The sequence below is a fragment of the Streptomyces sp. NPDC102279 genome (genome assembly GCF_044766365.1).
Lineage (GTDB): Bacteria > Actinomycetota > Actinomycetes > Streptomycetales > Streptomycetaceae > Streptomyces.
On the sequence record NZ_JBIWLU010000017.1, the window covers coordinates 111,690 to 168,718 of the forward strand.

Below are 57,029 nucleotides of genomic sequence, written 5' to 3' on the forward strand. Positions count from 1 at the left end.
CCGTTCGGACCTGGAGAGGACGGTGAAGGCCGGCCCTTCGGGCCACCCGGCCAGGTCCTTCTGGATGTCGTCGCGGCGTGTGTCCCTGAACCAGCGCATACCGGAGACAGCCCTGTCCGAGCCGGTCGCGAAACGCCCCGGGGTCCGGGCCAGGGAAGTCTCGCCGGGGGAGGGGTGCCAGGTGGTCATCCGGGTCGTGTCTTCAGAGTGCGGTTGCGGCTCGGCTGGAGTGGCCGCCGTCATGATGCCGGGTCAGAGGCGTCGGTGGCGGGGTCGCCGAATGACACCGTCCGCAGGACGGCGATCAACAGATCGCAGAACTCGCCCCAGTACTCGGTGGACGCGGTGTCCAGGGTGAACACCGCCGTGTAGGGGCCTGTCGGGAACGGCACCTGCACCTGGATCTGCCCGGTGAGGAGCCGTTCCTCGGCACCACTGGCAGTGATCTCCGGTGAGAGTGTCACCTCCCGCATGGTTACGCACGAGACCGCCGGACCGCAGGGTAGGTCGAGCCATCGGGCGTCACGGCGTGGGTCGCCGCTGAACGCGGTGAGAATGCCGTGCGCCGCGATCTCGGGATCGCTCTGCTGCGTCTCCACCGCGGCCACCGTGAGGGCGCACTGGACCACACCCCCGTCCTCGGTGGAGAAAAGGCCCATGGCGGAGTACGAGATCCCGGTGTGCGCCAACTGCTCTGCGAGAGCTGCGTAATACGGGGCCGCAGGGTCCCACAATGCCTCGTCGCCGCGAGAGTAGAGCTCTCGCACGAACGACGCGGAGAGGGCGGCGCGGTCCTCCGGCGTCGCCGCCAGAGGCAGACTGAAGAACCCTTCGGGAGTGGTGAATGCGAGCGGCGGCACGTCGTCGAGCACGGACAGGACAGATATGGCAGGTGTGGACATAGAGGATCGAATTTCCCTTCCGGTCAGATGTCGCCCTTGTGGAATCGGGCGTTCTCCCCGTCCGGGTCCATCAACTTGAACGCTTCGCTGCTGACGCCGTAGGTGGGGTGAACACGGTCGTACAGCCTGTAGGTCACATAGACATTGCCGCTCGGGCGCCGGTAGATCTGCAGGCTCCCCCCCGGCTCCTTACCTTCGAGGAGCTTGCGTACGGCTCGTTGTTGGCCGGGAGTGAGGTCCGCTGGATCCATCAAGGGAAGAGGATCCTCCAAAGCGCGGGTGACGCTGTTGCGGCAGTCGCTGTTCTGCCCCGAGAGTCGACACCAGGATCCGTCATTGAACGTGAGGGTGAAGTCTCTGTCGTACCTGCCGAAGTCTTTACGGGTTGCCGCAGCGATGTTTGTCCGCTCGGTCTCCCAGAGGACCTGGTCGTAGGGATCCTCCTGGTTGTCCAGCAGTCCCAGGACGAGAGTGCGACGGTCCGTGACGACCATGTGCGTACGATCTGTTTCGGACCGTCTGCCTGGATCGAGCTGCCAGGGAAGAGCCCGGGCGAGGGTGCCTGGCGCCGCCCACATGACGGGGAAGTCCTCAACCTCGTTCTCCGGGTCTTCCGGGGTGCCGAGTTTCGCGACATTGCCCGTGCTGCCCGAGCCGGCTAGGGATTCGAGGACGCCGAGCGTCGCAACCAGAAGCAGACCCGCTCCGAACTTTGCCCCCTTGCGCAGCCGACGGTCGTTCTTGCCCCGGACGGTGAAGTGCGGCCCCTCCGGCCAGCCCGCCAGATCGCCTTGGATGTCCCGCCGTTCGGTGTCCCGGAACCAACGCATATCCGCCACGGGCGTTGCAGCTCCGGTGGCGAAGCTCACCGCGGACCGTGCGATCAGTGTCTCGTTTGGGTCAGGTTGCCAGATCGTCATCAGTGTCGAGCCTCAGTGTGCGGCGGCGGATTGGTGGAGACGGTCACCGGGGTCGGTGGACTCGCCACTGTGCAGCCCGATGCTGATTCCCTTGGGAAGTACCTTGCCAGCGACATCGATCCCTCTGCCAAGTTTGCTCAACGGATCGATTGTGAACCGTTCTCCCAGAAGGGCTGCCCCCTTGGTGCCGAGCCACTGCCCCTGGTGATAGCCGGCCTCTGCGAGACCTGCCAGCCGGTTCATCGTTCCGCTCTCACTGCTGAGAAGGGCGATTTTCTCGGCAGTGCCCCCGAGGACGACCTTCCTGCCCAACAAGCCGAGACCTCCCTTGACGGCACCCGCCATCTCGCCAGTAGCCATGAAATTGAACGAGGAAGAGATGGGAGAGACCGCGAAGCCCTTGCCGAATTCGGCAATGCGTTCCGCGGCCAACGTCTCACTGGCCACCTTCGCCCCCTTTCCGAACATCCCGATCCCGGGAAGGAGTCCGAGAGCGTCGGTTCCCATCGTCAGCCAGCTCACGTCCGCACCGCCCGCCATGGCCACTCCGTGCGCGAGCAGGGCAAGTCCGCTGGTCAGCAGGGCCGCGGCGCCGAAGATGGCTCCGAGAGGTTCGAAGGGCAGCGTGATGATGGCGAGGACGCCCAGGACGGTGGTGATGTCACTGAGAACGTCGCCGATCTCCTTGATCAGGTCGGCGTGGTCTGCGACCCAGTCCGCGGTTCCGTTCCAGGCATCCGCGATGCCGTCGCCCAGCTTGTCCCAGAACCCGGGCTCGTCCGGCGCTATGTCGGCGGCCTTGTCGAGGTCCTTGCCGATGAGTCCCGCGGCCTTCTTGTAGCGGTCTTCGAGGTCGTGGACCTTGGTGATGACGGCGTCGACCTGGCCCGAGGCCTTCCCGAGTTCGTCGCTGCCTTTGCCGTCACCCTTCTGGTCGGCCTTTTGCTGGGCATCGGCCTTGGCGTCGAGCTTGTCCCCGGCTTCCTTCTCCAGTCGGTCGGCTTCGACCTGGAAATCGCTCAGCTGTCCCGACCAGCGATGCAGGGCCCGTGCTGCCTTGTCGAAGGAGTCGTGGCTCTTCTTGATCAGCGGCGTCACATCGGTGGATATGTGCTCGCTGAAGGCGATGGCGGTCTTGCCCTTCCAGGCGCCCACTTCGATCTGTTGCAGCTCGCGCAGAGCCGTCCCCAACTCGCCTGCCAGTCCGCCGAGTTTCTTCGCCAGTTCTCGAGTCTGCTCGACGTCGCCGGGAGTTGGATCCCAGCCTATGTGGGGGAAAGAACGCTGTGCCATCGTCGCCTCAGTGCCCCTTCTTCTTCGGAGCCTTGAGGGACTCCGCGAGGTCCAGGTCCAGCTTCTCGAAGGACTTGCCGATCTTGTCGATCATCTTGACCGCGCCCTGCGTGTGCTTCCCGAGCTGCTTGATCCCGTAGCCCCAGTCACCCGCGAAATCGTGCACGTCGTCCACCAGCCCGCTGTCGCCGACGACCGAGCCGTCGGCGCCACGAAGGGTGCGGCGCGCCGAGTCCATCCGGTCGGTGACCGTGGAGAACGTCTTGCGTAGGTCCTCGAAGATCGTTCCTTCGAGCCGTAGGTCACTCACGATGTTTCGCCCCCGTTGCGTCCGTGAAGGGATCGCCGGGAGAGGTCCGCGCAGATCTGAGGCGGAGGTGTCAGGAGGACCCGACCCCTTCGGATGTGGCGATCACCGCAGCGATCCTACTTACTGGCGTCAACGGGGTGCCAGTGAGGGGCAGGGAGCGGTCTTCCCTGAGAGGTGCATGGGTCTGCATTTGCCTGGACTTGGTGGTGCGTCGATCGCTTCGTGATTTCGGATCGCGAAACGAAAGGCGCACCACGGTGGCGCTTCCCGTGGGGGATGAGCCGAGTGGATGGGCCATGAGGAGTTCTCGGGCCGGTGACTCTGGTTTCGCCTCGGCTGGTCGGCCCGGAGCCGAGGACTGTGCTCCTGTCAGCGGTTGACGGACTGGATCTCCTGGACGGTCACGTCCTGGGTCGTTCCGAAGGTGCCGTCGGGCAGGTCGCCACCCGCGCCACCGCTGCCGGTCCAGTCGATCTGCCAGGTGATGGTCGCGCGCATCTTGTACGCGGAGGCGCCCGAAGACCGCAGGTACTTGATCCCGCACGTCGGAGTCCTGTCCGCATCGCCCCGCGTGAACGCCTCACCGATCGAGCCGTCACCGTTGATCCGGCATTCGCCACCCGCGGGGTAGGTCTCGGCGTCGCTCGTGCCCGGTTCGAGTTTGAGGGACACCGGCTTTGCCGTCGTGGTGGCCTGGATGTCAAGGCCATTGACGTTGAGCGACGCCGTGACGGACACGTCCTTGAACGTCGCCTTGTCCAACCACGCCCACGTCGGCAGATTGACCTTTGTCGTGCCTTCGGGAGCCATGGTGACGCGCGTGTCGGGGACGCTGACGCGGTTGTATGCGAGCTGGGCGAGGATTTCGGGGGTGACCGCGTTCTCCACGGGTGGAGTGGCACCGTTGTCGACCCAGAACGGCTGCCTGTCGCATTGTTGTGCCTCAGGGGTCAGCCATCGATCCGGGTCCCGTGTCGCGACCCACCAGTTGCCCTCGTCGGCCTTTTCCTTGTTGTAGTCCTTGTACTCGCCGTCCTTGTAGTAGGAACGGAATTGGGCCACAGAGCTCTTCGCGTAGCTGGGCTGCCTGGGGTCGTCGGCGACGAGGCTGTACCCCTCCTCCGTGTTCTTCGCGAACTCGGCCACGGAGTAGGGCTCGTACCAGCAAGCCGGCGGCGTCCAGTTTCCGACAGGGGTGAGGCCTCCGGTCGACCGGCCACCGCTTTCCTTTGTGCCACCCCTGAACGTGATGCGCGATGCCAGAGAGTGCCCGTCGCGCGAGCCCTGCTGTTTCGTGTCGGCTCCCTCGTGGCCCGCGCCGACATCCACGTCGGCGTACGCGGCGGGCGCGAGGAGCGCTGAGACAGCTGCGAGGCAGGCGGTCATGACGGCCGAACGAGAGAGAGTCACGGCGTGCACGCGGAGTTGGCCCTCTCGGAGTTGAGAACGGCGGTCTGCCAAACGCCCTTGTCGCTCTTCTCCAGCCGAGTGACGTAGAGCAGGTAGGACTTGTCGGTCACCGGTGTCTTGTCGGCCTTGCCGGTCTTCAAGTCCTTGGCGAAGGCCTTTCCCTCGAACGAGCAGTAGGAGAGTGTCGCCTTGTCCTTCGCGTAGACATTCAGGCGGGGCCGGAAGTAGCGGGTGTCACCGGTCATGGACTTCTTGGCTTCCACGAATCCCTTGACCCACTGGGATGCCCCGACCAGGGCGTCGCCTTTGTAGTAGAAGCCGAGCACGGGTTCGTCCGCGTCGCCCTGGGTGATGGCGTAGTCCAGGGCGTCGATCCGGCGGGACGCGTCAGCCAGTACGGCGTCCTTCGCGGCGTCGCCCGTCTTCCAGTCGTCGAAGTCGTTGGTGAGGTCGCCGGGAAGCGTGACCTTGGGGTGCTGGGCCGAACCCTCTGGGCTCGCGGTCGGGGACGCCGACGTCGTGGAGGAGCCGGAACCCGCCCCCGCGATCTTGTCGTTCCCCTTCGGGCTGTCGTCCCCGCTGCCGCAGGCTGTCAGCAGGAGTGCCGTGGTCGCGGCGAACGCGGCAGCAACGGGCAAAGAGCGGCGCTTCACAGTGGACTCCCCGTGAGACATCAGTTCAGTCAAGTCAGTCAAGGGCAATGACGGTATCCGTGGGGCTGTCGGTTTCGCCAGGAGGTACTTCCCCGAGGATGGGGATGCTTATGGAGAAATTGCGGTGAATGGGACACCCTCCTCGCCCCGATCGGATCCCCGTACGTCAACTGCGGGATCCCTCCACAGATCCGCCACGTTCTCGACACGGGCGAATGGGCCGAGCCGGGCGCCCCTGCACCTCTGCGTGACCCCCGGCACCCTTCGCGCGCGTTAGCGCGAGCTACGTCACAGCCGCCCCTCCGGAAGGCCACCCGTCGCGCCTGCCGCCCCCGCCCGGTCCCTCACCTCGTACCCTGACCCAAGCCGCCGGCCCGAACAGAGTGGCGAACGGCAACCGATAGCGACGCACTACGAAGCGCGAACCACGACCCCGGGGGACACAGCCATGGCCCGCTACATGGAGACGCTCACCGTCGAGCGCGGCGGATTCCGGATCAAGGTGCCGGAGTCGTGGTGGGAGTTCGACGTGCGGCCGGAGTCGCGGGACGACTCGATCCGGCGGATGGTCGGCGAACGGATCGACGAGCGGCCCGAGTTGGCGCCTTACCGTGACACCTACACCGCCTTCCTGCGCAAGGCCGCCGGTGACGCCTGGAAGTCCGGTGCCCTGTACTGCGGCTGCATGGCCGAGTCCTTCGGCGGCGACACCCCGATCACCGGCTCGGTCACCGTGTCGATCGTCGGCGGGCGTTCGCAGACCGGAGAGCCCCTGTCCACCGACCCGCAGGTCATCGCGGGCCAACTCGCCGCGCGGGAGGCCAAGAAGGAGGGGGACGCCTGGCGCAAGGTGACGACGGTCGAGATACCCGGCGTCGGTCCCGCCGCGCGGACGTACGGCATCGAGGACATCGCGGTACCCGACGACGCCCTTCAGCGCACGATCCGGGCGGTCCTCATGCAGACGTTCATCCCCGTGCCCGGCCAGCAGGGCAAGGTCGCGCTCGTCGCCGGCAGCAGCCAGGTCCTCGACCTCGCGGACTCCTTCTTCGACATCTTCGACGCCATCACCTCGACCTTCCGCTTCGCGGCGTAGCGCCCCGGCCGCCACCCCCCCCCGGGCCCATGACCGGGTGCGCCCCCGCGTCCCTTCCTCGCCTCGCACGCATCCAGTAACTTCGCTCATGCGTACGGGTGTTGTCGTTGGTGCTGTTGTTGGTGTTGCTGTTTCGGGGGTTGCGGCATGGCGGGGAATCGGCCGGGTGACTGGCATGTGTTGGATCTGGAGAGGGATCCGACGCCGGGTGATCCGGATCGGGTGCGGCATCTGTCGGGGTCTTTGCATGACTTCGCTGATGATGTGGGGGATGCGCTTCGTCTGATCAAGGGGATGGCGGACGAGGACACGGTTCTGCAGTGGGCGGGGAAGTCGGCGAAGGCGTTTCAGGACGAGTTCGCCGGTGTGCCGAAGCAGTTGAAGAAGTTGAAGAAGTCGTACGAGATGGCGGGGGACGCCCTTGCCGCGTACTGGCCGAAGTTGGAGCGGGCGCAGGCGCTGGCGGACAAGGCTTTGGCGAAGGGGCGGGAGGCGCAGGCCGATCTGACGTCGGCGAAGTCGCGTCTGTCGTCGGCTGATTCGTGGGTGACGCGGGCCGGTAGGGAAGCGGACAAGTACAAGGACGATCCGACCGGCAGCAAGAGCGGTGCCGAGAAGCCGGACGAGGCGAAGGTGCGGGCCGCTACCCGGGATGCCCAGCACGCGAAGTCCGCGCACGACAGCGCTCAGTCGGATGTGACGACGGCGAGCAACGCGCTGGACGCGGCGAAGAAGATGGCCACGGATGCCCGGTCGATGCGGGAGGAGGCGGCGCGGGACGCGAAGTCGAAGATCGATGAGGCGTCGGATGCGGGGATCCACAACCGGAAGTGGTGGGAGGAGGTCGGGGACTGGTTCTCCGACAACTGGGACACCATCGTCGCGGTGTGCAAGGTCGTGGTCGCGGTTCTGGGCATCATCGCGATGATCGTCGGGGGGCCGATCCTCGGTGCGATCTTGCTGGTCGCCGCCCTGGTCGTCCTGGCGGACACCCTCTACAAGTACTCCAAGGGGCAGGCGTCCCTATGGGATGTGGCCTTCGCCGCGCTGGACTGCATACCCGGTGGCAAGGGGATCACGAGCTTCGGCAAGCTTGCCAAGGGGCTCAAGGGCTTCGGCAAGACCGGCCTCAAGGGCATGGCCATGAGCCTCCGGGGACTCGGCCCCCGGATGAAGAACCTCGGTCGCCAGATGAAGAAGCTCGTCACCCGTGGCGATCCGATCGACATGGCCACCGGGCAGATGGTGATGTCGGCGGCCGACGTCTCCCTGGACGGCATGCTGCCCATGCTGTTCGAGCGTCATCACCGGACCGGGGTCCACAGCGGCCGCCTGCTCGGACGCGGCTGGACGTCGACGCTCGACCAGCGTCTGCTGCTCGACGCGACGGGCGCCCGGTTCGTCGTCGACGACGGCATGGTTCTCACGTATCCCGTGCCGGAACCCGACGTGCCCGTTCTGCCGGTGGAAGGCCCGTACTGGCCGTTGCGCTGGGACGGTGGGGACCTGGCCGTGTACCGACCCGAGACGGGGCACACGCTCCATTTCCGGGCACTGCCCGACCGGTCGCCATCCGAACTGGCCCTCGCCCGGATCGCCGACCGCAACGGCAACGCCATCGAGGTCTCGTACGCCGTCGACGGCACACCGGCCGAGATCATCCACCACGGCGGCTACCGCATCGGCGTGACGTGCGAGGGTGGGCGCATTGTCGAGCTGGCATTGAACAGCCATCCCGAGCGGCCCCCGCTGGTCCGGTACGCCTACGACGAGCGGGGCGACCTGGCGGAGGTCCGGAACTCCTCCGGTCTTCCGCTGTCCTTCAGCTACGACGATCAGCACCGGGTGACCGGCTGGGAGGACCGCAACGGGGTCCGGTACCGCTTCGTGTACGACGAGGCCGGCCGCTGCGTGGCCGGACGCGGAGTGGACGGTGTCCTCGACTACACGTTCAGGTACGACGACGCGGCGCGCAGCACCACGGTCGTCGACTCGCTCGGTCACGTCACCACGTACGAGTTCAACGACGCCTACCAGCTGATCGCCGAGACCGGACCATTGGGCGGTACGACCGTCCAGGAGTGGAACCACCGCGACCAACTGACGGCGCGTACCGACCCCTTGGGCCGCACGCTGAGGCTGGACTGGGACAGCGCCGGCAACCTCACTTCCGTGACCCTGCCGGACGGGTCCACGTCGTCGACCGTGTTCAACGATCTCAACCTCCCCGTGCGCACGACCGGTTACGACGGGACGGTCACGCGGCAGGAGTGGGACGAGCGGGGCAACTGTGTCTCGGTGACGGACCCCTCGGGTGCCGTCGCCACCTTCACGCACGACGTGACCGGCGCCCTCGCCACGCTCACCGATCCGCTGGGTGCGGTCCAGAGGTACGTCAACAACGCGGCGGGCCAGCCCCTTTCGGCGGTCGATCCGCTCGGGGCGGAGACGCGGGTCGCGTACGACGGCTTCGGTCGGCACAGGGCGCTCACCGACCCGCTGGGCGCGACCACCTCCTTCGGCTGGACCGTCGAGGGGCACGAGGCCTGGCGTACCGATCCGGACGGGAGTACCGAGTCGTGGACGTACGACGGCGAAGGCAACTGCCTCACGCACACCGACGTCCTCGGCCGGGTGACCCGGTACACCTACGGTGCCTTCGACCTGATGAAGACACGGACCACCGCCGACGGCGTTCGCCACACGTTCACCCACGACACCGAACTGCGGCTCACCCGGATCGCCGATCCACGCGGGCTGACCTGGGAGTACGTCTACGACGCCGTCGGCAACCTCGCGGCGGAGACCGACTTCGACGACCGGACCCTCCACTACACGTACGACGGCGCCGGTCAACTTCTCGGTATCAGGAACCCGTTGGGGCAGGAGACGGCCTACGCCTACGACCTCGTCGGCAACACGACCGGGAAGACGGTCGACGGGAGGACGACCGTCTTCGCGCACGACGTGAACGGCCGCCTCCTTCGAGCCACCGGCCCCGACGCCACCCTGGCCTTCGCGTACGACGCGACCGGCCGTCTCACCGGGCAGGAGGCCGACGGCCGCACGCTGACAACGGCCTACGACGGACTCGGCCGTCCCGTCCGGCGGACCACACCCACCGGTGCCACCGCGTCGTACGCCTACGACGCCGCGGGCAACCGCACCCTGCTCAGCACCGGTGGCCGCCGCCTCGCCTCCGCGTACGACCCCCTCGGCCGGGAGGTGGCCCGCCACGTCGGCGCCGAGGACGGAATCCACCTCACCCAGACGTGGGACACCGACGACCGGCTCACCGGCCGCACGCTGACCGCGGGAAGCAGATCCCTGAAGCGGGAAGCCTTCTCCTACCGGGCCGACGGCAGCGTCGCCTCGCTGGACGACTCCGTGCGGGGCCGGCGCACCTTCGACGTGGACGGCGCGCGACGGGTGACCGGCGTGCGCGCCGCGGACTGGACCGAGTCCTACGCCTACGACGAGGTCGGCAACCAGACACGGGCCGAGTGGCCGGACGCGCTGCCGGCCCCCGGCGCGCGCGGTGAGCGCGCCTATGCCGGCAACCGCGTCACACGCGCCGGCTCCGTCCACTACGAGTACGACGCCGCGGGCCGGGTCGTCCTGCGGCGCAGGGTCCGGCTGTCCCGCAAACCCGACGTCTGGCGCTACACCTGGGACGCCGAGGACTGCCTGACCTCGGTGATCACCCCCGACGGAACGGTCTGGCGCTACCTCTACGACCCGATGGGCCGCCGGGTTGCGAAGCGGCGCCTGGGCCGGGACGGCGTGACCGTCATGGAGGAGACGGTCTTCACGTGGGACGGCCCCCACCTCGTCGAGCAGACCACCCGGACCGCCGGCGGTACGGAAGAGGTCACCCTCACCTGGGACCGGGACGGTGTCCGCCCGCTCGCTCAGACGGAACGCCGCGCCGCGGCGGGCGGCCGGCAGCAGCGCTTCGACGAACGCTTCCACGCCATCGTCACCGACCTGGTGGGCACGCCGACCGAGCTCGTCTCGGAGGACGGCGCGGTCGACTGGACGGCATCCGCGACGCTCTGGGGCCTCACCACCTGCGGCGAGGGCGCCGGGACCGGGACACCACTCCGCTTCCCCGGCCAGTACTACGACCCCGAGACCGAACTCCACTACAACTACTTCCGGCACTACGACCCGGCCACCGCGACCTATCTCAGCCCGGACCCGCTGGGTATGGACGCCGGACCCAACCCGCGCGGCTACGTTCTCGACCCGCTCCTGTGGATCGACTACCTCGGCCTGCTGACCTGTCGGCAGAACGCCAGGCGGCTGCGCAGGAACATGCGGCGCGAGGGGCGTCCGGTGAGCCGCGGACAGGCGGCCGCCCACCTCGTCCCGTCCGGAGGCACCGCGGGGCACTGGGTGCCGGGAGCCAGAAGCCGTGCCTTGCTGGACAGGTATGGCGTCGACATCAACGATGCCGCGAACGGCATCCCGCTGGGACATCCGAGCCCGCACAACTTCACCCACCGCGAACCCTTCCTGCAGCGCGTGAACCAGCGACTGGACCAAGTGGTGCAGGACAGGACGGCGCGCGGCTTCGGCGTGCGGGCCATCCGGACGGAACTCCGGCGAGAGCTGCGCACCATTGGGCGGCAGGTCGAGGGAGAGCTCTCGACCGGCGTACCTTCACCGACGGCAGTCTGGACGGCACCGTAAATGACCGACATCAGCTCGAACGCGCGCTCCGTGTACCGCCTGCTGCCGCGCATGGGCGAATTCAGGACGCTGCTCCTGGGCAGTTCGCTGAGGAAGCTCATCCGCTGGCAGATCACCGGGGCCGATTCCGATCTGCCGACCTCGTTCGACGGCACGTGGGACGGCGATCCCGGCTGGCGCAGGGGCGAGTTCCCGAGCGGGTATCCGGGGGCTCCGGTCCTGAGCGGGCGCGTCGCCGGCCTGCTGGCCGACGATCTCGCGGAAGCGGGCCGCTTCGTTCCGGTCACGACGGACGGCGCCGATTCCGCCGGGCCCGACGACTACGTCCTCTATCTCGTGGAGAGGATCGTCGACTGCCTGGACACCCGCAGGTCGTCCCGGCCGAAGAAGACCACCGGCGAGATCACGAAGGCGGTCTTCCGCCCGGAGGCGCTCCCCTCCCACCTCGCGGCGTTCCGCGTGCCCGAGTACCGGGGCGGCATCTACTGGAACGGCTGGGCCGCCCACCGTCTCACCGAACTCCTCGGCGAGGACGTCGAATCCCGCCTCGTCTGGTCGGAGGACCCGTCGCTGCCGGTCCATCCCCATCCGTGGGGGTTCTGACGTCGTGGACGGTTTGCGCCCCGGTGGGGTCACTGCTGTCCGTCGCCTTGTCCCCGGGGGTGGCGGGTCGCTCGTGTGGCTGAAACCCTCACCCCTCCCACCTCAGCCGTGAGCACCTCGTGCAGGCCTCGTGCACAGTCCGTGACGAGGGGGTCGAGAGGAGGGGCGTCGGGGATTCGCTGGCGCACAGGTCGGAGGGGCGGTGATCGCCGGGGCCAACAGGGAACCGTGGGGCTGTGGTTGCGCGTCGGTAACGTCGAGTCGGCTGTGCTTCGGGCGTCTTGACGCGTCTTGAGGGGCTTATGCGCGGCTGATACGGTGCCATGGCCTGACACTCGCTCCAGCGTTGGCTATCAGGCCAGGTCGGGCGGTACGTCCCGTAAAGGGACACGGGGGCGAAGTGTCCATTTTGGCACGTGAATTGACAGACATTTTCTTGGGTGTACGGGGAGCGGTTGCGTGAAGATCCAAGAGCGTACGGGGGCGGGCAACAACCGTTCCGCCTCGTCGGCTCACCCGGTGATGGGCGACCGTCTTCCCACGCCGCCTCGCGAGCGCAAACCCGCGCTGGCCGCACTCGCCGTCCTCCTCATCCTTGTCGGTGCTCTCGGCGCCACCATGCTGGTGCTGCGGGCCGGCGACCGCGTCGAGGTCGTGAAGGTGACCGGCGACATCCAGGCCGGTGACTCCGTGGGGAACCACGTGGAGTCGGTGATGGTCGCGGACGACGCCGGCATCAACTACGTCAAGTGGAAGCAGCTCGCCGCGCTCAAGAAGCTCAAGGCGAAGTCCACCATCTACACCGGGACCCTCGTCATCGGTGAGATGTTCTCCAACGGCGCGACCGTTCCCGACGGCAAGGCCTCCGTGGGGGTCTCCCTCAAGGAGGGCCAGTACCCGGCGGACATGAAGACCGGTGACACCGTCGCCGTCTACCGGGTCGGTGACGACACCTCCAGCAGCCGGGGTTCGTCCGCCTCCTCCGGTTCGAGCTCGTCCGGCGTGGACGACAGTCCGATCGTCGAGAAGGCCAAGGTCCTCTCCGTGAAGACCAGTTCGGACGCGACGATAAGCAGTACCAACCTGCCGGTCACCCTCATCGTGGACATCGGGGACGCCGCGGCTGTCGCCCAGGCCTCGTCGGCCGGCAAGGTCGCCCTCGTCCTCGTTCCCGGCAACTAGAGGCGAGTGAGTAGACAGTCATGGCGCTCATCGCCCTCGCCGCAGACAAGGGCTCTCCCGGAGTCACCACCGCCGCGGTGGCACTCTCCGCGGTCTGGCCCCGCCGCGTCCTGCTCGCCGAGACCGACCCGGCCGGCGGTGACCTCGTGTACCGCAGCGCGGCGGCCCACGGCGGCCCGCTGAACCCCAACACCGGCATGCTGTCGATAGCGGCCACCGCGCGCCGCGGCCTCGTGCCCGATCAACTCTGGGACCACGTACAGCCGTTGAGCGGCGGGCTCGAAGTCCTCGTCGGCCTCGGCATGGCCGAGCAGGCGGCCGGACTCGCCGGGCTCTGGCCCACCCTCGGCCGCGCCTTCGCCCACCTCGCCGACTCCCCGAACGCGCCCGCCGACGTCATCGCCGACTGCGGCCGGATCAGCGGAGACACCCCGGCAGTCGAACTCTTCCCGCACGCCGCCCTGGTGCTGCTGCTGTCCCGCACCGAGCCCGAGGCCATCGCGCGCGTCCGCGACCGCGCAGCGGCCCTCTCCGCCAAGCTGCACGGTGGCCCGCGCGGCGCCGCCGGTATGGCCACGCCGTTCATCGGCGTCGTCCTCATCGCCGATCCGGGCGACTCCGCCAAGCTCGTCCACCAGGTCAACGACATGCTCGTGGCGGCGCAGACCGGTGCGCGCGTCGTCGGGACGCTCGCCGACGACCCGGCCGGAGCCGAGCAGTTGGCCGGACGCCGGCGCGGACGCCTCGACAAGTCGCTGCTCATCCGCTCGGCCCGCAAGGTCACCGCGGACCTCTACCAGCAGTACGGCGCCGCCTGGTCCGTACCGGCCGACGGACCTCACGGATCGGCCGGGCCGCACGGGCAGCCCGCCGCCGGAGCCGGGCGATGACCGCGGTCGACCACCAGCTCGTCAAGCGGTTCCGGCAGGACGCCGGTGACCGCATCGCCGAGCAGCGGCGCGAGGACCAGGTCCGCGGCGTCACCCCGATGTCCAACGAGGACGAGCGTCACTACGCGCGCGCCGTCATCGCCCAGATACTCGAGGACCACGCCCGCACCGAGATCAACCTCGGCCGCACCCCGCTCGACGCCGAGACCGAGGAGCAGTACGCGGCAGCCGTGCACGCCGCGCTGTTCGGCGTCGGGCGTCTGCAGCCGCTGCTCGACGACACGGACGTCGAGAACATCGACATCAACGGGTACGACCAGGTCTTCATCGGATACGCCGACGGCCGGGAGAGCACGGGCGACCCCGTCGCGGAGAACGACGAGGAACTGATCGAGCTGATCCAGATCCTCGGCGCCTACTCGGGCCTGTCGTCCCGCCCCTTCGACTCCGCCAACCCCCAGCTCGACCTGCGCCTCCCGGACGGCTCCCGGCTCTCCGCCGTCATGGACGTCACCCGCCGGCCCGCCCTGTCGATCCGTCGCGCCCGTATGGGCAAGGTCTTCATGTCCGACCTGGTGGGCAACGGCACGCTGGCCCCCGAGGTCGCGCACTTCCTCGCCTGCGCCGTCCGCGCCCGCAAGAACATCATGATCGCGGGCGCGACCAACGCGGGCAAGACGACGCTGCTGCGCGCCCTCGCCAACGAGATCCCGCCGTACGAGCGCCTCGTCACCGTCGAACGCGCCCTGGAACTCGGCCTCGACACCTTCGCCGACCTGCACCCGAACGTCGTGGCCTTCGAAGAGCGGCTGCCCAACTCGGAGGGCCAAGGCGCCATCACCATGGCCGAGTTGGTGCGCCGCTCGCTCCGCATGAACCCCTCCCGCGTCATCGTCGGTGAGGTCCTCGGCGACGAGATCGTGACGATGCTGAACGCGATGTCGCAGGGCAACGACGGCTCGCTGTCCACGATCCACGCGAACAGCTCCAGTGAGGTCTTCAACCGCATCTCCACGTACGCGCTCCAGGCGACCGAACGCCTGCCCATCGAGGCGAGTCAGATGCTCATCGCCGGCGCGGTGAACTTCGTCGTCTTCATCCAGCGCCGCAACGAGTACGAGTCCGGCGGCCGGCTCCAGCGCATGGTGACCTCCGTGCGCGAGGTCAACGGCGTCGACGGACGGGTGCTGTCCAGCGAGGTGTTCGCCGAGGCCCCGGACGGCCGGATCGTCCCGCACGCGCCCATCGCCTGCCTCGACGACCTCATCGCGCAGGGCTACCGCCTGCCCGGCAGCGGGAATTGGTGACGACGATGACCCTCACGACACCCATCACCACCACCATCACGACGACCGGGAGCACGGACATGACGTCGCTCGCGTCGCTCGACTCGCTCGGCTCCATGGGCGGCCTGTTCTCCACGACGATGCTGTACGCGCTCGGCTGCGGAGTGGCCGTCGGCGGCGGACTCGCACTGTTCGCCGTCGCCGTCCGCGGACTTCCGGCCAAGCCGGAGCACGAGAAGCAGAAGGCGGCCGAACGGGCCAACGAACTGTTCCGGTTCGCCGGTCGGCGCGGATCGATCGCGGCGATCGCCGGACTCGTCGTCCTGCTCCTCACCCGCTGGGCCGTCGCCGGAATCGCCGCCGGCATCCTCGTCTTCTTCTGGGACAAGCTCTTCGGCGGCGCCTCGGAGGAACGGTCCGCGATGCGCCGCGTGGAGGCGCTCGCCTCCTGGACCGAGTCGCTGCGCGACACCATCGCGGGCGCGGTCGGCCTGGAACAGGCCATCCCCGCCTCGGCACGCGCCTCCGCCCCCGTCCTGCGCCCGCACCTCGACGCCCTGGTCGACCGGCTGCGTTCGCGCACCCCGCTGCCCGAGGCGCTCCAGCAGCTCGCCGACGAGATCGACGACGCGTCCGCGGACATCATCGTCGCCGCGCTCATCCTCAACGCGAAGCTGCGCGGCCCGGGACTGCGGCAGGTGCTCGGCGCGCTCGCCAAGTCCGCGCGTGAGGAGGTCGACATGCGTCAGCGCGTGATGGCCCAGCGCGCCTCGACGCGGCGCTCCGTGCAGATCGTCGTCGCGGTGTCCATCGCCTTCGTCCTCGGACTGTCGATCTTCAACCGTGACTTCGTCGAGCCGTACGGCACCGCGGTGGGCCAGCTCGTACTCGCCTGCGTCTGCGGCCTGTTCGCCCTCGGCTTCTGGTGGCTGCGCAAGCTGTCCACCATCGAGACGCCCGAGCGGTTCCTGGTACGAGACGAAGCGTCCGTGCAGTTCGTACGCCCCCGTACGCCGGTTCCTGGGGATGAGGCGGTACGCCGATGAACCTGACCATGCCGATCGTGATCGGTGCCGTGCTCGGGCTGGGCGTCTACGCCCTGGTCCGTGCCCTCATGCCGTCGCGGCGCAGCGCTGTCGCCCAGGTCGCGCGCATCGACGCGATGCGGGCCCGCGGGGCCGCGTACGAGTCCGCGCACCACGGGCAACAGGACACCGGACGGCTCTCCGGGCTGCGCGCCCAAGTGGGCACGCGTGTCGCCGACTTCTACCTCCAGCAGGGCTGGGAGCAGCGCTCGCTGCGCGCCGACCTGGCCGTCCTGGACCGGAGCTGGGAGAGGTTCCTCGCGACGAAGGTCCTGCTGGCCGCGGCCGGTGTGTTCTTCGGGCCGCTGCTGTTCGCGGTCGTGTGGACGCTGGGCTTCGGCAGGAGCCCGATCATCCCGGTCTGGCTGGCGCTGCTCTTCGCACTCGTCTTCTTCTTCCTGCCGGACCTGGAGGTACGGCGGGACGCGGTGGACAGGCGGCGCGACCTGCGGCGCGTCATCGGCGCGTACCTGGACCTCGTGTCGATGAGCCTGGCCGGCGGCCGGGGTCTGCCCGAGGCGCTGATGGCCGCCGCCGAGATCTCCGACGGCTGGGCCACGCAGCGCATCCGCAACGCGCTCGCCGACGCCCGGATCACCGGCATCAGCCAGTGGCAGGCGCTCGGTTCGCTCGGTGAGGAGCTCGGCGTCGAGGAGCTGAAGGACCTGTCCGCCTCGCTGGCCCTGGTCGCGGACGACGGCGCCAAGGTGCGCGAGTCGCTCGCCTCGCGCGCCGAGACGATGCGGCACCGCGAACTCTCCGAGATCGAGGGCAGCGCGGGCGAGAAGTCCCAGTCGATGCTCGTGGCCCAACTCCTGCTGTGTGCGGGCTTCCTGGTCTTCCTGATCTTCCCGGCGGCGATGCGCGTGTTCCAGGTCTGAACGGCGAACGTCCGAACGTCCGCGGTACCGCAGAGCGTCCCACCACGTCGCAAGCCGACCACCGATACAACTCCGAGAGGACAACTCACCATGAATGGACGGAACTTCAACACCGGCATCCCGGGGGTGGACTTCCTGATCACCTTCCTCCAGGGCCGGGTGCAGCGTGCCCGCTCCGGCGAACTCGACCGGGGTGCGTCCGCGGTCGAGTGGGTCATCATCTCCGCCGTCGTCGTGGCGATCGTCGGCGTGGTCGCCGCGATCATCAACGCCGCGCTGAGCGACGGTGCCAACAAGGTCGGCGACTGCATCAAGGGTGCCGACGCGGGCAAGACCTGCTGAACGCGACGTAGACGGGGATTCGAGTGCGAGCACGTCAAGGGGTACGTCGTTGGGTGCGCCGCAGGGTGGAGGCAACCTCCGCCCGCGGCGACTCCGGCATGACCGCGATCGAGTTCGTGCTGCTCACTCCGGTGCTCTTCTTCATGATCTTCGCGACGGTGCAGTTCGCGCTGTACTTCTTCGCGGACCATGTGGCGCAGGCGGCCGCACAGGCGGGTGCCCGCAAGGCCCGCGCGACGGCGGACGCGCAGCCCGGGGCGTGGCGCGGCGACGCGCGGGACGTGGTGGACAGCTACATCCGCCAGCTCGGACCGCAGTTGGTTCTGTCCCCGGACGTGCGGATGCTTCAGCCCGACCCCGACACCGTGGGCGTCGAGGTCACGGCGAAGATCCCGACGGTCTTCCCCGGCCTGGACCTGACGGTGCACGCGCAGTCGTCGGGCCCGGTGGAGCGGTTCGTGAAGGATGAGGGCCCGTGACGGTACCGAAGCCCTGGCCCACCACTCTCCGCGCCCGGATGTCCGGCGGTCGCTGCGACCGGGGCCTGTCCACCATCGAGGTGGTGATCCTCGCTCCCGTGATGATCCTGTTCATCCTGGTGCTGGTGGCCTTCGGGCAACTGGTCGACGGACGCGGCGCGTTGGACGGAGCGGCCCGGGACGCCGCACGGGCGGGCTCGATCCAGAAGGACCACGGGACCGCGATGGCCGAGGCACGCAAGGCGGCCGAGGCCGATCTCGGGGACATCTGCTCGGGGCCTGTCACGGTGACGCAGACCAGCGCGGGGTTCGAGCCGGACACGCTCTTCTCCGTCGAGGTGAGCTGCGAGGTACGGGGTCTCGCGATGATCGGCCTCGACGTCCCGACCACCCTGAAGTCCAGCTTCAGCTCGCCCCTCGACCCGTTCCGGAGGACGGCATGAGGCTGAACTCCGCCGCACGCGTGGGCCCACGGGCCCGCGCCTGGGCAGCGGCACGCAGGGTCCGCCTGGACGACCGGGGCTCGGGAGCCGGCGCGGTCATCATCTTCGCGCTCCTCTTCCTGTCCCTGTCCGCGTTCGTCATCGACGGCGGCATGTCCATCTCGAAGCGGGAACGCGCCGCCGACATCGCCGAACAGGCCGCCCGCTACGCCGCCCAGGACATCGACCTCGAGTCGCTCTACGACAACCAGAACGGCCCCGCCCCGATCAACTCCCAGAACTGCGACGCCCGCGTGAAGGCGTTCGCCCGCGAGATGGGCATGTCCGGCCGGGACATCGGTTCCACCCACTGCGTGGCCGCCGACGCCGAACAGGTCGAGGTCGAGGTCCAGTTGACCTATTCGCCGGTGTTCACGGGCCTGTTCTACGGCGGCGACGTGACAGTGCACGGACGCGCGGTGGCGGAGAACGAGGTGGGCTGAGGCGGAGAACGGGTCAGACCGAGGCGGGGAGGAGGCGGGCTGAGGCGGCGCGGCCGTGGGGGTGCGGAGGGCTCGGCAGGAATCACCCGCCCGACGGCTACGGCTACTTGCCGCCCCCGCCCTTCTGGCCCCCGTCCTCCGTCTTCACCCCGTCCTTCACGTCCTTCGCCAGCTTGTCGTCGAGCTTGCGGAACTCGCGGACCACGGCGTCGGACATCTCGGCGAGCGCGTCGAGGGCCTGGCCGATGTCCTCCCGGCCGTCCTCCCAGCCCGACTCGAAGTCGTCCAGGGCGTCGTAGACGGTGTCGTCACCGAGGTCGTCCTTGTAGGACTCGAACAGCTTCTTGGTGTGGTTCAGCCGCTTCTTGATGTCCCGCAGCCGGCCGCCGTAGTCCTCCAGCTCGCTCAACGGGAGCGCGAGGTCACTCTTGCCGCCACCCATGTCGGTTCCCCCTCCTGGAACTCGGACCTACGGTCACACGAAACGGAAAGTGCTGGTCACCGCGTCGAAGATGTCGTGGAACGCCTCGGCCAGGTCCAGCACGGGACTGGCCCCGGAGACGAGAACGACCTGGCCGGTGGTTCCCGGGACCGGGATGTACGTCTGGGTCAGCACCATACGAAGCGTACGGGTGTCTCCCTGCGAGACGGGTACGTCCTCGACGCCGAACGTCCGTGCCGTGAGCCCGATTTCAGGGATCTCGACGGTGGTCACCGTGCGCCAGGCGTCGTCCTCACGTCGGGGCGTGATGGTGCGCAGGCTGTCCGCGATGGCCCGGGGGTCGGTGGACAGGGCCGTGCCCTGCTTGCTCTTGGCCCCCACGACGGACACGGTGATCGTCGCCGAGAGGGGGACACCGTCGAAGTTCTCCGCCATGCAGCCCATGTACACCGCGCCGGAGTCGTGCGCGTCCTTGGCCATCCTGCGCAGCATGGTGGCCAGGTCGGACCGGTACGGGGCGAGCTCCGGCGTCTCCCGGACCCGATCGTTCACGAGTGCCCGTATGGTCGCGTCCCTGCCTTCAGGGCGGATGTCGAACTCCCACCATGACTCCGGAACGGACAGGGAGACGCCGACCGGCGGGGTGTCGGCTGTGGTGGTCATGCGATGAGTCCTTTCACGTGGCTCGGTGCGAACCATCAGGAGCGGGCAGCCAGTCCAGGAGGTCCTCGGAGCGTGTGGGTGGATCCGCGTCCGTCGTCAGGGAAACCGGCAGCTCCAGCCGGGCGAGACTGTTCAACGCCTGGGGCGAGAGGCGGGCCCGGGACCCCTTTCGCACATGACCGCTGAGGTCGAGCTGCACAGCGTATCCACGCCGGTGCACTTTCCGAATCGCCCCAAGGGCGGGCGAGATCGACTCGATGAGCTTCTCGACAGGAGTGTCGAAGCCTTGATCGGCTTCAGCAGTGATCGAGATTGCCCAGCAGCCCTCTCCAGGTCGGAACGAGGCATTGGCTGTCGCCTCGCGGGAGAAGGTCGGTGTGAGGCCCAGTTCCTCGGTGATCTCTCGGGGGATCAGGTCCCGGCCGGTGATGAGCAGGGCGGCCTGAGGCGCACCCCAGGAGGTGAACGGTTCCACGGGAGGCCTCACCGATCGCTGACGCTGGTCGAGATGGTCACGGGCACGCCGAGGGCCGCGGATCTCCGGACGATATCGGCGGGCAAGGTGAAAGTGGCCCCGCGGCCGACGAACCCGGAGATGTCGATGTGGATCTCGTACCCTTGGGCAGCCAGTTGAGAGAGCGCGGGCGAATGGGGTTCCACTTCGCTCAGCAAGGTACCGAGCTGATCGCTGATTCCCCCCGGCATTCTGCCGTGAACCTGGACGATCCACAGGCCGTCCCGAATCGATCCCGGATTCAGGGGGTCAATTCCCGGAAGCTGAACCGTCGTCGGATTCAAGGCGATCGCTCGGGAAACGAGATCGACATCCAGGTCCGACTTCCGAATCACCAGCTTCACGGCGGTCTCGACCCAAGGGCCTTCGCTGTGGGTGTACTCCATCGAGCGTCTCTCTCTCAGAGGATTTCACGGCATGCAGCCCAGTGTACATTCCCCATACCCGGTTGCAGCAGGTCGCCAATTCGCGTTCGTTCCACAACAGTTGTGGAATTCTCGAAGACGCTGAAGTTCCCTGCCATCGACGGTGCGGGCGCCGCGAGCGTGTAGTTGGGTATGACGTCGCCCGCATGTGCGGTGTGGAGGGCGCTGCCGGGATACACGCCGGCCTCCACGGCGAGGCCGTCCAGGCCGGGCAGCCGCTCGCCGTGGTCCACGTAGAATGAGAGGCTGCTCCCTTCCGGGACGGTGAAGCTTCCGGCGCCGTCCTCGAGAAATCCGTGGCCCGCGAGAACCGTCTCATCGGTCCTGCCACCCTGAAATACGCGCGTTGCGTAGTAGTGGCCCTGTTCAGAGGTGTAGCTCTTCTTGGAGAGCTGGGGATTGAGGTTGCGAAGTGCGTCCTTTATTTCTGCGGGTGATGGCAGCGGGCTACCGGATCCGCGGGCCGATACCCTGCCGAGCCAGGACCCATCGAATCCACGGAACACATTGCGTGCGGAGCCTCCGAGGTTCCGGGCGCTGTTCGCCAGGTTTTTCAGACCACCGCCGATTCCCTTCAGCGCGCCGCCACCCAGTGCGCGCAGCCCGCCCGCCTTCCAGAGTTTGCCCATCTTGGCGAGGCTGGTGAAACCCTTGGTCGCCGGGATGCAGTCGAGGACCGCGAAGATGAGATCGCCCCAGCCGGCCTGGCCGTTGAGCATTTTTCTCACGGTGTCGGCCAGGACGACCAGGGCCGCCGCGAAGACGAGCCAGCCGAGCGGGCCGCCCACGATCATCACGATGATGCCGACGATCGTCACGACCCACTTGCACACCGTGACGATCTCGTCCCAGTGGTCGGAGACCCAGTCGATGGGCTCCTCCCACCAATGCCGGTTGTGTATACCGGCGTCCGAGGCGTCGTGGAGCTTCTTCACCGTGCGGCGCGCGGCGTCCTCGCGCAGTCCCTTGGCGTGGGCGGCGAGCTTCTTCGCCGCGTCCAGCAGGCCCTTCGCGTCGTCGACGTTCTTCTGGGCGGCGGTCTGCTGTTCCTTGGCGTGCTGGGCGTTACGTGTGGCGCGTCGGACGTCGGCCTCGTCCGGTGGCGGAACGTCCTTGCCCTGGCCCTTGCCCGGGTCGTACGAGTCGGCCTCGGCCGTAGCCGTCCGTACCCAGTCGTCGGCGCCGGTCAGCGCGTGCTGGGCGGTGGCGAGTTCGTCCCGGGCCTTGCGGCCGTCGCGCAGCGCCTTGTCCGCCTTCTCCTGAGCGTCGTCCAGGTCGGGCCAGTACGACGCCAGCGCGTCGCCCGCGAGCGTGTAGGACTTCTTGAGCTTCTTCAGCTCGCCGGGAACGTCCTCGAACTCCGACGCGAACGAGTCCGCCGTCTTGCCGGCCCACTTCAGGACCGCGTCGTCGTTGGCCAGACCCTTGATGTCCCGGAGGATGTCCGACACGTCGTCGGCGAAGTCGTGGAGAGAACCTGCGAGTTTGCGCACGCGCTGCGGGTCGCCCGGTGTCGGGTCGCGGTCCAGGTCGAGTATGTGCCAGTCCGCCGGCCTGTTCGACACGTGTTCCCCCGTAGCACCTGCGATCTCTGGATCAGGACGTACGCAGGAACGTATCGCGCTGATCGTTTCGGCTGGAACGCCGGTCGGGGCTTCGTAGAGGGGTTGTTACGCGCCCGGCGCCGTGACGGTTCCCGTGCGTATCGCTTCCAGGAGGTGGCCGAGCGGAGTCGGGGTGGTGGTGAGGATCGTGGTGGGGTCGTCGGACTCGCGGAGGTGGAGGGTGCTCGGCGTGGAGGCGAGTTCGACGCAGGAGTCGCCGTCGCCCGGGCCGGAGAAGGACGACTTCCGCCAGTTGTAAGGGGTGTTCATCGGTGCCTCACAGCTCCTTCGCCAACCTGTGGATGAAGTCGCGGGACCGCTTGGCGCCCAGCGAAACAGCCTCCACTTTACGGAAGAGCGTTCGATAGGCGTCGAGTTGGGCTTCCGAGTCGATGAAGGCCGCGCCCTGAGGTGCGTCGCGTACGACCGTGTCCAGCTTCGGTACGCGGCCCCCGGCGTACGTCATGGCGCTGGTGGCGCCGGCGAATCCCTCCAGGTCGAAGGGGATCACGCGCAGGGTGATGTGGTGCGCCTCGGAGAGTTCGAGGAGATGCGTCAACTGGGCCCGGGAGGTGGCGCGCTCGCCGACCAGGATGCGCAGGGCCGCCTCGTGGACCACACCGTCGTAGGGTGTCGGGGCCGGTCCTTCGAGGATCACCCGGCGGTGCATACGGTGCCGCACGCGCAACTCGACGTCCTCGCACGAGAGTTCCGGGACCCGGTAGGCGAAGACGGCCCGTGCGTAGTCCTCCGTCTGGAGCGGGCCGGGGACGTACAGGAACTGCACCTCGCGGAGGAACGTGGCGTGGTGCTCCAGCTCGGCGAGGTCGAGGAACGGCGTGGGCAGCAGCCCGCGGTACTGCTCCCACCAGCCCCGGATCCGCTCCGTCGCCATGGCGGCCAAGGCGTCGGTGAACGCCTCGTCCGTGCAGGCGTACTGGGCCGTGAGCCGGCGCAGCCGCTTCTCGCTCACCCCGGCGAGGCCTGCCTCGATCTGGCTGATCTGCGCGGGGTTCACCCCGAGCAGGATGGCCGCCTCCCGCGAGGTGAGGCCCGCTGTCTCGCGCAACCTCCGCAGCTCGACCGCCAGACGCGTCTGCCGCGCGGTCACGTCATGCCTCAGTGCCATGGCATGCCTCTCTCAACGCGCGCGCAGGCGGGCCCGGTCGGGCGCTCAGATTACGTGATCGGCATGCGGTGTCCGGGGGAGTCGGGCCGACGGATCTCATCCTGGGGACCGATCGATCCGACTCCATGGAGTGGGTCTCCCTTCGGTGGAGTGACACGTCGAGGGCCGGCCGCTGTGGGCGTCCCGTCCTCGCGGACCAGTCGGATCTCCTCGGACTGGAGATAGAGGACGCGTCGCCGTCGACTTCCTCCAGTAGCGGTGCGATCAGTCGGATCATGTCGTCCTGCTTCACCTGGTACGGGGGGCTGATCGTGGCGGTGGCCGGGGTGTGAAGGTCCCGTGACGGGTGAAGGGTGTGCGGGAGGTGCAACTCGGGCTTACCGGGCGGGTCGTGGTGTATCGGGCGGCTCCTTCGTGCTGCCCCCTGCCCGAGCTTCGACACCCTCCTTAAGATCTCAGTAGGCTCGGTTCACCCCCCGACCTCACCCCCTCCTCACACGACCCCGGGACACCCGCCATGGCGCGACGCACCACTTCCAGCTCGACGGGCACCTCGCCGAGTCCGAGGAATCGGACGCCGCAGCCCCTGCCCCGGCGTCGCAGGACGTTCGGGGACTTCGTGAAGGCGCTCGGGGCGTTCGTCGCCCTGCTGGTGCTCCTCGTCGGTGTGCCCGGCGCGCTCGCCGTCAGCGTGGGGTGGCCACTGCCGCACGGAGCGCCCCAGATGGAGTGGCTGCAGCGGGAGATCTCCGTCAGCACGTTCATCAACGTGCTGACGGTCATCGTGTGGTTCGCGTGGGCGCAGTTCACCGCCTGCGTGCTCGTCGAGGTGAAGGCCGCGCTGTCGGGCGTCGGGATGCCCAACCGGGTACCGGGCGCCGGCGCCAGCCAGTTGCTGGCCCGCCAGCTCGTCGCCGCGCTGCTCCTCGTCAGCGCGGCCGCCGCCAGCTTCACGCCGGGCCTCTCGCAGCTCGGCCAGAGCCTGGAGGGCAACCAGCACGGTTCCGTGGCCGCCGCGCAGCAGACCCCCGGACTGTTCGGGCAGCAGCAGGAGCAGGCCGCCTCCCACGCCGCCGCCGCGGTCGCCGAGCAGGCCGCCGACGCCGCCGACGCGGCGGCTCACGCGGACGGCGCCGGTGCCACCGAGGACGGCGACACGAAGTACTACCGGATCCAGCCCCCCGAGGGCCGGCACCACGACTCGCTCTGGGAAGTCGCGCAGCGCCACCTCGGCGACGGGCGCCGGTACAAGGAGATCTACCAGCTCAACAAGGACCGTACGCAGCCCGACGGTTCGAAGCTGTCCGAGGCCAGCCTCATCCGGCCCGGCTGGATCCTGGAGATGCCCGGCGACGCCCACGGCGGCGAACTCGTCGAGATGCCCGACGCGACGCCCGAGGTCTCCCAGCAGGTCCAGCAGCAGATCCACGACTACGCCAAGACCGGCGACCAGCAGCGGGGCGGCTCCGCCAACCGGCAGAACGAGCAGGGCGACCGGGACACCGCGCACATCCACGTACCCCAGCAGCGGCCCGCCGGCGAGCACGCGGCCGGCGGCGAGGAGCGGCGCGAACCCGCCCCCGCCGAAGCCGCGCAGGCCTCGCAGGGTTCCGAGGGCAGCGGGTTCACCTTCGGGCTGCCGGAGGCCCTCGTCGGCGCGCCCCTCCTCGCCGCCGGCCTCCTCGGCGCCCTCGGACGCCGCCGCCGCCAGGCCCTGTGGCAGTCCGCGCTCGGCGCGGTCGGCGGGCGGCGCGGCATGGAGCCGCCGGTTCCCACCGGCTCCGCCGCGGACGCCCAGGACGCACTGCTCGTCGGCGCCGACCCCGAGGGCGTCCGCCTGCTCGACCTCTCGCTGCGCGGACTCGCGACGGCCCTCGCCGCCGAGTCCCGCCCGCTGCCCACCGTCTACGCGGCCTGGCTCGGCGGCAACGGCGACCTGCACCTCCAGCTCGCCCAGCCCGCCGGCAAGCCGCCCACGCCATGGCAGCTCGGACAGGACCAGACGTTCTGGATGCTGGCCCGCGCGGATGCCGAGCAGTACGAGGAGGTCGACACGGCCGCTCCGTACCCGGGCCTCGTCAGCCTCGGCACCATGGACGACTCGCGGCTGCTCCTCAACCTGGAGGCCGTGCCCGGCATCGTCTCCCTGAGCGGCAGCGCGGCCGACCGCGCGGGGGTGTTCGCCTCCGTGGCGGCCGAGCTGGCCACCAACGGCTGGTCCGACCGCATGACGATCACCCTCGTCGGTTTCGGCGAGGACCTCACCCCGCTCGCACCCAACCGCCTGCGCCACCTCGACGACGTCGAGGCACTCGTCGAGACCATGGAGGCGGAGACCCGCCAGCGCCGCGGCGCCCTCGGGGCCGCCGGTCACGACTCCGTCCTCACCGGCCGCACCGGACCCGCCCAGCACACCCGTTGGGCCCCACACCTCGTCCTCCTCGCCACCGAGCCCTCCGCCGAGGACGCCGTCACGCTCGCCGAACTCGCCGCCGACGCAGGACGGTTGGGCATCGGCTACCTCGTGGGCACGGAGAGCGGTGATCTGCCGGGCGCCGCCTGGGAGATGGAGATCACCAGCGAGGGCAAACTGCTCGCGCCGCTGCTGGGCCTCGAACTCGACGCGCAGCTCCTGCCGGTGGCACAGCAGCGGGCGGTCGTGGAACTGTTCGTCGAGGCCGACCCGGAGCGCGACCCCGACGGGCCGACGACCACCCCGCCGTTCCTCGTCGACATCAGCGAACAGGGGCGGCCCGCCGTCTACGCGCGGCTCGTCGGCTCGTACGAGATCATCGGCCTGGAGACGCCCGACGGCGAACGCAGCCCTCTGCTGCACGAGGCCCTCGCGCTGCTCCTGCTGCACCGCGAGGGTGTGCACCCGCGCGTGCTGTCCGCCGCGCTGTGGCCGCGCGGTGTCACCGACGACGTGCGCGACGCCCTCGTCGAGCGGCTGCGCGACTGGCTCGGCGCCGACCCCGACGGCACGGCCCGCCTCGGCACCGACGAGGCCGGGCGGCTCACGCTCGCCAAGACCGTCGTCTCCGACCTCGACGTGCTGCGCTCCCTCTATCACGAGGCCACCCAGGGCAAGGGGGTCAACAGCCGGGTCGTGCGCGGCCGGTTGCTCACCGACGCCCTCGTCCTCGTCCGCGGCCCGCTGCTCGCCGACCGCCCCCAGGGCCGCTACGGCTGGCTCACCCACGAGATCATCGACGCCCAACTGCCGCTGCTCGTAGCGGACATCGGACTCGCGCTGTCCGCGTTCCACCTGGAGAAGGACCGTGCGGAGAAGGCGATCGAGGCACTGAACGCCTCGATGAACTCGGCGCCGCGCGACGAGCGCCTGTGGAACGAGCTGCTGCGCGCGACCCACGCCACCGGCGACACCGACCGGTTGAAGGGGCTCGCCGCCGACCTGGTCACCCGCAGTGGCGCGCGCGGCCTGCCGCCCCGCACCGAGGCACTCCTGGACGAGCTGCTCCCCGCGTGGCGGACGGACGGGGCAGCCGTGGGGTGATCCGCCCCAGCCCCGCCGGCACCCGGGCCGGGCCCACGCCGGGTTCGCCACGGGACCCGGCAGGAGGCACACCGCAGACCGCCGGGCCCGGCGACCGACGTACCGTCTCCGGACGGACGGGGGAGCCCGTCGTACCCGTCGTACAGGCGCCCGACGCCGGCCGGAGGCGGCCCGACACGAGCCGGAGACCAACCGGAACCAGCCGGAGGCAGCCCCGCAGGGCGCGGCGGTCACCGGACCCGGAGTGACGGGGACGCCCGCAGTCGCCGTACCGACTCTTCCTGGGGGAACGCGTGGATCTCGATCTCTGGACGGCCGTCGCCGCCACTCTGTGGGGCGCGGCGGCCGGCCTGCTCGTGCCGCGGCCCGCCTACCGCTTCGCCGTCGACCCGGGCGAACCGTGGCGGGACAGCTCTCCCGACGGCCGGACGATCACCGGCCCGGCACGCGGCTGGCTCGGGCTCGCGCGGTCGCAGGGCGCCCCCTACGGGCCCCGCACCCTCCTCGTCTCCCTCACCACCGCCCTCCTGTGCGCCGGGCTCGCCCTCGCGACCGGCGTCCGGCCCGAGCTGGCCGCCTGGCTGCTGCTCGCCCCGCTCGGTGTGCTGCTCGCGGTGGTCGACTTCCGGGTGCAGCGGCTGCCCGACCCGCTGACCCTGCCGTTCGCGGCGGCGGCGCTCGCCCTGCTCGGGGTGGCCGCGGCCCTGCCCGAGCACGCGGGGGAGTGGCCGACGACGCTGTTCGGCGCGCTCGCGCTCGGCGGCGGATACTTCGTCCTCTTCCTCATCAACCCGAACGGCATGGGCTTCGGGGACGTGAAGCTGGCCCTGGGCCTCGGCGCCGTCCTCGGCTGGTACGGGTGGAGCGCGGTGTTCCTCGGGACGTTCGCCGGGTTCCTGTTCGGCGGGCTGTACGGGCTGGGCCTGGTGATCGTGCGGCGGGCGGGCCGCAAGACGTCGATCCCGTTCGGCCCGTTCCTGATCGCGGGCGCCTATGCGGGGCTCCTGGTCGGGGCGTACGCGGCCTGAGGCCGCTGGGCCGGGGCGGGTGCCGTCCGGGCGGGGTGTTCCTGGCCCGGCGACCGGTCGGCCCGGGCGTGCGCGGCCTGACGTCGGGCGGCCCGGGGAGCTGGCGTAGGCTGGCTTGGTCTGTCCACAACCCTTACGAAAGGGACGCTCCCGGTGACCGAGAAGGCCGACCTTACGTCTTTTGATGTCACAGCCGTCCTCGACCGTGCGGCTGCGGGTGGGCGGATCACGCCGGAAGAGGCACTCGTCCTCTACCGCGACGCTCCGCTGCACGCGCTCGGCGCGGCCGCCGACGCCGTACGCCGCCGCAGGTACGCGGGCACGGAGCACATCGCGACGTACATCATCGAGCGCAACATCAACTACACGAACGTGTGCGTCACGGCGTGCAAGTTCTGCGCGTTCTACGCGGCCCCCAAGGACACCGCCAAGGGCTGGACGCGCGACCTCGACGACATCCTGCGCCGCTGCGCGGAGACCGTCGAACTGGGCGGCACCCAGATCATGTTCCAGGGCGGCCACCACCCGGACTACGGCGTCGAGTACTACGAGAAGCACTTCGCCGCGATCAAGGGCGCTTACCCCGAACTGGTCATCCACTCCCTCGGCGCGTCCGAGGTCGAGCACATGGCCCGCATCTCCAAGGTGAGCGTCGAGGAGGCCATCCAGCGGATCCACGCGGCCGGCCTCGACTCGTTCGCCGGCGCCGGTGCCGAGCTGCTCCCGGCCCGTCCGCGCAAGGCGATCGCCCCGCTCAAGGAGTCCGGTGAGCGCTGGCTGGAGATCATGGAGATCTCGCACGGGCTGGGCGTCGAGTCGACGTCCACCATGCTGATGGGAACCGGCGAGACCAACGCCGAGCGCATCGAGCACCTGCGGATGATCCGTGACGTACAGGACCGGACGGGCGGCTTCCGCGCCTTCATCCCGTACACCTACCAGCCCGAGAACAACCACCTGAAGGGCCGCACGCAGGCGACGCTCTTCGAGTACCTGCGGATGATCGCGATCGCCCGCCTGTTCCTCGACAACGTGGCGCACATCCAGGGTTCCTGGCTGACCACCGGCAAGGAGGTCGGCCAGCTCTCCCTGCACTACGGCGCCGACGACCTCGGCTCGATCATGCTGGAGGAGAACGTCGTCTCCTCCGCCGGCGCGAAGCACCGCTCCAACCGCATGGAGATCATCGATCTCATCCGCAAGGCGGGCCGCGTCCCCGCGCAGCGGACCACGACCTACGAGCACATCGTCGTCCACGACGACCCGGCGAACGACCCGGTCGACGAGCGCGTGATGTCCCACATCTCCTCGACAGCGATCGACGGTGGCACAGCCCACCCCGAGTTGAAGCTGTTGGCCTCCAACTGACGCCCGCATGCTGACCATTCACGCCGCCGAGCTGTCGCCCGAGACAGCGGTCCTGGTCGACGGGGCAACTGTCGCCGCCGTCGGCCCGTACAAGGAACTGGCCGCCGCCCACCCGAGCGCGAAGGTGCGGCGCTGGCCGGGCATCCTGACGCCGGGACTGCTGAACCCGTACGGCCGGGAGCTTCTGGAAGGCATGTACCACCCGGACCCGCGCGAGGCCGAAGGCTTCGGCACCGAGCCCATCGGCGGGGAGCGGGCCCGGCGGATCCTCCGCGCCGATCCCTCACGCTCCGGACCGAGTGCGCGGCGCGGGGTGCAGCGGCTGCTGGCGCACGGCACGGTGGCGGTGGCCGGGGAGCTCACGTCGCGAGCCGTGATCGACGCGGTGCGCGGGGCCGGTCTCGCGGTGGGGCGGCGGCCGGACCGGCTCGCGGGCCCGGCGTCGCTGTCCCCGACCCCGCTGATCCTGCTGCCCGGACCGACGCCGGGCGGTCCCGCCCGCTTCGCCGTGTTCGATGTCGCGGACCGCGCCGAACTGGTCCGGCGCGGTGCGGGGACCTGCGTGGCGACCGTGATCGGCGGGCGGCTGATGTACCGCAGCCGCTGATCACGGCAGGTGGCGCAGGCTCAGCCCGCGAACGCCTTCGCGAAGGCCCCCGAACCCTGCTTCACGCCACTGCAGTCGGTGGCCGCGTCGTCGGAGTCGGCGCCGTCCCCGCACTGCTGGTCCCGGAACGTCGACCACATCGACACCCAGGCGATCTCCTTCTTCTCGGCGAACTCCCGTACCTGCGCCGCGTCGTCGAGGGAGAACGTCTCGTTGTCCACGTCGTTGACACCGATCATCGACGTGAGCGCGAGCCCCTGCCAGGCGCTCGCCGCCGACAGTCCGAAGACCTTCTCCAGCTGCTTGTGCGCGGCCCCGGCCGATGTGATCGCGTAGTCGCCCATGTCGTCCGCGTACGAACTCCCGTAGTTCATGGTCATGATGTTGACGGTGGAGACCTTCACGGCGTGGTCGTTGGCGGACTCCAGGAGCGCCAGGCTGTCGTCGTCGAGGCCGGACGGCATCACGGGCAGCGTGAACGAGACCTTCAGATCGCCGCGTTCCTTCTGGAGGAGCGCGATGGCCTCGGAGCGCAGGGCGACCGAGGCGGAATCGGTCAGTTGGGTGCCCTCCACGTCGAAGTCGGCCTGGGACGAACCGGCTTGGTCGAGTGCCCTGCCGTAGGCGTCCGCCAGCTCGCTCGCGCTGTCGCACGTCGAGGCCAGCTCCTTGCCGGACGCGCCGCCGAAGGAGACCCGAACGCTCGCACCGGACTTCTTGAGCGCGGCGATCCGGGACGTCACGGCCGCGTCGCCGATGGCGTACGTCCCGTTCCACTTCGGCGTGCAGGCGCTGCCGTCCGCGATCACGAAGGCCAGGTTGTACGTCGTCGGGGAGCCCGCCGCGTCCGTCGCGCCGGGCGTCGTGGCGCTCACATAGGGCGCGTACGACGTGCTCGACGCTGACGCGGCCCCGGGTGCGGAGGCCGACGAGCCGGTCCCGGGAGTCCGCGCGGGTGCCGCGTCCGTGGTGCCGACACCGCCCGAGGAACACCCCGCGCAGGCCAGGGCGACCAGGCAGGCGAGCCCCGCGGCCGGCTTCAGGAAACTCCTCATTGCGCACGCACCCGCTCTCGTGATGTCTGTCTCAGGTCGGAAACAAACGGTCGTTTCCTGATAGGGAATGTGTCACACCCGGACTGTAATTCCGAATGGAGATCATTCATCGGTATTGCGGCGGAAGAAGGCGGGTGCGAGTGATGGAGAGAGGTGTATAGCAAGTCATATCGGGCGTATTGATGGTGCATTTCTCCTGTATCGGGCGTGCCTGAGCTGCGGGGACGGCGGTGGATTCCCGCCGCATCACCCCGGGTCTCATAGAGAAAATACAGCTTGGGCCGTCTCTCATGGGCCGTTCACACGGAAAGCAGAGTTTCCGCCACAAGGAGCCGTCCTAATGTCGGGGGAATGCAATCCGAGTCCGCCATCGAAAACCGCGCCACGGTGCGCGGCCGCCGCCGCGAACGCGGCAGTGGGGCCGTGGACGGCCCCGTGTTCGTTGACAACTCCGGGCGCCGCGCCCGCCTGCTGCGCAGAGTCGGCCTCGTCGTCGGCGCCGGGTGTCTCGGCTACGCCGTCGTGCTCGGCATGGCCTTCATGGGCTGGGGCACCTCGCTGACGCCGTCCTCCCTGCTCCCCTTCGACGGCGGCCGGGCCGGCTCCGCTCCGGGCGGCGGGGGACCCGGGGCGGGCCAGGGCGGTACCGCTCCCACCGGCGCCCCGACCGGACTCCCCAGCGGCGCTCCGGCCGGCCTTCCCGCCGGGGCCCCGACCGGAGCCGCCACCGACGCCGCACCCTCGGCCGCTTCCGCCGCGTCCGCGTCCCTCTCCGTCCCCACCTCGACCGCCGGGGCGACCGCCTCCACCGGCGCCAACTGACGGGCACGCACCCACCTTCATGACCACGACGACGCCCGCACGCGGCCGTCGGCGCGCCCCCTCCAGGATGGAGCGGGCCGCCGGACGGGCCGCGGCGTTCCAGAAACCACGAGTCATCCTCGCCCTGCTGCTCCTGCTGGCCCTCACCAGCGTGATGCTGCTCGACGGCTATCTGCGCTCCGAGATCGGCAACGACGCCCGGGTCCGCGACGGCGCGGCCTACGACAAGGTCCCCAGCCGGATCCTCGACGGCGGACCCATCCTCACCTTCGACCGCGGCACCGCGAAGACCCAGTCCGTGCCGGACAAGACGATCGTGCTCACCTTCGACGACGGTCCGACCGCGACCTGGACGCCCCAGGTCCTCAAGGTCCTGGAGGAGAACGACGTCGACGCCACCTTCTTCATGGTCGGCTCGATGATCTCCCGCTACCCGAGCGTGGTGAAGTCGCTGGTGAAACAGGGCAACGAGGTCGGCATCCACACGTTCACCCACGTCGACCTCTCCTACCAGAGCGCCGCCCGCCTGCAACGGGAGCTGAAGCAGACGCAGTTGGCCCTCGCGGGTGCGGCCGGCGTCACCACCACGCTGTTCCGCGCCCCGTACTCCTCGGAGATCGACGCCGTCGACAACTACAGCTGGCCCGTCTACAAGGAGATCGGCAGCCTCGGCTACACCAGCGTCTTCGTCGATACCGACAGCGACGACTGGAAGAAGCCGGGCGTCTCGAAGATCGTCCGGTGGGCGACGCCGAAGAAGAACAAGGGCGCCATCGTCCTGATGCACGACGCGGGCGGCGACCGGTCGCAGACGATCACCGCGCTCGGCACGTACATCAAGAAGATGAAGGCGAAGGGCTACACGTTCACCACCGTCAGCGGCGCCCAGGCCATGCTGAACCGGAACCAGGCCGCCGCGGGGCAACAGCCCGGCTCGGCGGGAGCGGGAGCGGGAGCGGGAATCGGGGGCGAGGGCGCCGCGCAGGCCGCCCAGCACAAGGCCGCCGGCGCGACCCTCTACGAGGGCAGGGCGCTCGTCTACGCCGTCGCGGTCGCCGAGTGGGTGGTGCCCGCGCTGTCGTGGTTCCTCGTCGTCGTCGGCGTCGCCGTCATGGGCCGCTTCGGGATGATGCTGGTCCTCGCCCGCCGCCACCACCGGCAGCGCAACCGCAGACGCGGCAAGGGCAGCAGAGCCGGCAGGTTCAGCTGGGGGCCGACGGTCACCCGGCCGGTGAGCGTGATCGTGCCCGCGTACAACGAGAAGGAGTGCATCGCCAACACGCTGAGATCGCTGGCGAAGAGCACCCATCCGATCGAGATCATCGTGGTCGACGACGGCTCCGACGACAACACGTCCGAGATCGCCGAGTCGCTCGGCATGCCCAACGTCCGGGTCGTCCGGCAGGAGAACGCGGGCAAGCCCGCCGCGCTCAACAACGGTGTCCACCACGCCCGTCACGACATCGTCGTGATGATGGACGGGGACACCGTGTTCGAACCGGACGCCGTGCACCAGCTCGTGCAGCCCTTCGCCGACCCGGAGATCGGGGCCGTCGCGGGCAACGCCAAGGTCGGCAACCGCACCACACTGATCGGCGCGTGGCAGCACATCGAGTACGTGATGGGCTTCAACCTCGACCGCAGGATGTACGACCTGCTGCGCTGCATGCCCACCATCCCGGGGGCGATCGGCGCGTTCCGCCGCGACGCGGTCCTCGGCGTCGGCGGGATGAGCGAGGACACCCTCGCCGAGGACACCGACATCACCATCGCCATGCACCGAGCGGGCTGGCGAGTCGTCTACCAGGAGCACGCCAGGGCCTGGACGGAGGCGCCCGGTTCGCTCAAGCAGCTGTGGTCGCAGCGCTACCGCTGGAGCTACGGCACCATGCAGGCGCTGTGGAAGCACCGTAAGTCCCTGACGGACAAGGGACCTTCAGGGCGCTTCGGCCGCGTGGGCATGCCGCTGGTCGTCCTCTTCCAGATCGTCACGCCGGTCTTCGCGCCGCTCATCGACGTGTTCACCGTCTACTCGATGATCTTCGTGGACCTCCGCGCCGCGGTCCTCGCCTGGCTGGCCGTTCTCACCGTGCAACTCGTCTGCGCGGCCTACGCGTTCCGCCTCGACCGGGAGAAGTACCGCTACCTCGCGATGCTCCCGCTCCAGCAACTCGCCTACCGCCAGATGATGTACCTGGTTCTGATCCACTCCTGCGTCACGGCCCTGACCGGCGGCCGGCTGCGGTGGCAGAAGCTCAAGCGCACGGGCGAGGTCGGCACCCCGGCGGGAGCGGGCCGATGAGCTGGGAGCAACAGCCGTACGGGAACGAGCACGGCTACCGGTACGAGGGCCACCAGGGTCAGGGGCGACACCCCCAGCAGTCGTACGCGCACCACGGGCAGGTTCCCGTGGCGGAGCCGCCGGGTCAGCCGTCGGTGCAGCCGCCGGTGCAGCCATCGGTCACGGCTGCGGAACCCGCTCCCGACGCCCCGCCGAAGGGCGGGCATCGAGCCGGACGAAGGCGCGGGCTCCCGGCCGTACGGGACCGCTACTTCGACTCGCTGCGCGCGGTCGCCCTGGTGCGCGTCGTCGCGTACCACACCTTCGGCTGGGCCTGGGCGGGCCTGGTCTTTCCCTCCATGGGGGTCATGTTCGGTCTGGCCGGCACGCTCATGGCGAAGTCGCTGGAGCGGCCCGCGCCGAAGGTCGTGAAGAGCCGGCTGCGCAGACTGCTGCCCCCGTTCTGGTTCTGGGGCGTCTTCGTGGTCCTGGCGATGCTGGTCCACGGCTGGATGCCCGGCCGGCAGATCGTCTACTGGATCGTGCCGCTCGGTGATCCGCCGGGCAACGCGTGGGGCGAGCAGGCCTGGGAGATCCTCTGGTACCTGCGGACGTACCTGTGGTTCGTCCTGCTGTCCCCGCTGCTGCTGCGGGTCTTCCGGCTCGCACCGGTCCCCGTTCTCGTCCTGTCCCTCGCCCCGGTCCTGGTCCTGAACTTCTTCTGGGACGCGCCGGACAACCGGTTCGGCAGCGCCCTGTGGGACCTGGCGACGTACCTGTTCTGCTGGCTTCTCGGCTTCGCGCACCGCGACGGCGTGCTCCAGCGGCTGCGGCCTGCCGCGGTGGTCGTGGCCTCGCTGGCGGCCCTGGCGTACGGCGGCTGGTTCGCCTTCGCCCACCGGTCGGAGTTCGGCACCTACGACCTCGACGAGATCCCCCTCGCCCAGGCCTTCTGGTCGGCGGGTTTCGTGACCCTGCTCCTGTACTTCAAGGCCTACTACGACGTCGACTTCGCGTGGCTGACCCGGTTCCGCCGGCTCGACCGCACGGTGACGATCTTCAACGCGCGCGCGGTGACCATCTACCTCTGGCACGAGATCGCCCTGATCCTGGCCGTCCCCCTGATCGACCAGTTCTGGAAGGTCCCCGCCTTCGAGAAGTGGCTGCCGCTGGAGAGCCAGTGGTTCATGTTCGGTATCGGCTGGGTGCTGATCTGGATCGCCATCGCCCTGTTCGGCTGGGTCGAGGACGTGGCGGCGAGGAAGAAGCCGAAACTACTGCCCTGACCGCCAGGAGGAGCACGTCCTCCAGCGCCGGCCCGCCTCTGGATCCGACCAGGACCGGGGCGGGCCCGACGACCATGGCGGGCCTTCGAGGGAGACGTCGACGTCCTGATCGCGGGCAGGACCCGACCGGGCTCGGCCAGGCCGGTATCCGGGTGAACCTCTCCTCGGGTGGCTGTGGGCGGACGCCTTCAACGCGCGGAACGCGATCTTGGTCACGGAGCATGGGAGAAACCCCCACCACAGAGAGGCTGACGTACCTCATGCGTCGTTCCCTGCTCGCTGCCTCCACAGCGGCGACCACCCTCACCGTCGCCCTGTCCCTTGCCGTGAACACACCTGCCGCCGCCGGAGCCGGCAGTGGGCACGACCCCGAGCCCTGGGTGAAGCGCAGTGCCGTGATGCGCACGAACCCCAAGGACTTCCATTCGCTGTGCGGCAAGCGGAAGGACGGGATTCCCGAGCGCCGCACCTTCCCGCTCTTCAAGCATGGCAAGGGCTTCACCGCGGTCGAGGATTTCAAGCGCCAGGACGCGGACGGCACGGTGTTCTGGTCCGGTCACGACCCGAGACATCCCGAGAACACCATCTCCGTGGACGTCATCGGAGCGTGCACCGCCGGGCCGGTGACCCTCTCGGGTGAGATCGAGGCCGGCTTCCGTCAGTATCTGTACAGACCTTTGGCCAAGCGGCCGGGCAGATACCTGCTCCAGGAGATCGACTCCCTGAAACTGCCCCCCAGCGGACACGGCATCGACACCGTGACCCTGCCGCCGACCCGGTCGGCCAAGCCGCACAAGCCGGGTCTGAGGGTCGCCACCCCCGAGAACCCCGCGGCCATCGACATCGTCGCCGCCTACACCCCGGCCACCGTCGCCGAACTCGGCTCGGTCGCGGCGGTCAAGTCCCGGATCGACTACGGCGTGAACCAGCTCAACAGGGCGCTCGCGACCAGCTATGTCCCGGCCAGCGTGCACGTCGTCCACACCTACCAGACCGAGGCGACCGGCGTCCCCAGAGAGAACGCCGGAACCTTGCTGAACATGCTGGACGACCCCACGAACCGCACCCTCGGAGCCCCGGCCAGCGCCCAGCGGACGGCGCACGGCGCGGACCTCGTGGCGCTGATCGCCGCCATCCCTGAGGAGGACAGCTCCGGGCAGGCCAACCTGCCCACCCCGGCGGGCCCGAGGACCAGCAACAACGCCTTCTCGGTCACCAGCGCCTTCTCCATCACGGGATGGGAGAACCTCGCGCACGAGATCGGCCACAACTTCGGCCTGATGCACGACCGCAAAACGGTGGCGGCCCAGGGCGGCACGACTCCCACGGGCACCTTCAACTACGGCTGGGTCACTCCCAACCAGCAGCACCACACGATCATGGCCTACTCCGACGCCTGCACCCAGCCGTGTCAGGTGGTCAACCAGTACTCGAACACCGTGAACCAGCTCGGCGACCAGCGCCTCGGAGACGAGAACAACAACAACGCCGCCGTGGCGACCAGGGCCGCCGAGTTCCTGGCCGGTTACCGGACCTCCCGGGTCACCAACCGGGTCTCTCTCACCATGACCTCCAGCCCCGTCGCCGGAGGCCTCCTCGAACCGAGCGAATACGGCCCGTACGATCCCGGTGCGCAGGTCACCGTCACCGCCATTCCCAGCCCCGGGTTCCAGTTCAGAGGCTGGCAGGTCGACGGTCGGCCCCAGACCGACACCACGCCGAACTACACGATCACGATGGACACCAACCACACCATCACCGGGCTGTTCACCGAGATCCCGGAGCAGTAACCCCGGCCGGCCGCAGAGCCGATCGCGTCGACGGCAGGAGCCGCCCCACCGGACGGCGGACACGGAGCCGTCGTACAGCGCCGTATCCTCCCCGTGGTTCACGGGGGCGGGTGCGGCGCTTTTTCCGTGCGCCGGGAACAGAGACCGATTCCCGGCCGGGCGCCGGAGGGCCGTCCGGCCCGTACTGCCACAATGGGGACCGTGACCCGCGCATCCTTGGACAAGCAGCCGCACGAAGTCGCCTCGATGTTCGACGACGTGGCGGAACGGTACGACCTGACGAACGACCTGCTGTCGCTCGGCCAGGACCGGGTGTGGCGCAAGGAGGTCGCCAAGGCGGTCGACGCGCGCCCCGCGCAGAAGATCCTGGACCTGGCGGCGGGCACGGCGACCTCGTCCCTGCCCTTCGCCCGCAGCGGCGCGTACGTCGTCCCCTGCGACTTCTCTCTCGGCATGCTCCGCGTGGGCAAGCGCAACCACCCCTGGCTGCCGCTGACCGCCGGTGACGCCACGAAGCTGCCGTTCAAGGACGACACCTTCGACGCCGTCACGATCTCCTTCGGACTGCGCAACGTCCAGGACACCGACACCGCCCTCAGCGAGCTGTACCGCGTGACCAAGCCGGGCGGACGCGTCGTGATCTGCGAGTTCTCGCACCCCACCTGGGCGCCGTTCCGCACGGTCTACACCGAGTACCTGATGCGCGCGCTGCCGCCGGTCGCCCGCGCCGTCTCCTCGAACCCCGAGGCGTACGTCTATCTCGCCGAGTCCATCCGCGCCTGGCCGACCCAGCCGGAACTGGCCGAGCGGCTGCGCAAGGCGGGCTGGTCGAAGACGGCCTGGCGCAACCTCTCCGGCGGCATCGTGGCCCTGCACCGCGGCTTCAAGCAGGCCTGAGCGACCGGGGGCGCCCTTCCCGGGGGCGGCCCCGCCCGACTCCCGCTAGCTGAGAACCTCGAACGGGTCCCCGGGGCTGTCGAGTTCGCGCCGCATTCCGCCCGACGGCGGACGGGGCGGCCTCGGCTCGCGCACCCCCGCGCCGCCTTCCGTGTCCCCGAGGTCGAACCACACGGTGACGACGGCCCCGCGCGGAACCTCCGCACCGGGCTGCGGAAACTGCCGTACGACATAGTCGACGACCGTCCGATGGAAGTCGGGCCGGTCGGGCGCGGCGAGCAGCACACCGCGCGCCTCGGCCGTCTCCCGCGCGTCCACGGCCATCAGGCCCACCAGCCGCGGCACGCGCACTTCGGGTGTTCCGGGTGTCATACGCACAGACGTCACCCCCAGCGGTACCGGCAGGGTATGCCTCGCCCGTGCGCTTCGGGAAGGAGTGGGGAGAGCGCGGGAGACCCCCGGCGAGGGCCGCCCTCAGAGCGCCAGCCGGTAGCGGTGGCCCTCCGCCTTCGAGGCCGGGACGGTGAACCGCTCCGCCAGCTCCATGCCGAGCCGTCTCGTCACCGCGATGGAGCGGGCGTTGCGCGCGTTGACCATCGCGACCACGTCCGTGACGCCCGCCGAACGGACCCGCTCCAGGGTGGTCAACGCCGCCGCCGTGACGTACCCCTTGCCCCAGTGCGCCCGCCCGAGCCGCCAGCCGATCTCGATCTGCCCGGCCGGGCCCCACGCGTACGGCCACGGCTGGGCGCCGGTGAAACCGAGCACCTCGCCCTCCGCGTCGACCATGGTCCACAGACAGAACCCGTGCTCAGCGTCGTGCCGCCGCTGGCGTGCCGTGAGTTCCTCGTACACGGACAGCTCGGCCGGGCGGCCCCCGTGGAACTCCATGACGTCCGGGTCGGCGAAGACCTGGTGCCATGCGTGGGCGTCCTCGTCGGTGGGGACACGCAGTCGTACATCGGGGAGAGCTCGGTTCACGGGGCAGCCCTTCAGATGGTGATCGGTACCGCTGCATAGACTGCCCATGTCCAGTGCCCGTCGGCACGTTGATTTCGAGTCTTGGGGAGACCCCGCCGTGACCGAGCCCCAACCCCTCTCCGAAAACACCGCCGACGTCATCGTCGTCGGGGCCGGGCCAGCCGGTTCCACCACCGCCTACTACCTGGCGAAGGCGGGGCTCGACGTCCTGCTCCTGGAGAAGACCGCCTTCCCGCGCGAGAAGGTCTGCGGCGACGGACTGACCCCGCGCGCCACCAAGCAGCTCGTGTCGATGGGCATCGACATCTCCGAGGAAGCCGGCTGGCTCCGCAACAAGGGGCTGCGCATCATCGGCGGCGGCGTCCGGCTCCAGCTGGACTGGCCGGATCTCGCCACCTTCCCCGACTACGGACTCGTCCGGAAGCGGGACGACTTCGACGAGCAGCTGGCGCGGCAGGCGCAGAAGGCGGGCGCGCGGCTGCACGAGCGGTGCAACGTCGGTGCCCCGATCATCGACGACCGCACCGGCCGCATCACCGGCGTGCACGCGAAGCTCGGCGACGCGGACTCCAAGGAGAAGCGGGAGGTGACCTTCCACGCGCCGTTGGTGGTGGCCGCCGACGGCAACTCCACCCGCCTCTCGCTCGCGATGGGCCTGCACCGCCGGGAGGACCGCCCGATGGGCGTCGCGGTGCGTACGTACTTCACCTCGCCGCGTCACGAGGACGACTACCTGGAGTCCTGGCTGGAGCTGTGGGACCGCCGGGGTGCCGAGGACCGGCTGCTGCCCGGCTACGGCTGGATCTTCGGCATGGGCGACGGCACGTCGAACGTGGGTCTCGGCGTCCTCAACACCTCCGACTCCTTCAAGGAGCTGGACTGGCGCGAGGTGCTGAAGGCCTGGTGCGCCTCGATGCCGGAGGACTGGGGCTACACCCCGGAGAACATGACCGGTCCGATCCGCGGCGCCGCGCTGCCGATGGCCTTCAACCGCCAGCCGCACTACACCAAGGGCCTGTTGCTGGTCGGCGACGCCGGCGGTCTGGTGAACCCCTTCAACGGCGAGGGCATCGCCTACGCCATGGAGTCGGGCCAGATCGCCGCCGACGTGATCGTCCAGGCTCACGCGCGCGCCACCCCGGGACAGCGTGAACTCGCCCTCCAGCGCTACCCGCGCGTCCTCAAGGACACCTACGGCGGCTACTACACGCTCGGCCGCGCCTTCGTGAAGCTCATCGGCAACCCGAAGGTCATGAAGATCGCCACCCAGCGCGGTCTGACCCACCCGATGCTGATGAAGTTCACGCTGAAGATGCTCGCCAACCTCACCGACCCCACCGGTGGCGACGCCGCGGACCGCATCATCAACGGCCTCTCGAAGGTGGCCCCGAAGGCCTGACCCGACCGGCCCGGCACACCTGACGGACACAGCGAGCGGCGGCCCGGTCGACCGGGCCGCCGCTCGCCGCCGTCAGCCCCGGCTGCCCGTCAGTTCGGACTCCTTGGCGGCGCGGCGGGCCAGGACCTGGCCGCGTCGCTCGGCGACCTGTCGCAGGGCGTCCTTCCGCTCGCGCCGGGCGAGGCGGTCCAGATAGACGTGGCCGTCGACGTGGTCGCTCTCATGCGCGAGGCACCGCGCGAAGTACCCCGTCCCCTCGACGACCAGGGCGTTCCCGTCCTTGTCGACGCCGCGCACGACGGCCCGGTCGGGCCGTGGCACGTCCACGACGGCTCCGGGGACGGACAGACACCCCTCACCCTCGTCCAGCAGCCGCCGGTCGGACGGCGCGAGGCGTTCCAGGACGGGGTTGGCGATGTGGCCGACGTGACGGTTCCCGTCGTCGTCCGGGCAGTCGTAGACGAAGAGGCGCACATCCACACCGACCTGGTTCGCGGCCAGGCCGGCGCCTTCGGCGACGTACATGGTCAGGAACATGTCGTCGATGAGCGCGGCGAGATCGGGACCGAACTCGGTCACGTCCCGGCAGGGCCGGTGCAGGACCTCTTCACCGACCTCGGTGATCCGCCGGACCGTGCCTCGGCGGGCCTCCGGCGTGAGCGGGGGATACGAGCCGACGGGGTTTCCCTGGACGAACACACGGGGCATCGCTGTCTCCTTCGGGTGCGCGGGCACCGCGGCCGACGGCGGCCCGCCGACTCCCCGGCGCCGGAGCCCACTCTCCCGCAGAGGCGGAGCGCACCGTGTCCGAACGGGGCGAAGAGCCCGGACAACCCGAAGGACCGCCTCCCCTGAGGGAAGCGGTCCGCCGAAATCACCCGAGGGTCAGAGCACGCGCACCGCGCCCGTCGCCGGGTAGCCCGAGAGGTCCTGGATCACGACGCCCTTGGACGGGTTGGCCGCGTCGAGGTACTGCCCGCCACCGATGTACACGCCGACGTGGTACGCCGAGCCGGCCGAACCCCAGTACAGGATGTCGCCGACCTGGACATCGGACAGCGAAACCGGCGTACCGGACGTCGACTGGGATTCCGAGACGCGCGGCAGGTCGACGCCGACCTGCTTGAACGCCGCCTGCACCAGACCCGAGCAGTCCCACGCGTTGGGTCCGGTGCCGCCCATGACGTACGCGTCGCCGACCTGAGCCTTCAGGAAGGCGACGACGGTCGCGACACTGCCGCTGGCCGGGGCGGCGACGTTCGTCGAGGTGGACGAACCGGCGGAAGCGGACAGAACGGTGCGCTCCGAGGAACGCGAGGCGGCCTGGGCCGCCGCGGCCTTCCGTGCGGCCTCGGCCTTCTTCTTGGCCTCCGCCTTCTTCTTGGCGTCGGCGAGGTCGGCCTTGGCCTGCTTCGCGGCCTTCGCGGCGGCCGCGTCGCGCTCCGCCTGGAGCTCGTAGTTGGCCGCGGTCTGCTGGGTGGCGTCCGCGGACTGCGCGACCTGCGTGGCCAGGTCGGCCGTCAGGGTCGGCAGTTCGAGCGTCTGCGTGACGGGCTCGGCAGCGTTCGCCGAACCAGCCGCCCCGGCCACGGCCAGGGTGCTGAGAACGCCACCGGCAACTCCGGCGCGCATCGCGAGCGACGACGCGTTGCGACGGGGCTTTCGGTGGCTTCGTATGTGAGCGGTGTGGGACATGGGTACAAGCGGTACCAGGGGCTCCTCCATACCTTCAAGAAACGTGTGGTGCGCCACAGTTGTTCAATCGACGGCCGAATTCAACGCGCGTCACTCTTTATTGACGCCGTAACGGGCATTGCGGACAACGTCCACCGAGCCCGTGATCATGGCCTTTCAGTAATACGTCCGAATTGCCCACGACCTACCACCGGTTGAGGCCGATGGCCAAGCCCGGCTTATCTGACTCACAGGTAGATGTGGCGCAGGTCACGGAACGCTCCACCGGCCGGTCGCGTCCCGCGCGTGCGGCGCGCTTCCCTCCGCTCGTGAACGCGTGCACGCGTCCACATCCGTCCCCTCCGCTCCCCTGAAGTGTGAACGCCGTCCACTATCAAGGCCCTCCGTCCAGCACCAATTTGCATGCGTCGGAAGTCTCTTGATATGGAGACGACGCCTCGGACCTGCGGTGACGAGCGGAAATGTCACGTCTGGTGATCGACCGGACGCTTCGCGTACGAAGATCACCGCTCATCCGACTTCATGATCGTTCGTCAGGTGGTGGAGATCACAAAGCTTGTGCAATACCCCGTGTCGCAGATCACAGACCGCCGGGCATAAGATGCGAGGCAGTTGGGCTTGTGACCTGCTTCACATGTCCGCGATCTTCGCCGGGACGGGTGAGGTTCGCGGCGCTGGCGAGCAGGTGTTCAGGCCCTGGAACCGCCACCAGTCAGTGCCGACTGAGAGGAGCGAGGAGCGTGAACGCGTATGCGCCGATCCTCGTACTGGGAGCCCTCGGGGCAGGCTTTGCGATCTTCTCCGTGGTCATGGCCACGCTGATCGGTCCGAAGCGGTACAACCGCGCGAAGCTCGAAGCCTACGAGTGCGGCATCGAGCCGACCCCCACGCCGGCCGGCGGTGGGCGTTTTCCCATCAAGTACTACCTGACGGCGATGCTCTTCATCGTCTTCGACATCGAGATCGTCTTCCTCTACCCCTGGGCCGTCACCTTCGACGCCCTGGGTGTTTTCGGGCTCGTGGAGATGTTGCTCTTCGTGCTCACCGTCTTCGTGGCGTACGCGTACGTATGGCGGCGCGGCGGCCTGGAATGGGACTGAGGGGCCTTTAAGACATGGGACTCGAAGAAAAGCTGCCGAGCGGATTCCTGCTGACCACGGTCGAGCAGGCCGCAGGCTGGGTGCGCAAGGCGTCCGTCTTCCCCGCGACATTCGGACTCGCCTGCTGCGCCATCGAGATGATGACGACCGGCGCCGGGCGATACGACCTGGCGCGCTTCGGTATGGAGGTCTTCCGCGGGTCGCCCCGCCAGGCCGACCTGATGATCGTGGCCGGCCGGGTCAGCCAGAAGATGGCGCCGGTGCTGCGGCAGGTCTATGACCAGATGCCCAACCCCAAGTGGGTCATTTCCATGGGGGTTTGTGCTTCATCCGGCGGAATGTTCAACAACTACGCCATTGTGCAGGGCGTCGACCACATCGTCCCGGTCGACATCTATTTGCCCGGCTGCCCGCCGCGGCCCGAGATGCTGATCGACGCGATTCTCAAGCTCCACCAGAAGATCCAGACCTCCAAGCTCGGCGTCAACGCCGAGGAGGCGGCCCGCGAGGCGGAGGAAGCGGCGCTCAAGGCGCTCCCCACCATCGAGATGAAGGGCCTGCTGCGGTGAGCGACGCGAACGGCAACGGGGTCAACCCCGAAAAGGACCTCAGCGCCTCCAACCTCCCCGGCCAGCGAGGCGACCAGGGTGAGGAGATCCGCGTCCAGCGCGGCATGTTCGGCGCCAACAACGGCGGCGACACCTCCGGTTACGGCGGCCTGGTCCGCTCGATCCGGCTCCCCGGCTCGGCCAACCGCCCCTACGGCGGCTGGTTCGACGAGGTGGCCGACGAGCTGGAGGGCGCCCTGGAGGAGCAGGGACTCGTCCCCGAGAACGTGATCGACAAGACGGTCGTCGACCGCGACGAGATCACCTTCCACATCGAACGCGAGCACCTGGTCCGCGTCGCGCAGACCCTGCGCGACGACCCGGCGCTCCGCTTCGAACTGTGCACCGGCGTCTCCGGGGTCCACTACCCGCACGACAAGGGCCGCGAGCTGCACGCCGTCTACCACCTGCGCTCGATCACCCACAACCGGCTGATCCGCCTGGAGGTCAGCGCTCCCGACGCGGACCCGCACGTTCCGTCGCTCGTCGCCGTCTACCCGACGAACGACTGGCACGAGCGAGAGACGTACGACTTCTTCGGGCTGATCTTCGACGGCCACCCTGCGCTGACGCGGATCATGATGCCGGACGACTGGCAGGGCTTCCCGCAGCGCAAGGACTACCCCCTCGGCGGCATCGCCGTCGAGTACAAGGGCGCCCAGATCCCGGCTCCGGACCAGCGGAGGTCGTACTCATGAGCACGCAGACCCCTTCAGGGGCATCAGCCGCTTCGCCCCGCGATACGACCGAGGGCACCGTATATACGGTCACCGGCGGCGACTGGGACGAGGTCGCCCAGTCCGCGGCCAAGTCCGACGACGAGCGCATCATCGTCAACATGGGCCCGCAGCACCCGTCCACCCACGGCGTGCTCCGGCTCATCCTGGAGATCGACGGCGAGACGGTCACCGAGGCCCGCTGCGGCATCGGCTACCTCCACACCGGCATCGAGAAGAACCTCGAGTTCCGCACGTGGACGCAGGGCACCACGTTCGTGACGCGCATGGACTACCTGACGCCGTTCTTCAACGAGACGGCCTACTGTCTCGGCGTCGAGAAGCTCCTCGGGATCACCGACCAGATCCCCGACCGCGCCTCGATCATCCGCGTGCTCCTGATGGAGCTGAACCGGCTCTCCTCCCACCTGGTGTGCATCGCCACCGGCGGCATGGAGCTGGGCGCCACGACGATCATGATCTACGGCTTCCGTGATCGTGAACTCATTCTCGACATCTACGAGCTGATCACCGGCCTGCGGATGAACCACGCCTACATCCGCCCCGGCGGACTCGCCCAGGACCTGCCGCCGGGCGCGGTGGACCAGATCCGCGAGTTCGTGAAGAAGATGAAGAAGAACCTTCCCGAGTACGACAAGCTCGCCACCGGGAACCCCATCTTCAAGGCCCGCATGCAGGACGTCGGCTACCTCGACCTGGCCGGCTGCATGGCCCTCGGTGCCACCGGCCCGGTCCTGCGCTCGGCGGGCCTGCCGCACGACCTGCGCAAGTCCCAGCCCTACTGCGGCTACGAGAACTACGACTTCGAGGTCCCGACGGCCGACACCTGCGACTCCTACGGGCGCTTCCTGATCCGCCTGGAGGAGATGCGCCAGTCGCTGCTGATCGTCGAGCAGTGCCTGGACCGGCTGCAGCCCGGTCCGGTCATGGTCGCCGACAAGAAGATCGCCTGGCCCGCCCAGCTCGCGCTCGGCCCCGACGGTCTCGGCAACTCGCTCGACCACATCAAGAAGATCATGGGCACCTCCATGGAGGCCCTGATCCACCACTTCAAGCTGGTGACCGAGGGCTTCCGCGTGCCGCCGGGACAGGCGTACACGGCGGTCGAGTCGCCCAAGGGCGAGCTAGGGGTGCACGTCGCATCCGACGGAGGCACCCGCCCCTACCGGGTCCACTTCCGCGACCCGTCCTTCACCAACCTGCAGGCCATGGCGGCGATGTGCGAGGGCGGCCAGGTCGCCGACGTCATCGTCGCCGTCGCGTCCATCGACCCCGTGATGGGAGGCGTCGACCGGTGACCACCACCCCCGAGGGCGTCAGCCTGGGCATGCCCCAACTGCCCGCGCCCGACTACCCGGACGACGTCCGAGCCCGGCTGGAGGCGGACGCGCGCGAGATCATCGCCCGCTACCCCGACTCCCGCTCGGCCCTCCTTCCGTTGCTGCATCTCGTGCAGTCGCAGGAGGGCCACGTCACGCGCACCGGACAGCGGTTCTGCGCGGACGTCCTCGGTCTGACGACCGCCGAGGTCAACGCGGTCGCGACCTTCTACTCGATGTACCGGCGCAAGCCGAGCGGCGACTACCAGGTGGGTGTCTGCACCAACACCCTCTGTGCCGTGATGGGCGGCGACGCCATCTTCGAGGCACTGCAGGACCACCTCGGTGTGGGCAACGGAGAGACCACCGGCGACGGCAAGGTCACCCTGGAGCACATCGAGTGCAACGCGGCCTGCGACTTCGCCCCGGTCGTGATGGTCAACTGGGAGTTCTTCGACAACCAGACCGTGGACTCGGCCAAGCGCCTCGTCGACGACCTGCGCACGGGAGCGGACGTCGAACCCACCCGCGGCGCCCCGCTGTGCACCTTCAAGGACACCGCCCGGATCCTGGCCGGCTTCCCGGACGAGCGCGAGGGCGCGGTGGAGGCCGGCGGCAGCGCGGGCCACGCCTCGCTGGTCGGCCTGCGGCTGGCCAAGGGGGAGAGCACCCCCGCGCGCGTGGTGCATCCGCGAGGCGGAGAGACGCCCCGGGTGAGGACCTCCGAGGACCGGACGCCGCCCGAGCAGCCGCCTGCCGGACATCAGAGTTCGCACGACGCGCCGCAGGACACGTCGGCCTCCGACCCGTCCCATCCGGCGGGTCCGGTCGCAGAGGAGGGGGAGTGATGACCTTGGCAGCAGAGATCAACGAAACCAGTCCCGAAAAGCTGCTCGCACCCGTGCTGTCGGCCTTCTGGGACGAGGACAGGTCCTGGTCGCTGGACGTCTACAAGAGGCACGAGGGGTACGAGGGCCTGCGCAAGGCACTCGCCATGTCGCCGGACGACCTGATCGCCTACGTCAAGGACTCCGGACTGCGCGGCCGCGGCGGCGCCGGATTCCCCACCGGAATGAAATGGCAGTTCATTCCGCAGGGAGACGGCAAACCACACTATCTAGTTGTCAACGCCGACGAGTCGGAGCCGGGAACCTGCAAGGACATCCCGCTCCTCTTCGCGAACCCGCACAGCCTCATCGAGGGCATTGTGATCGCGTGTTATGCCATCAGGTCTTCGCATGCGTTCATCTATCTGCGTGGTGAAGTGGTCCCCGTCCTGCGGCGGTTGCACGAAGCCGTACGCGAGGCGTACGAGGCGGGCTACCTCGGCGAGAACATCCTGGGCAGTGGACTCGACCTCCAGCTCACCGTGCACGCGGGCGCGGGCGCGTACATCTGCGGTGAAGAGACCGCACTGCTCGACTCGCTCGAAGGCCGCCGTGGACAACCGCGGCTCCGCCCTCCTTTCCCTGCTGTCGCGGGACTCTATGCGTGCCCGACTGTTGTAAATAACGTCGAGTCCATCGCGTCAGTTCCCGCAATTCTCCAAAAGGGCAAGGAATGGTTCAAGTCGATGGGCAGCGAGAAGTCTCCGGGCTTCACGCTCTATTCGCTCAGCGGCCACGTCACCAGCCCGGGCCAGTACGAGGCACCGCTCGGCATCACGCTGCGCCAACTCCTCGACATGAGCGGCGGGATGCGCGCCGGTCATCGGCTGAAGTTCTGGACGCCGGGCGGCTCCTCGACCCCGATGTTCACCGACGAGCATCTCGACGTCCCTCTTGACTACGAAGGAGTGGGCGCCGCGGGTTCCATGCTCGGCACGAAAGCACTCCAGTGCTTCGACGAGACGACGTGCGTCGTCCGCGCCGTCACCCGCTGGACCGAGTTCTACGCCCACGAGTCCTGCGGCAAGTGCACGCCCTGCCGCGAAGGCACCTACTGGCTCGTGCAGTTGCTGCGCGACATCGAGGCCGGCAAGGGCGTCATGTCCGACCTCGACAAGCTCAATGACATCGCCGACAACATCAACGGCAAGTCCTTCTGCGCCCTCGGCGATGGTGCCGCCTCGCCGATCTTCTCCTCGCTCAAGTACTTCCGCGACGAGTACGAGCAGCACATCACGGGCCGCGGCTGCCCCTTCGACCCGGCCAGGTCGACGGCCTGGGCGGACAAGCACACGGAGGTGAACGCATGACAGTGACCACCAGCGCTCCCTCCGGAGGCGGGGAAGCGGCGGTCCCCCCGGAGGACCTCGTCGCGCTGACGATCGATGGCGTGGAGATCAGCGTGCCCAAGGGCACCCTGGTCATCCGGGCCGCGGAACAGCTCGGCATCGAGATCCCCCGGTTCTGTGACCACCCGCTCCTCGACCCGGTCGGCGCCTGCCGCCAGTGCATCGTCGAGGTCGAGGGCCAGCGCAAGCCGATGGCGTCCTGCACGATCACCTGCACGGACGGGATGGTCGTCAAGACGCAGCTCAGCTCGCCGGTCGCCGAGAAGGCGCAGCACGGCGTGATGGAGCTGCTGCTCATCAACCACCCGCTGGACTGTCCGGTCTGCGACAAGGGCGGCGAGTGCCCCCTGCAGAACCAGGCGATGTCGCACGGCAACGCCGAGACCCGCTTCGAGGGCCGCAAGCGGACCTACGAGAAGCCGGTCCCGATCTCCACCCAGGTCCTGCTCGACCGTGAGCGGTGCGTGCTGTGCGCGCGCTGCACCCGCTTCTCCAACCAGATCGCGGGCGACCCGATGATCGAGCTGGTCGAGCGGGGCGCTCTCCAGCAGGTCGGCACCGGCGACGGCGACCCCTTCGAGTCGTACTTCTCCGGGAACACGATCCAGATCTGTCCGGTGGGCGCGCTGACGTCGGCGGCGTACCGGTTCCGCTCGCGCCCCTTCGACCTCATCTCCTCGCCGTCGATGTGCGAGCACTGCTCCGGCGGCTGCGCGACACGAACCGACCACCGGCGCGGCAAGGTCATGCGGCGTCTCGCCGCCGCCGACCCCGAGGTCAACGAGGAGTGGATCTGCGACAAGGGGCGGTTCGGGTTCCGGTACGCGCAGCAGCGCGACCGTCTCGACACCCCTCTGGTCCGCAACGCCGAGGGCGTCCTGGAGCCGGCCTCGTGGCCGGAGGCCCTGGAGGCCGCGGCGCAGGGGCTGAGGAATGCCCGTGGCCGGACCGGTGTCCTCGCCGGCGGCCGGCTCACCGTCGAGGACGCCTACGCGTACAGCAAGTTCGCGCGCGTGGCCCTCGACACGAACGACATCGACTTCCGCGCGCGCGTGCACAGCTCCGAGGAGGCCGACTTCCTGGCCGCCCGGGTCGCCGGACGCGGACGGGATCTCGACGGTACGGGCGTCACCTACACCCTGCTGGAGAAGGCGCCCGCCGTTCTGCTGGTGGGCTTCGAGTCCGAGGAGGAGGCGCCCGGCGTCTTCCTGCGGCTGCGCAAGGCCTGGCGGGGGCACGGTCAGAAGACCTACGCGCTCGCCACGCACGCCACCCCCGGTCTGGCGAAGGCGGGCGGCACCCTGCTGCCGGCCGCGCCCGGCACCGAGACCGAGTGGCTGGACGCGCTCGCGAGCGGTGTCGGTCTCGAAGGAGACGGTGCGACGGCCGCCGAGGCGTTGCGCGGCGAGGGTTCGGTGATCGCCGTCGGTGAGCGGCTGGCCGCCGTGGCCGGCGGACTCACCGCCGCCGTACGGGCCGCCTCCGCCGTCGGCGCCCAACTGGTGTGGATTCCGCGCCGGGCGGGCGAGCGCGGTGCGATCGAGGCGGGCGCGCTGCCGTCGCTCCTGCCGGGCGGACGTCCGGCCACCGACCCGCGCGCGCGGGAGGAGGTCGCCGCCGTATGGGGCGTCTCCGAGCTCCCGCACCGCTACGGCCGCGACACCGGCCAGATCGTCGAGGCCGCCGCGGGAGGCGAACTGCGCGCCCTGGTGGTCGCCGGTGTGGAGGTCGCCGACCTCCCCGACCCGGCACGCGCGCGTGAGGCACTTGCCGAGGTGGGCTTCCTGGTGTCGCTCGAACTGCGGCCCAGCGAGGTCACCGACCAGGCGGACGTGGTCCTGCCGGTCGCCGCGGTCGCCGAGAAGGCCGGAAGCTTCCTCAACTGGGAAGGCCGGGTGCGCTCCTTCGAGGCGGCCCTCAAGCCCGACCAGATGACCCGGCGTCTCGCCCCCAGCGACGCGCGTGTGCTGCAGATGCTGGCCGACGCCATGGACGTACACCTGGGGCTGCCGGATCTGCGGACGGCGCGCGGGGAGCTGGACCGGCTCGGCGCCTGGGACGGGCCGCACGTCACCGAACCCCTGGAGACCGGGACGCAGTTGCCGCGTCCGGCCGCCGGTGAGGCCGTACTGGCCGGGCACCGGTTGCTCCTCGACCAGGGCCGCCTCCAGCAGGGCGACGACGCGCTCGCCGGGACCCGGCACGGCGCCCACGCGCGCGTGTCGGCCGCCACGGCCGCCGAGGCGGGCGTCAAGAACGGCGATCTCCTCGCTGTGACGGGCACCGCCGGAGTCGTCGAACTCCCGCTCCAGGTCACCGAGATGCCCGACCGGGTGGTCTGGCTCCCGCTGAACTCGACCGGCGGGGGCGTCGCCTCCGACACCGGGGCGCTGCCCGGCGCACTCGTCCGCATCGGCCCGGCGACCATCGCCGCCGAGGCCCCCAAGGAGGTGGAGGCATGACGCCGTACCTCGCCGCTGAAGACCTCTCGATGTTCGGCCACGACCCCTGGTGGCTGGTCGTCGTCAAGGCGGTGTTCTGCTTCGCCTTCCTGATGGTGACCGTGCTGTTCTCCATCGTGTGGGAGCGCAAGGTCGTCGCCTGGATGCAGTTGCGCATCGGCCCCAACCGGCACGGCCCCTGGGGCATGCTCCAGTCGCTCGCCGACGGCGTGAAGCTGATGCTCAAGGAAGACCTGATCGTCAAGCGCGCGGACAAGGTGGTCTACGTCCTCGCGCCGATCGTGGCCGCGATCCCGGCCTTCATGGCGATCGCCGTGATCCCGTTCGGGCCGGCCGACAACGAGGTCTCGATCTTCGGCCGGCGCACCACGATGCAGCTCACCGACCTGCCGATCGCGATGCTCTTCATCCTCGCGGTGGCCTCGGTGGGCATCTACGGGATCGTGCTCGCCGGCTGGAGCTCCGGATCGACCTATCCGCTGCTGGGCGGCCTGCGGTCCTGCGCGCAGATGATCTCGTACGAGATCGCCATGGGCGCCGCGTTCGCCTCGGTGTTCCTCTACTCCGGGTCGATGTCGACCTCGACGATCGTCGAGCAGCAGCACGACCGCTGGTACATCCTGCTGCTGCCGGTGTCGTTCCTGATCTACATCGTGACCATGATCGGCGAGACCAACCGGGCCCCCTTCGACATGCCGGAGTCCGAGGGCGACCTCGTCGGCGGCTTCAACACCGAGTACTCGTCCATCAAGTTCGCGCTGTTCATGCTCGCCGAGTACGTGAACATGGTGACGGTCTCGGCCGTGTCGACGACGCTCTTCCTGGGCGGCTGGCGGGCTCCGTGGCCGATCAGCACCTTCTGGGAGGGCGCCAACCACGGCTGGTGGCCGATGCTCTGGTTCGTGGTGAAGGTGCAGCTGCTGCTGTTCTTCTTCATCTGGCTGCGCGGCACGCTGCCGCGTGTCCGCTACGACCAGTTGATGAAGCTGGGCTGGAAGGTCCTCATCCCGGTCTCCGTGGTCTGGCTGATGCTCGTCGCGACCGTGCGGACGCTGCGCAACGAGAACTACGACTTCGCGGACATCGCCCTGTACGTGGGCGGCGGCGTCCTCTTCCTGCTGTTGCTGTCGTTCGCGGCGGACATCTTCCGCGACAAGCAGAAGGCCGAGGAAGCACCCGCCGAGCCCGCCGCGTTCGACCCGATGGCGGGCGGGTTCCCCGTGCCGCCGCTGCCCGGTCAGGAGCTGCCCCCGGTACCGCGGCGGAGCCCGCGCCGGGAGCGGGAGTTGATTGTCAGTGGCGGGCCCGATACTGCGAGTGACGGATCGATCGCCGGATCTCGTGACGGAAAGGAGGGGTCCGATGGCTGAGGAGCCGAAGGAGACCAAACCGGGTTTCCAGAACCCCGTCGCCGGTTTCGGCGTGACCTTCAAGGCCATGTTCAAGAAGCGGCTGACCGAGCAGTACCCGGAGCAGCAGAAGACCACAGCGCCTCGGTTCCACGGCCGGCACCAGCTCAACCGTCATCCGGACGGTCTGGAGAAGTGCATCGGCTGCGAGCTGTGCGCCTGGGCCTGCCCCGCGGACGCCATCTATGTGGAGGGCGCGGACAACACCGAGGAGGAGCGTTACTCCCCGGGCGAGCGGTACGGCCGCGTCTACCAGATCAACTACGCCCGCTGCATCCTGTGCGGCCTGTGCATCGAGGCGTGCCCCACGCGCGCGCTGACGATGACGAACGAGTTCGAGCTCGCGGACAGCAGCCGCGCCAACCTCATCTACACCAAGGAGCAGCTGCTCGCCGGTCTGGAGGAGGGCATGGTCGACTCGCCGCACTCGATCTTCCCGGGCACGGACGAGCAGGACTACTACCGGGGTCTGGTGACCGAGGCGGCGCCCGGCACCGAGCGTCAGACGGCCGTCTCCAAGGGCGAGTTCCACCCGTCGGGAAGCCCCTCGGGGAGTCCGTCGGGCACGGCGGCCGAGAAGGAGGCGGAGGCATGACCGAGCTGGCCGCGTACGCGACCTCCACCGGTGAGGCCTTCCAGTTCTGGGTCCTCGGTACGGTCGCGGTGATCGGCGCCCTGTGCACCGTCTTCATGAGGAAGGCCGTGCACAGCGCGCTGTGCCTCGCCGGGACCATGATCGTCCTGGCGGTGTTCTACCTCGCCAACGGCGCGTACTTCCTGGGCATCGTCCAGATCGTCGTCTACACCGGCGCGATCATGATGCTGTTCCTCTTCGTCGTCATGCTCGTCGGTGTCACCGCGGCGGACTCCCTGAAGGAGACCATCAAGGGGCAGCGCTGGCTGGCCCTGGTCTGCGGACTCGGCTTCGGCGTCCTGCTGTTCGCCGGAATCGGCAACGCGTCCATCAAGGACTTCGACGGCCTGGCGAAGGCGAACGCGAACGGCAACGTGGAGGGCCTCGCGGCCCTCATCTTCACGAAGTACGTGTTCGCCTTCGAGATCACCGGCGCCCTGCTCATCACGGCCGCCGTCGGCGCCATGGTGCTGACGCACCGCGAGCGCACCGAGCGTCCCAAGACGCAGCGCGAGCTGTCCGAGCAGCGCGTCCGCGAGGGCAAGCACCTGCCGCCGCTGCCGGCCCCCGGTGTCTACGCCCGGCACAACGCCGTGGACGTCGCCGGCCTGCTCCCGGACGGCACCCCGTCCGAGCTGACCGTCAGCAAGACGCTGCGCGACCGCGGGCAGGTCCGTGACGTGTCGGCCGACGCTCTCAGCGACCTGAAGGCGCTGGAACAGCGTGCCGAGGAGCGCCTGGAGCGCACGAAGACGGAGGAGGCGTCCAAGTGAATCCGGTCAACTACCTCTATCTCGCCGCCCTGTTGTTCACGATCGGCGCCACCGGTGTGCTGATCAGGCGGAACGCGATCGTGGTGTTCATGTGCATCGAGCTGATGCTCAACGCCTGCAACCTCGCGTTCGTCGCCTTTTCCCGCCTGCACGGCAATCTCGACGGCCAGATCTTCGCCTTCTTCACGATGGTCGTCGCCGCCGCGGAGGTCGTGGTCGGGCTCGCGATCATCGTGTCGCTGTTCCGTTCCCGCCACTCGGCCTCGGTCGACGACGCCAGCCTGATGAAGCTGTAAGGGGTCGCTGAATCGTGGAGAACCTGATTGCGCTGCTCGTCGCAGCGCCTCTGCTCGGAGCGGCCGTACTGCTGTGCGGCGGCAGGCGGCTGGACGCCGTCGGCCACTGGATCGGCACCGCGCTCGCGGCGGCCTCCTTCGTGATCGGCGCCGTGCTCTTCGCCGACATGCTGGGGAAGGGCGCCGAGGACCGGTCCCTGACCCAGCACCTGTTCACCTGGATCCCCGTCGGGGGCTTCCGCGCGGACGTCGGCTTCCAGCTCGACCAGCTGTCGATGACGTTCGTGCTGCTGATCACCGGCGTCGGCTCGCTCATCCACCTGTACTCGATCGGGTACATGGAGCACGACGAGCGCCGCCGCCGTTTCTTCGGCTATCTGAACCTGTTCCTGGCGGCGATGCTGCTGCTCGTCCTCGCCGACAACTACCTGTTGCTGTACGTCGGCTGGGAGGGCGTCGGTCTCGCCTCGTACCTGCTGATCGGCTTCTGGCAGCACAAGCCCAGCGCCGCCACCGCCGCGAAGAAGGCCTTCCTGGTCAACCGCGTCGGCGACATGGGCCTGTCCATCGCCATCATGCTGATGTTCACGACCTTCGGGACCTTTGCCTTCGGGCCGGTGCTCGGCACCGAGGGCCACCCGGGCCTGGTCGGGGACGCCACCGAGGGCAAGCTCACCGCTGTCGCCCTGATGCTGCTCCTCGCGGCCTGCGGCAAGTCGGCCCAGGTGCCGCTGCAGTCCTGGCTCGGGGACGCGATGGAGGGCCCGACCCCGGTCTCGGCCCTCATCCACGCCGCGACGATGGTGACCGCCGGTGTGTACCTGATCGTGCGCTCGGCGAACGTCTTCAACGCGGCGCCCGACGCTCAGCTCGTCGTCACCGTGGTCGGCGGCGTCACGCTCCTGTTCGGTGCGATCGTCGGTTGCGCGAAGGACGACATCAAGAAGGCGCTGGCCGGCTCGACCATGTCGCAGATCGGCTACATGGTGCTCGCCGCGGGCCTCGGCCCCATCGGCTACGTCTTCGCGATCATGCACCTGGTGACGCACGGCTTCTTCAAGGCCGGGCTCTTCCTCGGCGCCGGTTCGGTCATGCACGGCATGAACGAAGAGGTGGACATGCGGAAGTTCGGCGGTCTGCGGAAGTACATGCCGGTCACCTTCGTGACGTTCGGCCTCGGTTACCTCGCGATCATCGGCTTCCCTGGCCTGTCCGGCTTCTTCTCCAAGGACAAGATCATCGAGGCGGCCTTCGCCAAGGGCGGCACCGAGGGCTGGATCCTCGGCAGCGTGGCCCTGCTGGGCGCCGCGATCACCGCGTACTACATGACGCGCGTGATGATCTTGACGTTCTTCGGCGAGAAGCGCTGGCAGCCCGACGCGGACGGCCACGAGCCGCACCCGCACGAGTCGCCCCGTTCCATGACGATCCCCATGATCGTGCTGGCCTTCGGGTCGGTGTTCGCCGGAGGCTTCTTCAGCATCGGCGACCGGTTCCTGCACTGGCTGGAGCCGGTCACCGGGCACTCCGAGGGCGACTCGCCCGTCAGTGCCCTCACGGTCACGGTGGCCACGATGGTGCTGCTGGTCGTCGGCGCGGGGATCGCCTACCTCCAGTACGGCCGCAGTTCCGTCCCGGTCGTCGCCCCGCGCGGGTCCGTGCTCACCCGGGCGGCCCGACGCGACCTGTACCAGGACGACTTCAACCATGTCGTGCTGGTGCGCGGCGGTGAGCACCTCACCCGCTCCCTGGTGTACGTCGACCACACGCTGGTCGACGGAGTCGTCAACGGGACGGCCGCCTCGGTCGGCGGTCTCTCCGGGCGGCTGCGCAAGCTGCAGAACGGCTATGCGCGCAGTTACGCGGTCTCGATGTTCGGCGGTGCGGCCATCCTCGTCGCCGCGACCCTGCTGATGAGGGCGGTCTGATACCGATGTCCTTTCCTCTGCTGACAGCGACGGCGGTGCTCCCGGCCCTCGGGGCGATCGCCACGGCCGCCGTGCCGGCCGCGCGGCGCGTCGCCGCCAAGTGGCTCGCGCTGGTGGTCTCCCTGGGCACCCTGGCGCTCGCCGTGGTCACCCTGGTGCGCTTCGACCCGGGCGGCGACCGCTACCAGCTCACCGAATCGCACGCCTGGATCGCGGACTTCGGGGTGCGGTACGAGCTGGGTGTGGACGGCATCGGGGTGGCGCTCGTCGCGCTCACCGCGCTGCTGATGCCGTTCGTGATCCTGGCGGGCTGGCACGACGCCGACCCGCAGGAGACCGGCAACAAGCGGTGGCGGCCGACGCAGGGCTTCTTCGCCCTGATCCTGGCCGTCGAGGCGATGGTGATCATCTCCTTCGAGGCCACCGACGTCTTCCTCTTCTACATCTTCTTCGAAGCCATGCTCATCCCGATGTACTTCCTCATCGGCGGCTTCGGGGACCGTGCCCACGAGCACGGCGACGAGGCGGCGGCGACCCAACGCTCGTACGCCGCGGTGAAGTTCCTCCTCTACAACCTCGTCGGCGGCCTGATCATGCTGGCCGCGGTGATCGGGCTGTACGTGGTGGCGGGGAACTTCTCGCTCCAGGAGATCGTCCAGGCCCGGGCCGACGGGTCGCTCCACATGGCGACCAGCACCGAGCGGTGGCTGTTCCTCGGCTTCTTCTTCGCCTTCGCGGTGAAGGCGCCGCTGTGGCCGCTGCACACCTGGCTGCCCAACGCCATGGGTGAGGCCACCGCCCCGGTCGCGGTACTGATCACGGCGGTCGTCGACAAGGTCGGCACCTTCGCGATGCTCCGCTTCTGCCTCCAGCTCTTCCCGGAGGCCAGCAAGTGGGCGACGCCAGTGATCCTCGTCCTGGCGCTGATCAGCATCATCTACGGTGCGCTGCTCGCGGTCGGACAGCGGGACATCAAGCGGCTGGTCGCGTACGCGTCGATCTCGCACTTCGGCTTCATCGTCCTGGGCATCTTCGCGATGACCACCCAGGGCCAGTCGGGCGCGACGCTCTA

54 protein-coding genes (2 of these 54 cut by a window edge) are annotated in these 57,029 nt (G+C 69.1%); 35 read left to right on the forward strand and 19 right to left on the reverse strand.

What is annotated here, in order from left to right; translation table 11 throughout:
- The 7 genes from ACIRQH_RS35840 to ACIRQH_RS35870 all read right to left on the reverse strand — a co-directional run.
- Positions 1-189, reverse strand: partial view of a hypothetical protein gene (locus ACIRQH_RS35840; protein ID WP_404229203.1) — the start only. Its footprint begins 702 nt before the window's first position; 189 of the gene's 891 nt are visible here — the first part of the coding sequence; its start codon is at positions 187-189; the stop codon falls past the left edge of the window.
- A gap of 50 nt (positions 190-239) precedes the next feature.
- Positions 240-872 carry a hypothetical protein gene (locus ACIRQH_RS35845; protein ID WP_404229205.1) on the reverse strand — a complete coding sequence of 211 codons (633 nt, stop codon included), beginning with the start codon at positions 870-872 and terminating at the stop codon, positions 240-242.
- A 53-nt stretch (positions 873-925) separates the two neighbouring features.
- The gene (locus tag ACIRQH_RS35850) at positions 926-1,822 is read right to left on the reverse strand and encodes a hypothetical protein (protein WP_404229207.1); all 897 of its coding nucleotides are present in this window, start codon (positions 1,820-1,822) and stop codon (positions 926-928) included.
- Positions 1,823-1,834: 12 nt separating this feature from the next.
- The gene (locus ACIRQH_RS35855) at positions 1,835-3,115 is read right to left on the reverse strand and encodes an enoyl-CoA hydratase/isomerase family protein (protein WP_404229209.1); all 1,281 of its coding nucleotides are present in this window, start codon (positions 3,113-3,115) and stop codon (positions 1,835-1,837) included.
- A 7-nt stretch (positions 3,116-3,122) separates the two neighbouring features.
- Entirely contained in the window at positions 3,123-3,425 is a 303-nt protein-coding gene (locus ACIRQH_RS35860; RefSeq protein ID WP_404229212.1) for a hypothetical protein, read from the reverse strand.
- A 369-nt stretch (positions 3,426-3,794) separates the two neighbouring features.
- On the reverse strand, positions 3,795-4,571 hold the full coding sequence (locus ACIRQH_RS35865) for a hypothetical protein (RefSeq protein ID WP_404229215.1): 777 nt from the start codon (positions 4,569-4,571) through the stop codon (positions 3,795-3,797).
- A gap of 260 nt (positions 4,572-4,831) precedes the next feature.
- Positions 4,832-5,488: a hypothetical protein gene (locus ACIRQH_RS35870; RefSeq protein WP_358818369.1), complete on the reverse strand. Its 657-nt coding sequence runs from the start codon at positions 5,486-5,488 to the stop codon at positions 4,832-4,834.
- 448 nt (positions 5,489-5,936) lie between these two features.
- Between ACIRQH_RS35870 and ACIRQH_RS35875 the strand changes: the two genes are divergently transcribed.
- The 12 genes from ACIRQH_RS35875 to ACIRQH_RS35930 all read left to right on the forward strand — a co-directional run bounded on the left by ACIRQH_RS35875 (position 5,937) and on the right by ACIRQH_RS35930 (position 18,952).
- Positions 5,937-6,584 (forward strand): hypothetical protein, encoded by a 648-nt coding sequence (locus ACIRQH_RS35875; RefSeq protein ID WP_388933940.1) that lies wholly within the window; start codon positions 5,937-5,939, stop codon positions 6,582-6,584.
- A gap of 147 nt (positions 6,585-6,731) precedes the next feature.
- Entirely contained in the window at positions 6,732-11,279 is a 4,548-nt protein-coding gene (locus ACIRQH_RS35880; RefSeq protein WP_404229218.1) for a DUF6531 domain-containing protein, read from the forward strand.
- Complete coding sequence (locus ACIRQH_RS35885; RefSeq protein ID WP_388874728.1) at positions 11,280-11,882, forward strand: hypothetical protein; 603 nt, start codon at positions 11,280-11,282, stop codon at positions 11,880-11,882.
- 459 nt (positions 11,883-12,341) lie between these two features.
- Positions 12,342-13,064, forward strand: a complete 723-nt coding sequence (locus tag ACIRQH_RS35890; protein ID WP_404229221.1) for a hypothetical protein — start codon at positions 12,342-12,344, stop codon at positions 13,062-13,064.
- Between the two features lie 20 nt (positions 13,065-13,084).
- Positions 13,085-13,954: a hypothetical protein gene (locus ACIRQH_RS35895; RefSeq protein WP_358818374.1), complete on the forward strand. Its 870-nt coding sequence runs from the start codon at positions 13,085-13,087 to the stop codon at positions 13,952-13,954.
- On the forward strand, positions 13,951-15,261 hold the full coding sequence (locus ACIRQH_RS35900) for an ATPase, T2SS/T4P/T4SS family (protein WP_358818375.1): 1,311 nt from the start codon (positions 13,951-13,953) through the stop codon (positions 15,259-15,261). The genes ACIRQH_RS35895 and ACIRQH_RS35900 overlap by 4 nt, the downstream gene beginning before the upstream one ends.
- 95 nt (positions 15,262-15,356) lie before the next feature.
- Positions 15,357-16,286, forward strand: coding sequence for a type II secretion system F family protein (locus ACIRQH_RS35905; RefSeq protein WP_388874845.1), 930 nt, complete (start codon positions 15,357-15,359; stop codon positions 16,284-16,286).
- Complete coding sequence (locus ACIRQH_RS35910) at positions 16,283-17,206, forward strand: type II secretion system F family protein (RefSeq protein ID WP_358818376.1); 924 nt, start codon at positions 16,283-16,285, stop codon at positions 17,204-17,206. Before ACIRQH_RS35905 ends, ACIRQH_RS35910 begins: the two co-directional genes overlap by 4 nt.
- Before the next feature lie 90 nt (positions 17,207-17,296).
- Complete coding sequence (locus tag ACIRQH_RS35915; protein ID WP_081218765.1) at positions 17,297-17,548, forward strand: hypothetical protein; 252 nt, start codon at positions 17,297-17,299, stop codon at positions 17,546-17,548.
- A gap of 98 nt (positions 17,549-17,646) precedes the next feature.
- Entirely contained in the window at positions 17,647-18,027 is a 381-nt protein-coding gene (locus ACIRQH_RS35920) for a TadE family protein (protein WP_358818400.1), read from the forward strand.
- A gap of 38 nt (positions 18,028-18,065) precedes the next feature.
- Positions 18,066-18,470 carry a TadE/TadG family type IV pilus assembly protein gene (locus ACIRQH_RS35925; RefSeq protein WP_358818401.1) on the forward strand — a complete coding sequence of 135 codons (405 nt, stop codon included), beginning with the start codon at positions 18,066-18,068 and terminating at the stop codon, positions 18,468-18,470.
- Positions 18,467-18,952 carry a Tad domain-containing protein gene (locus ACIRQH_RS35930; protein WP_388874734.1) on the forward strand — a complete coding sequence of 162 codons (486 nt, stop codon included), beginning with the start codon at positions 18,467-18,469 and terminating at the stop codon, positions 18,950-18,952. Before ACIRQH_RS35925 ends, ACIRQH_RS35930 begins: the two co-directional genes overlap by 4 nt.
- A gap of 103 nt (positions 18,953-19,055) precedes the next feature.
- On the opposite strand, the gene ACIRQH_RS35935 is transcribed toward ACIRQH_RS35930, so the two are convergent.
- From ACIRQH_RS35935 to ACIRQH_RS35965, 7 genes are all read right to left on the reverse strand, one after another.
- The gene (locus ACIRQH_RS35935; protein ID WP_355878149.1) at positions 19,056-19,394 is read right to left on the reverse strand and encodes a hypothetical protein; all 339 of its coding nucleotides are present in this window, start codon (positions 19,392-19,394) and stop codon (positions 19,056-19,058) included.
- A gap of 33 nt (positions 19,395-19,427) precedes the next feature.
- On the reverse strand, positions 19,428-20,057 hold the full coding sequence (locus tag ACIRQH_RS35940; RefSeq protein ID WP_388874739.1) for a hypothetical protein: 630 nt from the start codon (positions 20,055-20,057) through the stop codon (positions 19,428-19,430).
- A gap of 13 nt (positions 20,058-20,070) precedes the next feature.
- Entirely contained in the window at positions 20,071-20,532 is a 462-nt protein-coding gene (locus ACIRQH_RS35945; RefSeq protein ID WP_388874741.1) for a DUF4279 domain-containing protein, read from the reverse strand.
- A gap of 8 nt (positions 20,533-20,540) precedes the next feature.
- Complete coding sequence (locus ACIRQH_RS35950; protein WP_358818380.1) at positions 20,541-20,957, reverse strand: DUF4279 domain-containing protein; 417 nt, start codon at positions 20,955-20,957, stop codon at positions 20,541-20,543.
- A 14-nt stretch (positions 20,958-20,971) separates the two neighbouring features.
- Complete coding sequence (locus tag ACIRQH_RS35955) at positions 20,972-22,561, reverse strand: putative adhesin (RefSeq protein ID WP_388874744.1); 1,590 nt, start codon at positions 22,559-22,561, stop codon at positions 20,972-20,974.
- A gap of 105 nt (positions 22,562-22,666) precedes the next feature.
- Positions 22,667-22,870 carry a DUF397 domain-containing protein gene (locus tag ACIRQH_RS35960; protein ID WP_388874747.1) on the reverse strand — a complete coding sequence of 68 codons (204 nt, stop codon included), beginning with the start codon at positions 22,868-22,870 and terminating at the stop codon, positions 22,667-22,669.
- Positions 22,871-22,877: 7 nt separating this feature from the next.
- The gene (locus ACIRQH_RS35965; protein ID WP_404229227.1) at positions 22,878-23,729 is read right to left on the reverse strand and encodes a helix-turn-helix domain-containing protein; all 852 of its coding nucleotides are present in this window, start codon (positions 23,727-23,729) and stop codon (positions 22,878-22,880) included.
- A 517-nt stretch (positions 23,730-24,246) separates the two neighbouring features.
- Here ACIRQH_RS35965 and ACIRQH_RS35970 point away from each other — a divergent pair.
- The 4 genes from ACIRQH_RS35970 to ACIRQH_RS35985 all read left to right on the forward strand — a co-directional run bounded on the left by ACIRQH_RS35970 (position 24,247) and on the right by ACIRQH_RS35985 (position 30,249).
- The gene (locus ACIRQH_RS35970) at positions 24,247-27,246 is read left to right on the forward strand and encodes a BTAD domain-containing putative transcriptional regulator (protein WP_404229230.1); all 3,000 of its coding nucleotides are present in this window, start codon (positions 24,247-24,249) and stop codon (positions 27,244-27,246) included.
- Positions 27,247-27,539: 293 nt separating this feature from the next.
- Positions 27,540-28,274 carry a prepilin peptidase gene (locus ACIRQH_RS35975; RefSeq protein WP_404229232.1) on the forward strand — a complete coding sequence of 245 codons (735 nt, stop codon included), beginning with the start codon at positions 27,540-27,542 and terminating at the stop codon, positions 28,272-28,274.
- Between the two features lie 153 nt (positions 28,275-28,427).
- Complete coding sequence (gene mqnC, locus ACIRQH_RS35980) at positions 28,428-29,642, forward strand: cyclic dehypoxanthinyl futalosine synthase (protein WP_358818386.1); 1,215 nt, start codon at positions 28,428-28,430, stop codon at positions 29,640-29,642.
- Between the two features lie 7 nt (positions 29,643-29,649).
- On the forward strand, positions 29,650-30,249 hold the full coding sequence (locus tag ACIRQH_RS35985; RefSeq protein ID WP_388874760.1) for an imidazolonepropionase-like domain-containing protein: 600 nt from the start codon (positions 29,650-29,652) through the stop codon (positions 30,247-30,249).
- Positions 30,250-30,269: 20 nt separating this feature from the next.
- Here ACIRQH_RS35985 and ACIRQH_RS35990 read toward each other — a convergent pair whose 3' ends face one another.
- Positions 30,270-31,304, reverse strand: a complete 1,035-nt coding sequence (locus ACIRQH_RS35990) for a chitinase (protein WP_388874763.1) — start codon at positions 31,302-31,304, stop codon at positions 30,270-30,272.
- Between the two features lie 351 nt (positions 31,305-31,655).
- Between ACIRQH_RS35990 and ACIRQH_RS35995 the strand changes: the two genes are divergently transcribed.
- The 5 genes from ACIRQH_RS35995 (at position 31,656) to ACIRQH_RS36015 (ending at position 38,380) form a co-directional block, all read left to right on the forward strand.
- Positions 31,656-32,126, forward strand: a complete 471-nt coding sequence (locus ACIRQH_RS35995; protein ID WP_358818389.1) for a hypothetical protein — start codon at positions 31,656-31,658, stop codon at positions 32,124-32,126.
- A gap of 19 nt (positions 32,127-32,145) precedes the next feature.
- Positions 32,146-34,428, forward strand: coding sequence for a bifunctional polysaccharide deacetylase/glycosyltransferase family 2 protein (locus ACIRQH_RS36000; RefSeq protein WP_388874766.1), 2,283 nt, complete (start codon positions 32,146-32,148; stop codon positions 34,426-34,428).
- Positions 34,425-35,693 (forward strand): acyltransferase, encoded by a 1,269-nt coding sequence (locus ACIRQH_RS36005; protein WP_404229237.1) that lies wholly within the window; start codon positions 34,425-34,427, stop codon positions 35,691-35,693. Before ACIRQH_RS36000 ends, ACIRQH_RS36005 begins: the two co-directional genes overlap by 4 nt.
- Before the next feature lie 260 nt (positions 35,694-35,953).
- Positions 35,954-37,483 carry a reprolysin-like metallopeptidase gene (locus ACIRQH_RS36010; RefSeq protein WP_404229239.1) on the forward strand — a complete coding sequence of 510 codons (1,530 nt, stop codon included), beginning with the start codon at positions 35,954-35,956 and terminating at the stop codon, positions 37,481-37,483.
- Positions 37,484-37,684: 201 nt separating this feature from the next.
- A complete protein-coding gene (locus ACIRQH_RS36015) occupies positions 37,685-38,380 on the forward strand; it encodes a demethylmenaquinone methyltransferase (RefSeq protein WP_164369603.1) in 696 nt (231 codons plus the stop codon).
- Positions 38,381-38,425: 45 nt separating this feature from the next.
- On the opposite strand, the gene ACIRQH_RS36020 is transcribed toward ACIRQH_RS36015, so the two are convergent.
- Both ACIRQH_RS36020 and ACIRQH_RS36025 read right to left on the reverse strand, forming a co-directional pair.
- Positions 38,426-38,752, reverse strand: coding sequence for a PASTA domain-containing protein (locus ACIRQH_RS36020; protein ID WP_358818402.1), 327 nt, complete (start codon positions 38,750-38,752; stop codon positions 38,426-38,428).
- A 102-nt stretch (positions 38,753-38,854) separates the two neighbouring features.
- The gene (locus ACIRQH_RS36025) at positions 38,855-39,361 is read right to left on the reverse strand and encodes a GNAT family N-acetyltransferase (RefSeq protein WP_358818393.1); all 507 of its coding nucleotides are present in this window, start codon (positions 39,359-39,361) and stop codon (positions 38,855-38,857) included.
- Positions 39,362-39,458: 97 nt separating this feature from the next.
- Here ACIRQH_RS36025 and ACIRQH_RS36030 point away from each other — a divergent pair, with 97 nt between their 5' ends.
- A complete protein-coding gene (locus ACIRQH_RS36030; RefSeq protein WP_358818394.1) occupies positions 39,459-40,760 on the forward strand; it encodes a geranylgeranyl reductase family protein in 1,302 nt (433 codons plus the stop codon).
- A 72-nt stretch (positions 40,761-40,832) separates the two neighbouring features.
- On the opposite strand, the gene def is transcribed toward ACIRQH_RS36030, so the two are convergent.
- Positions 40,833-41,468, reverse strand: a complete 636-nt coding sequence (gene def, locus ACIRQH_RS36035; RefSeq protein ID WP_404229244.1) for a peptide deformylase — start codon at positions 41,466-41,468, stop codon at positions 40,833-40,835.
- A gap of 177 nt (positions 41,469-41,645) precedes the next feature.
- Positions 41,646-42,485, reverse strand: coding sequence for a C40 family peptidase (locus ACIRQH_RS36040; RefSeq protein WP_358821557.1), 840 nt, complete (start codon positions 42,483-42,485; stop codon positions 41,646-41,648).
- Between the two features lie 710 nt (positions 42,486-43,195).
- Here ACIRQH_RS36040 and ACIRQH_RS36045 point away from each other — a divergent pair.
- The 13 genes in view from ACIRQH_RS36045 to ACIRQH_RS36105 are tightly spaced (at most 29 nt apart) and all read left to right on the forward strand, a layout consistent with a single transcriptional unit that may run on beyond the window.
- On the forward strand, positions 43,196-43,555 hold the full coding sequence (locus ACIRQH_RS36045; protein WP_007383963.1) for an NADH-quinone oxidoreductase subunit A: 360 nt from the start codon (positions 43,196-43,198) through the stop codon (positions 43,553-43,555).
- A 14-nt stretch (positions 43,556-43,569) separates the two neighbouring features.
- Positions 43,570-44,124 (forward strand): NADH-quinone oxidoreductase subunit B family protein, encoded by a 555-nt coding sequence (locus tag ACIRQH_RS36050; protein ID WP_053743379.1) that lies wholly within the window; start codon positions 43,570-43,572, stop codon positions 44,122-44,124.
- Positions 44,121-44,861, forward strand: coding sequence for an NADH-quinone oxidoreductase subunit C (locus tag ACIRQH_RS36055; protein ID WP_358821555.1), 741 nt, complete (start codon positions 44,121-44,123; stop codon positions 44,859-44,861). Before ACIRQH_RS36050 ends, ACIRQH_RS36055 begins: the two co-directional genes overlap by 4 nt.
- The gene (locus ACIRQH_RS36060; protein ID WP_358821554.1) at positions 44,858-46,198 is read left to right on the forward strand and encodes an NADH-quinone oxidoreductase subunit D; all 1,341 of its coding nucleotides are present in this window, start codon (positions 44,858-44,860) and stop codon (positions 46,196-46,198) included. The genes ACIRQH_RS36055 and ACIRQH_RS36060 overlap by 4 nt, the downstream gene beginning before the upstream one ends.
- Positions 46,199-46,227: 29 nt before the next feature.
- Positions 46,228-47,067, forward strand: coding sequence for an NADH-quinone oxidoreductase subunit NuoE (nuoE, locus tag ACIRQH_RS36065; RefSeq protein ID WP_358821561.1), 840 nt, complete (start codon positions 46,228-46,230; stop codon positions 47,065-47,067).
- Positions 47,067-48,416, forward strand: coding sequence for an NADH-quinone oxidoreductase subunit NuoF (gene nuoF, locus ACIRQH_RS36070; protein WP_164369610.1), 1,350 nt, complete (start codon positions 47,067-47,069; stop codon positions 48,414-48,416). The genes nuoE and nuoF overlap by 1 nt, the downstream gene beginning before the upstream one ends.
- A complete protein-coding gene (locus ACIRQH_RS36075) occupies positions 48,413-50,917 on the forward strand; it encodes an NADH-quinone oxidoreductase subunit G (RefSeq protein WP_404229248.1) in 2,505 nt (834 codons plus the stop codon). The genes nuoF and ACIRQH_RS36075 overlap by 4 nt, the downstream gene beginning before the upstream one ends.
- The gene (gene nuoH / locus ACIRQH_RS36080) at positions 50,914-52,287 is read left to right on the forward strand and encodes an NADH-quinone oxidoreductase subunit NuoH (protein WP_358821552.1); all 1,374 of its coding nucleotides are present in this window, start codon (positions 50,914-50,916) and stop codon (positions 52,285-52,287) included. Before ACIRQH_RS36075 ends, nuoH begins: the two co-directional genes overlap by 4 nt.
- Positions 52,280-52,921 carry an NADH-quinone oxidoreductase subunit NuoI gene (gene nuoI, locus ACIRQH_RS36085; protein ID WP_358821551.1) on the forward strand — a complete coding sequence of 214 codons (642 nt, stop codon included), beginning with the start codon at positions 52,280-52,282 and terminating at the stop codon, positions 52,919-52,921. Before nuoH ends, nuoI begins: the two co-directional genes overlap by 8 nt.
- Entirely contained in the window at positions 52,918-53,733 is an 816-nt protein-coding gene (locus ACIRQH_RS36090) for an NADH-quinone oxidoreductase subunit J (RefSeq protein WP_358821550.1), read from the forward strand. Before nuoI ends, ACIRQH_RS36090 begins: the two co-directional genes overlap by 4 nt.
- The gene (gene nuoK / locus ACIRQH_RS36095) at positions 53,730-54,029 is read left to right on the forward strand and encodes an NADH-quinone oxidoreductase subunit NuoK (RefSeq protein ID WP_164369613.1); all 300 of its coding nucleotides are present in this window, start codon (positions 53,730-53,732) and stop codon (positions 54,027-54,029) included. The genes ACIRQH_RS36090 and nuoK overlap by 4 nt, the downstream gene beginning before the upstream one ends.
- A 14-nt stretch (positions 54,030-54,043) precedes the next feature.
- A complete protein-coding gene (nuoL, locus tag ACIRQH_RS36100) occupies positions 54,044-55,957 on the forward strand; it encodes an NADH-quinone oxidoreductase subunit L (RefSeq protein WP_388874789.1) in 1,914 nt (637 codons plus the stop codon).
- 5 nt (positions 55,958-55,962) lie between these two features.
- On the forward strand, positions 55,963-57,029 hold the 5' portion of the coding sequence (locus tag ACIRQH_RS36105; protein WP_388874792.1) for an NADH-quinone oxidoreductase subunit M. Its footprint extends 505 nt past the window's final position; only the first 1,067 of its 1,572 coding nucleotides appear in the window; it begins with the start codon at positions 55,963-55,965; its stop codon lies off the right edge, out of view.

Bases quoted from the DNA above. Each gene is read 5' to 3' on its own strand.
- ACIRQH_RS35940 (WP_388874739.1), bottom strand. From the start codon at position 20,057: ATGACCACCACAGCCGACACCCCGCCGGTCGGCGTCTCCCTGTCCGTT.
- def (WP_404229244.1), bottom strand. From the start codon at position 41,468: ATGCCCCGTGTGTTCGTCCAGGGAAACCCCGTCGGCTCGTATCCCCCG.
- ACIRQH_RS36040 (WP_358821557.1), bottom strand. From the start codon at position 42,485: ATGGAGGAGCCCCTGGTACCGCTTGTACCCATGTCCCACACCGCTCAC.
- ACIRQH_RS35995 (WP_358818389.1), top strand. From the start codon at position 31,656: ATGCAATCCGAGTCCGCCATCGAAAACCGCGCCACGGTGCGCGGCCGC.
- ACIRQH_RS35910 (WP_358818376.1), top strand. From the start codon at position 16,283: ATGAACCTGACCATGCCGATCGTGATCGGTGCCGTGCTCGGGCTGGGC.
- ACIRQH_RS35925 (WP_358818401.1), top strand. From the start codon at position 18,066: ATGTCCGGCGGTCGCTGCGACCGGGGCCTGTCCACCATCGAGGTGGTG.
- nuoF (WP_164369610.1), top strand. From the start codon at position 47,067: ATGACCTTGGCAGCAGAGATCAACGAAACCAGTCCCGAAAAGCTGCTC.
- ACIRQH_RS36000 (WP_388874766.1), top strand. From the start codon at position 32,146: ATGACCACGACGACGCCCGCACGCGGCCGTCGGCGCGCCCCCTCCAGG.
- nuoH (WP_358821552.1), top strand. From the start codon at position 50,914: ATGACGCCGTACCTCGCCGCTGAAGACCTCTCGATGTTCGGCCACGAC.
- ACIRQH_RS35895 (WP_358818374.1), top strand. From the start codon at position 13,085: ATGGCGCTCATCGCCCTCGCCGCAGACAAGGGCTCTCCCGGAGTCACC.
- ACIRQH_RS36005 (WP_404229237.1), top strand. From the start codon at position 34,425: ATGAGCTGGGAGCAACAGCCGTACGGGAACGAGCACGGCTACCGGTAC.
- nuoE (WP_358821561.1), top strand. From the start codon at position 46,228: ATGCCCCAACTGCCCGCGCCCGACTACCCGGACGACGTCCGAGCCCGG.
- ACIRQH_RS35950 (WP_358818380.1), bottom strand. From the start codon at position 20,957: ATGGAGTACACCCACAGCGAAGGCCCTTGGGTCGAGACCGCCGTGAAG.
- ACIRQH_RS36075 (WP_404229248.1), top strand. From the start codon at position 48,413: ATGACAGTGACCACCAGCGCTCCCTCCGGAGGCGGGGAAGCGGCGGTC.
- ACIRQH_RS35885 (WP_388874728.1), top strand. From the start codon at position 11,280: ATGACCGACATCAGCTCGAACGCGCGCTCCGTGTACCGCCTGCTGCCG.
- ACIRQH_RS35985 (WP_388874760.1), top strand. From the start codon at position 29,650: ATGCTGACCATTCACGCCGCCGAGCTGTCGCCCGAGACAGCGGTCCTG.
- ACIRQH_RS35915 (WP_081218765.1), top strand. From the start codon at position 17,297: ATGAATGGACGGAACTTCAACACCGGCATCCCGGGGGTGGACTTCCTG.
- ACIRQH_RS35965 (WP_404229227.1), bottom strand. From the start codon at position 23,729: ATGGCACTGAGGCATGACGTGACCGCGCGGCAGACGCGTCTGGCGGTC.
- ACIRQH_RS35880 (WP_404229218.1), top strand. From the start codon at position 6,732: ATGGCGGGGAATCGGCCGGGTGACTGGCATGTGTTGGATCTGGAGAGG.
- ACIRQH_RS35960 (WP_388874747.1), bottom strand. From the start codon at position 22,870: ATGAACACCCCTTACAACTGGCGGAAGTCGTCCTTCTCCGGCCCGGGC.
- ACIRQH_RS36010 (WP_404229239.1), top strand. From the start codon at position 35,954: ATGCGTCGTTCCCTGCTCGCTGCCTCCACAGCGGCGACCACCCTCACC.
- ACIRQH_RS35905 (WP_388874845.1), top strand. From the start codon at position 15,357: ATGGGCGGCCTGTTCTCCACGACGATGCTGTACGCGCTCGGCTGCGGA.
- ACIRQH_RS35990 (WP_388874763.1), bottom strand. From the start codon at position 31,304: ATGAGGAGTTTCCTGAAGCCGGCCGCGGGGCTCGCCTGCCTGGTCGCC.
- ACIRQH_RS36020 (WP_358818402.1), bottom strand. From the start codon at position 38,752: ATGACACCCGGAACACCCGAAGTGCGCGTGCCGCGGCTGGTGGGCCTG.
- ACIRQH_RS35850 (WP_404229207.1), bottom strand. From the start codon at position 1,822: ATGACGATCTGGCAACCTGACCCAAACGAGACACTGATCGCACGGTCC.
- ACIRQH_RS35855 (WP_404229209.1), bottom strand. From the start codon at position 3,115: ATGGCACAGCGTTCTTTCCCCCACATAGGCTGGGATCCAACTCCCGGC.
- ACIRQH_RS36050 (WP_053743379.1), top strand. From the start codon at position 43,570: ATGGGACTCGAAGAAAAGCTGCCGAGCGGATTCCTGCTGACCACGGTC.
- ACIRQH_RS36060 (WP_358821554.1), top strand. From the start codon at position 44,858: ATGAGCACGCAGACCCCTTCAGGGGCATCAGCCGCTTCGCCCCGCGAT.
- ACIRQH_RS35875 (WP_388933940.1), top strand. From the start codon at position 5,937: ATGGCCCGCTACATGGAGACGCTCACCGTCGAGCGCGGCGGATTCCGG.
- ACIRQH_RS35970 (WP_404229230.1), top strand. From the start codon at position 24,247: ATGGCGCGACGCACCACTTCCAGCTCGACGGGCACCTCGCCGAGTCCG.
- ACIRQH_RS35935 (WP_355878149.1), bottom strand. From the start codon at position 19,394: ATGGGTGGCGGCAAGAGTGACCTCGCGCTCCCGTTGAGCGAGCTGGAG.
- ACIRQH_RS36090 (WP_358821550.1), top strand. From the start codon at position 52,918: ATGACCGAGCTGGCCGCGTACGCGACCTCCACCGGTGAGGCCTTCCAG.
- ACIRQH_RS35900 (WP_358818375.1), top strand. From the start codon at position 13,951: ATGACCGCGGTCGACCACCAGCTCGTCAAGCGGTTCCGGCAGGACGCC.
- nuoI (WP_358821551.1), top strand. From the start codon at position 52,280: ATGGCTGAGGAGCCGAAGGAGACCAAACCGGGTTTCCAGAACCCCGTC.
- ACIRQH_RS35920 (WP_358818400.1), top strand. From the start codon at position 17,647: ATGACCGCGATCGAGTTCGTGCTGCTCACTCCGGTGCTCTTCTTCATG.
- ACIRQH_RS35930 (WP_388874734.1), top strand. From the start codon at position 18,467: ATGAGGCTGAACTCCGCCGCACGCGTGGGCCCACGGGCCCGCGCCTGG.